The organism is Deinococcus indicus (assembly GCF_002198095.1).
GTDB classification, from domain to species: domain Bacteria; phylum Deinococcota; class Deinococci; order Deinococcales; family Deinococcaceae; genus Deinococcus; species Deinococcus caeni.
In genome coordinates, this window is sequence record NZ_NHMK01000020.1 from 1 (window position 1) to 55,922 (window position 55,922).

Annotated in this window: 51 protein-coding genes and 1 pseudogene (1 of these 52 running past the window's edge); 30 read left to right on the forward strand and 22 right to left on the reverse strand. The window is 70.6% G+C overall.

Going from position 1 to position 55,922, the window contains the following annotated elements; all coding sequences use genetic code 11:
• Together CBQ26_RS12825 and CBQ26_RS12830 are read left to right on the forward strand one after the other, a co-directional pair.
• Window positions 1–207, forward strand: a 207-nt coding sequence (locus tag CBQ26_RS12825; RefSeq protein WP_143342099.1) for a helix-turn-helix domain-containing protein, incomplete at its 5' end; no start/stop codon positions are given.
• Window positions 204–770, forward strand: coding sequence for an IS630 family transposase (locus CBQ26_RS12830; protein WP_143342100.1), 567 nt, complete (start codon window positions 204–206; stop codon window positions 768–770). The genes CBQ26_RS12825 and CBQ26_RS12830, both read left to right, overlap by 4 nt.
• 171 nt (window positions 771–941) lie before the next feature.
• Here CBQ26_RS12830 and CBQ26_RS12835 read toward each other — a convergent pair whose 3' ends face one another.
• Both CBQ26_RS12835 and CBQ26_RS12840 read right to left on the reverse strand, forming a co-directional pair.
• Window positions 942–1,907, reverse strand: coding sequence for a hypothetical protein (locus CBQ26_RS12835; protein ID WP_088249030.1), 966 nt, complete (start codon window positions 1,905–1,907; stop codon window positions 942–944).
• 69 nt (window positions 1,908–1,976) lie between these two features.
• On the reverse strand, window positions 1,977–4,241 hold the full coding sequence (locus CBQ26_RS12840; protein WP_172418092.1) for a RelA/SpoT family protein: 2,265 nt from the start codon (window positions 4,239–4,241) through the stop codon (window positions 1,977–1,979).
• 473 nt (window positions 4,242–4,714) lie between these two features.
• Here CBQ26_RS12840 and CBQ26_RS12845 point away from each other — a divergent pair, with 473 nt between their 5' ends.
• Entirely contained in the window at window positions 4,715–5,686 is a 972-nt protein-coding gene (locus CBQ26_RS12845) for a DUF1152 domain-containing protein (protein ID WP_229844043.1), read from the forward strand.
• Between the two features lie 6 nt (window positions 5,687–5,692).
• Here CBQ26_RS12845 and CBQ26_RS12850 read toward each other — a convergent pair whose 3' ends face one another.
• Window positions 5,693–6,712 (reverse strand): alpha/beta hydrolase, encoded by a 1,020-nt coding sequence (locus CBQ26_RS12850; RefSeq protein WP_244898041.1) that lies wholly within the window; start codon window positions 6,710–6,712, stop codon window positions 5,693–5,695.
• Between the two features lie 38 nt (window positions 6,713–6,750).
• On the opposite strand from CBQ26_RS12850, the gene CBQ26_RS12855 reads away from it, so the two are divergent.
• Window positions 6,751–7,287, forward strand: coding sequence for a hypothetical protein (locus tag CBQ26_RS12855; protein WP_088249032.1), 537 nt, complete (start codon window positions 6,751–6,753; stop codon window positions 7,285–7,287).
• Between the two features lie 27 nt (window positions 7,288–7,314).
• On the opposite strand, the gene CBQ26_RS12860 is transcribed toward CBQ26_RS12855, so the two are convergent.
• The 7 genes from CBQ26_RS12860 to CBQ26_RS12890 form a co-directional block, all read right to left on the reverse strand.
• A complete protein-coding gene (locus tag CBQ26_RS12860) occupies window positions 7,315–8,523 on the reverse strand; it encodes an acyl-CoA dehydrogenase family protein (RefSeq protein WP_088249033.1) in 1,209 nt (402 codons plus the stop codon).
• 103 nt (window positions 8,524–8,626) lie between these two features.
• Complete coding sequence (locus tag CBQ26_RS12865; protein ID WP_088249034.1) at window positions 8,627–10,297, reverse strand: acyl-CoA carboxylase subunit beta; 1,671 nt, start codon at window positions 10,295–10,297, stop codon at window positions 8,627–8,629.
• Between the two features lie 102 nt (window positions 10,298–10,399).
• A complete protein-coding gene (locus CBQ26_RS12870) occupies window positions 10,400–11,029 on the reverse strand; it encodes a CoA transferase subunit B (RefSeq protein WP_088249035.1) in 630 nt (209 codons plus the stop codon).
• Between the two features lie 167 nt (window positions 11,030–11,196).
• A complete protein-coding gene (locus tag CBQ26_RS21360; protein WP_143342101.1) occupies window positions 11,197–11,739 on the reverse strand; it encodes a hypothetical protein in 543 nt (180 codons plus the stop codon).
• 64 nt (window positions 11,740–11,803) lie between these two features.
• Window positions 11,804–12,760 (reverse strand): ADP-ribose pyrophosphatase, encoded by a 957-nt coding sequence (locus CBQ26_RS12880; protein WP_088249037.1) that lies wholly within the window; start codon window positions 12,758–12,760, stop codon window positions 11,804–11,806.
• A gap of 8 nt (window positions 12,761–12,768) precedes the next feature.
• Window positions 12,769–14,226, reverse strand: coding sequence for a nicotinate phosphoribosyltransferase (locus CBQ26_RS12885; RefSeq protein WP_268248296.1), 1,458 nt, complete (start codon window positions 14,224–14,226; stop codon window positions 12,769–12,771).
• The gene (locus CBQ26_RS12890) at window positions 14,223–15,626 is read right to left on the reverse strand and encodes an MFS transporter (RefSeq protein WP_308430596.1); all 1,404 of its coding nucleotides are present in this window, start codon (window positions 15,624–15,626) and stop codon (window positions 14,223–14,225) included. The genes CBQ26_RS12885 and CBQ26_RS12890 overlap by 4 nt, the downstream gene beginning before the upstream one ends.
• A 115-nt stretch (window positions 15,627–15,741) precedes the next feature.
• Here CBQ26_RS12890 and nadE point away from each other — a divergent pair, with 115 nt between their 5' ends.
• Window positions 15,742–16,581, forward strand: a complete 840-nt coding sequence (gene nadE, locus CBQ26_RS12895) for an ammonia-dependent NAD(+) synthetase (protein WP_088249039.1) — start codon at window positions 15,742–15,744, stop codon at window positions 16,579–16,581.
• Window positions 16,582–16,638: 57 nt separating this feature from the next.
• On the opposite strand, the gene CBQ26_RS12900 is transcribed toward nadE, so the two are convergent.
• From CBQ26_RS12900 to CBQ26_RS12910, 3 genes are read right to left on the reverse strand one after another with little or no spacing between them, the layout of a single operon-like run.
• The gene (locus CBQ26_RS12900; protein ID WP_088249040.1) at window positions 16,639–17,337 is read right to left on the reverse strand and encodes a CoA transferase subunit A; all 699 of its coding nucleotides are present in this window, start codon (window positions 17,335–17,337) and stop codon (window positions 16,639–16,641) included.
• Between the two features lie 28 nt (window positions 17,338–17,365).
• Complete coding sequence (locus CBQ26_RS12905; protein ID WP_216360365.1) at window positions 17,366–18,082, reverse strand: alpha/beta fold hydrolase; 717 nt, start codon at window positions 18,080–18,082, stop codon at window positions 17,366–17,368.
• Window positions 18,083–18,089: 7 nt separating this feature from the next.
• A complete protein-coding gene (locus tag CBQ26_RS12910) occupies window positions 18,090–19,172 on the reverse strand; it encodes an alpha/beta fold hydrolase (protein WP_088249042.1) in 1,083 nt (360 codons plus the stop codon).
• A 103-nt stretch (window positions 19,173–19,275) separates the two neighbouring features.
• Between CBQ26_RS12910 and CBQ26_RS12915 the strand changes: the two genes are divergently transcribed.
• From CBQ26_RS12915 to CBQ26_RS12945, 7 genes are all read left to right on the forward strand, one after another.
• On the forward strand, window positions 19,276–20,436 hold the full coding sequence (locus CBQ26_RS12915) for an ABC transporter substrate-binding protein (RefSeq protein ID WP_088249043.1): 1,161 nt from the start codon (window positions 19,276–19,278) through the stop codon (window positions 20,434–20,436).
• A gap of 128 nt (window positions 20,437–20,564) precedes the next feature.
• Window positions 20,565–21,425: a branched-chain amino acid ABC transporter permease gene (locus CBQ26_RS12920; RefSeq protein WP_058976133.1), complete on the forward strand. Its 861-nt coding sequence runs from the start codon at window positions 20,565–20,567 to the stop codon at window positions 21,423–21,425.
• The gene (locus tag CBQ26_RS12925) at window positions 21,422–22,411 is read left to right on the forward strand and encodes a branched-chain amino acid ABC transporter permease (protein WP_088249044.1); all 990 of its coding nucleotides are present in this window, start codon (window positions 21,422–21,424) and stop codon (window positions 22,409–22,411) included. The genes CBQ26_RS12920 and CBQ26_RS12925 overlap by 4 nt, the downstream gene beginning before the upstream one ends.
• Window positions 22,408–23,193, forward strand: coding sequence for an ABC transporter ATP-binding protein (locus CBQ26_RS12930; RefSeq protein ID WP_229844045.1), 786 nt, complete (start codon window positions 22,408–22,410; stop codon window positions 23,191–23,193). The genes CBQ26_RS12925 and CBQ26_RS12930 overlap by 4 nt, the downstream gene beginning before the upstream one ends.
• Window positions 23,190–23,948, forward strand: a complete 759-nt coding sequence (locus CBQ26_RS12935; protein WP_088249045.1) for an ABC transporter ATP-binding protein — start codon at window positions 23,190–23,192, stop codon at window positions 23,946–23,948. The genes CBQ26_RS12930 and CBQ26_RS12935 overlap by 4 nt, the downstream gene beginning before the upstream one ends.
• A 108-nt stretch (window positions 23,949–24,056) precedes the next feature.
• Window positions 24,057–27,065 (forward strand): AfsR/SARP family transcriptional regulator, encoded by a 3,009-nt coding sequence (locus tag CBQ26_RS12940; RefSeq protein ID WP_088249046.1) that lies wholly within the window; start codon window positions 24,057–24,059, stop codon window positions 27,063–27,065.
• Between the two features lie 55 nt (window positions 27,066–27,120).
• The gene (locus CBQ26_RS12945) at window positions 27,121–27,906 is read left to right on the forward strand and encodes a 3-hydroxybutyrate dehydrogenase (protein WP_088249047.1); all 786 of its coding nucleotides are present in this window, start codon (window positions 27,121–27,123) and stop codon (window positions 27,904–27,906) included.
• 75 nt (window positions 27,907–27,981) lie between these two features.
• Here the strand turns inward: CBQ26_RS12945 and CBQ26_RS12950 are convergent, their stop codons facing one another.
• The 3 genes from CBQ26_RS12950 to CBQ26_RS12960 all read right to left on the reverse strand — a co-directional run bounded on the left by CBQ26_RS12950 (window position 27,982) and on the right by CBQ26_RS12960 (window position 31,082).
• Window positions 27,982–28,482 (reverse strand): CAP domain-containing protein, encoded by a 501-nt coding sequence (locus CBQ26_RS12950; RefSeq protein WP_088249264.1) that lies wholly within the window; start codon window positions 28,480–28,482, stop codon window positions 27,982–27,984.
• Between the two features lie 140 nt (window positions 28,483–28,622).
• Window positions 28,623–30,674: a M3 family metallopeptidase gene (locus tag CBQ26_RS12955; protein WP_088249048.1), complete on the reverse strand. Its 2,052-nt coding sequence runs from the start codon at window positions 30,672–30,674 to the stop codon at window positions 28,623–28,625.
• A gap of 150 nt (window positions 30,675–30,824) precedes the next feature.
• Window positions 30,825–31,082, reverse strand: a complete 258-nt coding sequence (locus CBQ26_RS12960) for a cold-shock protein (RefSeq protein WP_088249265.1) — start codon at window positions 31,080–31,082, stop codon at window positions 30,825–30,827.
• A gap of 313 nt (window positions 31,083–31,395) precedes the next feature.
• Here CBQ26_RS12960 and CBQ26_RS12965 point away from each other — a divergent pair, with 313 nt between their 5' ends.
• The 5 genes from CBQ26_RS12965 to CBQ26_RS12985 all read left to right on the forward strand — a co-directional run bounded on the left by CBQ26_RS12965 (window position 31,396) and on the right by CBQ26_RS12985 (window position 37,170).
• Window positions 31,396–32,055 (forward strand): GntR family transcriptional regulator, encoded by a 660-nt coding sequence (locus CBQ26_RS12965; RefSeq protein ID WP_088249049.1) that lies wholly within the window; start codon window positions 31,396–31,398, stop codon window positions 32,053–32,055.
• Complete coding sequence (locus CBQ26_RS12970) at window positions 32,052–32,984, forward strand: proline dehydrogenase family protein (RefSeq protein ID WP_088249050.1); 933 nt, start codon at window positions 32,052–32,054, stop codon at window positions 32,982–32,984. Before CBQ26_RS12965 ends, CBQ26_RS12970 begins: the two co-directional genes overlap by 4 nt.
• A 9-nt stretch (window positions 32,985–32,993) precedes the next feature.
• Window positions 32,994–33,461, forward strand: coding sequence for a hypothetical protein (locus tag CBQ26_RS12975; protein ID WP_088249051.1), 468 nt, complete (start codon window positions 32,994–32,996; stop codon window positions 33,459–33,461).
• Between the two features lie 11 nt (window positions 33,462–33,472).
• Window positions 33,473–35,044, forward strand: coding sequence for an L-glutamate gamma-semialdehyde dehydrogenase (pruA, locus tag CBQ26_RS12980; RefSeq protein ID WP_088249052.1), 1,572 nt, complete (start codon window positions 33,473–33,475; stop codon window positions 35,042–35,044).
• Window positions 35,045–35,391: 347 nt separating this feature from the next.
• Complete coding sequence (locus CBQ26_RS12985) at window positions 35,392–37,170, forward strand: S8 family serine peptidase (RefSeq protein WP_088249053.1); 1,779 nt, start codon at window positions 35,392–35,394, stop codon at window positions 37,168–37,170.
• Between the two features lie 50 nt (window positions 37,171–37,220).
• On the opposite strand, the gene CBQ26_RS12990 is transcribed toward CBQ26_RS12985, so the two are convergent.
• Together CBQ26_RS12990 and CBQ26_RS12995 are read right to left on the reverse strand one after the other, a co-directional pair.
• A complete protein-coding gene (locus CBQ26_RS12990) occupies window positions 37,221–38,564 on the reverse strand; it encodes a phytoene desaturase family protein (RefSeq protein WP_088249054.1) in 1,344 nt (447 codons plus the stop codon).
• A 1-nt stretch (window position 38,565) separates the two neighbouring features.
• The gene (locus CBQ26_RS12995; RefSeq protein WP_088249055.1) at window positions 38,566–39,456 is read right to left on the reverse strand and encodes a UbiA family prenyltransferase; all 891 of its coding nucleotides are present in this window, start codon (window positions 39,454–39,456) and stop codon (window positions 38,566–38,568) included.
• 99 nt (window positions 39,457–39,555) lie between these two features.
• Here CBQ26_RS12995 and CBQ26_RS13000 point away from each other — a divergent pair, with 99 nt between their 5' ends.
• Both CBQ26_RS13000 and CBQ26_RS13005 read left to right on the forward strand, forming a co-directional pair.
• Window positions 39,556–40,548: a MerR family transcriptional regulator gene (locus tag CBQ26_RS13000; protein ID WP_088249056.1), complete on the forward strand. Its 993-nt coding sequence runs from the start codon at window positions 39,556–39,558 to the stop codon at window positions 40,546–40,548.
• Window positions 40,545–41,426, forward strand: a complete 882-nt coding sequence (locus CBQ26_RS13005) for a complex I NDUFA9 subunit family protein (RefSeq protein ID WP_088249057.1) — start codon at window positions 40,545–40,547, stop codon at window positions 41,424–41,426. Before CBQ26_RS13000 ends, CBQ26_RS13005 begins: the two co-directional genes overlap by 4 nt.
• Window positions 41,427–41,451: 25 nt before the next feature.
• Here CBQ26_RS13005 and CBQ26_RS13010 read toward each other — a convergent pair whose 3' ends face one another.
• The 3 genes from CBQ26_RS13010 to CBQ26_RS13020 all read right to left on the reverse strand — a co-directional run bounded on the left by CBQ26_RS13010 (window position 41,452) and on the right by CBQ26_RS13020 (window position 44,197).
• Complete coding sequence (locus CBQ26_RS13010) at window positions 41,452–41,991, reverse strand: phosphoribosyltransferase family protein (protein ID WP_088249058.1); 540 nt, start codon at window positions 41,989–41,991, stop codon at window positions 41,452–41,454.
• 174 nt (window positions 41,992–42,165) lie between these two features.
• Window positions 42,166–42,699 (reverse strand): phosphoribosyltransferase family protein, encoded by a 534-nt coding sequence (locus CBQ26_RS13015; protein ID WP_088249059.1) that lies wholly within the window; start codon window positions 42,697–42,699, stop codon window positions 42,166–42,168.
• 40 nt (window positions 42,700–42,739) lie between these two features.
• Complete coding sequence (locus tag CBQ26_RS13020; RefSeq protein ID WP_088249060.1) at window positions 42,740–44,197, reverse strand: YdgA family protein; 1,458 nt, start codon at window positions 44,195–44,197, stop codon at window positions 42,740–42,742.
• A 297-nt stretch (window positions 44,198–44,494) separates the two neighbouring features.
• Here CBQ26_RS13020 and CBQ26_RS13025 point away from each other — a divergent pair, with 297 nt between their 5' ends.
• The 8 genes and pseudogenes from CBQ26_RS13025 to CBQ26_RS13060 all read left to right on the forward strand — a co-directional run bounded on the left by CBQ26_RS13025 (window position 44,495) and on the right by CBQ26_RS13060 (window position 51,825).
• Window positions 44,495–44,947 (forward strand): DUF4395 domain-containing protein, encoded by a 453-nt coding sequence (locus CBQ26_RS13025; RefSeq protein WP_088249061.1) that lies wholly within the window; start codon window positions 44,495–44,497, stop codon window positions 44,945–44,947.
• Between the two features lie 48 nt (window positions 44,948–44,995).
• Window positions 44,996–46,567 carry a nitrite/sulfite reductase gene (locus CBQ26_RS13030; protein ID WP_088249062.1) on the forward strand — a complete coding sequence of 524 codons (1,572 nt, stop codon included), beginning with the start codon at window positions 44,996–44,998 and terminating at the stop codon, window positions 46,565–46,567.
• A pseudogene (gene cysC / locus CBQ26_RS13035) lies at window positions 46,516–47,103 on the forward strand (adenylyl-sulfate kinase); the annotation flags it as partial. The gene CBQ26_RS13030 and the pseudogene cysC, both read left to right, overlap by 52 nt.
• Complete coding sequence (locus tag CBQ26_RS13040; RefSeq protein WP_088249064.1) at window positions 47,100–47,783, forward strand: phosphoadenylyl-sulfate reductase; 684 nt, start codon at window positions 47,100–47,102, stop codon at window positions 47,781–47,783. The pseudogene cysC and the gene CBQ26_RS13040, both read left to right, overlap by 4 nt.
• Before the next feature lie 102 nt (window positions 47,784–47,885).
• Window positions 47,886–49,052, forward strand: a complete 1,167-nt coding sequence (gene sat, locus CBQ26_RS13045) for a sulfate adenylyltransferase (protein WP_088249065.1) — start codon at window positions 47,886–47,888, stop codon at window positions 49,050–49,052.
• A 96-nt stretch (window positions 49,053–49,148) separates the two neighbouring features.
• Window positions 49,149–50,099 carry an ABC transporter substrate-binding protein gene (locus CBQ26_RS13050; protein ID WP_088249066.1) on the forward strand — a complete coding sequence of 317 codons (951 nt, stop codon included), beginning with the start codon at window positions 49,149–49,151 and terminating at the stop codon, window positions 50,097–50,099.
• A gap of 131 nt (window positions 50,100–50,230) precedes the next feature.
• Window positions 50,231–51,070, forward strand: coding sequence for an ABC transporter permease (locus tag CBQ26_RS13055; RefSeq protein ID WP_088249067.1), 840 nt, complete (start codon window positions 50,231–50,233; stop codon window positions 51,068–51,070).
• On the forward strand, window positions 51,067–51,825 hold the full coding sequence (locus tag CBQ26_RS13060; protein ID WP_088249068.1) for an ABC transporter ATP-binding protein: 759 nt from the start codon (window positions 51,067–51,069) through the stop codon (window positions 51,823–51,825). The genes CBQ26_RS13055 and CBQ26_RS13060 overlap by 4 nt, the downstream gene beginning before the upstream one ends.
• 252 nt (window positions 51,826–52,077) lie before the next feature.
• On the opposite strand, the gene CBQ26_RS13065 is transcribed toward CBQ26_RS13060, so the two are convergent.
• A complete protein-coding gene (locus CBQ26_RS13065; RefSeq protein WP_088249069.1) occupies window positions 52,078–53,478 on the reverse strand; it encodes an MATE family efflux transporter in 1,401 nt (466 codons plus the stop codon).
• Between the two features lie 200 nt (window positions 53,479–53,678).
• On the opposite strand from CBQ26_RS13065, the gene lysS reads away from it, so the two are divergent.
• The 3 genes from lysS to rlmN all read left to right on the forward strand — a co-directional run.
• Window positions 53,679–54,866 (forward strand): homocitrate synthase, encoded by a 1,188-nt coding sequence (gene lysS / locus CBQ26_RS13070; RefSeq protein ID WP_088249070.1) that lies wholly within the window; start codon window positions 53,679–53,681, stop codon window positions 54,864–54,866.
• A gap of 71 nt (window positions 54,867–54,937) precedes the next feature.
• A complete protein-coding gene (locus CBQ26_RS13075; protein ID WP_143342102.1) occupies window positions 54,938–55,816 on the forward strand; it encodes a PhzF family phenazine biosynthesis protein in 879 nt (292 codons plus the stop codon).
• Between the two features lie 78 nt (window positions 55,817–55,894).
• Window positions 55,895–55,922, forward strand: the 5' portion of a protein-coding gene (rlmN, locus tag CBQ26_RS13080; RefSeq protein ID WP_088249071.1) for a dual-specificity RNA methyltransferase RlmN. Its footprint extends 1,016 nt past the window's final position; 28 of the gene's 1,044 nt are visible here — the first part of the coding sequence; it begins with the start codon at window positions 55,895–55,897; its stop codon lies off the right edge, out of view.

Here is a 55,922-nt window from a genome sequence, read left to right on the forward strand (position 1 = left end):
GCCCGACTGCACGCTGACTTCGAGCAGGGCATCGTCTGGTCCGGTAAAGACGTTCAAGACTGGCTTCAGCAGCAGTACGGACTGTCCGTCCATCTCGGGCGCACCTATGAATTCCTACGGGCGGCGGGCTTCACGCCTCAACGGCCTCGACCCCGGCACGTTGGCGGCGATGAGGCCGCAAAGGAAGCGTTCAAAACAAAGTCCTGACCGAGACGCTCCGCCAGGCGGAGCGTCTCGTACCGCGTGTCTCGCTATGGTGCATGGACGAACATCGAATCGGGCTCAAACCGATCCGGCGTTCCATGTGGGCGCCGACGGGGCAGCCGTTGACCTGTCCAGTTCAGCCTGGATACGAGTGGTTGTATGTGTACGCGTTTGTCAATCCGGAGAGTGGCGAGAGCTTGTTCTGGTTGATCCCGGTGGTGAACAAGCAGGCGTATGCGGCCGTCATGGCGGCGTTTGCGCAGAAGGTCGGCGCGGGCGCCGACCATCGGGTGTTGGTCGTTCAGGATGGGGCTGGTTTCCATGTTGCACCGGATGACGGGCATCCTGAGGGGATTCAGACGGTGACATTGCCGCCGTACTCGCCGGAATTGCAGCCGGCGGAACGGCTCTGGGAGTTGACGGATGTGCCGATTGCGAATAGAGCGTTCAAGAGCATCAAGGAGGTGGAGGCAGCGCTCTCGGATCGCTGCGTCTGGTTGGAAGGTCAACCTGATCTGGTCACTCGTCACACGCTCTTTCACTGGTGGCCTCTGTTGGCTAATTAATCGGAGTCCGTATGATACGGATTCCGTTTGTTTCGCCAACAATCCGGAACTTCGCCGGATTGCCGGCTCCACGTCCGGAGGAACGTTTCTCTCCTGCTCTGCGGGGCAGCTCTCCGAGTCGCATCCGCTCGAATTGAACGGGCTTTGCAGCCCCTTCTATCAGAGTCCGTATCAGGTCAGTTCGAGCCGGAAGGCCTCGCTCAGGCCGGTGGTCGCGGCGTCGCGGGCTACCTGCGGCGCGTGGTTCAGGGCCAGCACGGCGCGGTAGGTGCGCTGCGCCAGTTCACGGTCGCCCAGCGCGTCCCGGACCTGCCCGAGTCGCGCCAGGACCAGTCCCGGCAGGCTGCGCGGCAGGTCGTCGGTCAGGGCGTGCGCGGCCTGTTCCAGCAGGGCCCGCGCGCCGGGCAGGTCACCCACGGCAAGGTGGATGCCGGCGGCGGCGGCGTCCAGTTCCGCGCGGGGGGTGACCGGGTCGCCCGCCTCACGGTGCAGCGCGGCGAGCAGGCCGTTCAGGTCGTCGGTGTCGTTCAGTTGCCACGCCCGGTCGGCCAGGGCGCGCAGGCGACCCGTCTCGCCCGGCTGGAAGGCGCTCAGGTCCGGCAGTTGCGCGTCCAGGCGGGTTAGCAGGTCCGGGAGGTCGTCGAGCGGCGCGAGCAGCACGCCGCTTCTGCCCTGCACCTGCGCGGCGAGGTCGTTCAGGCGGCGTTCGCGCCAGCGGGTGCCCGGTCCCTCGTCCAGCGCGGCCTGCACGGCCAGCGTCTGCTCCTGCACCCGCGCCAGGAACGCCGGGTCGAGCGCGCCCGTCAGGGTCAGCGGGGCGGTCACGAGGTCCGCCAGGGCCGCCCCGGCGCGGCCAGCGGCGCGCAGCCGCTCGCGGCCCTGCGGGAACTGGTTCAGGAATCCGGTCAGTTGCGCGTATTCGGCGTCCGCCCAGGTCCAGTCCGCGAGCGGCAGGTCCGTGATGCCCAGGCGCGCTGCGGGCAGCGCGTCCCGCAGCGGGTGGTCCGGGTCGGCGCTGCTGGCCCACAGGACGCCCGGCGCGCCCAGGTGCCGCAACGCCTCGACCAGCGTTCCGGCATTGAACTGCGGGTGCAGGCGCAGCAGGTCGCCCAGGTCGGGCAGCAGCGTCAGCGGCACGGACCCTCCGGCGGGGCGGCCCTCGGTACGTTGAATGGCATCCGCGTCAGTCTAGCGCGGGCGCGCCGGTCAGCTGCCGGCGCCGTTGCGTTTGCGGCCGCCGACGCGCACCACGTCGTCCACGCCGTCCACGGTCAGGATGGCGCGGCGGATGGCTTCCAGGTCGCTGTTGCCCAGCACCGGCAGGCGCAGGTGGATCACGGCGACCTCCTCCATGCCGACCACCGCCTCGACCTTGGTGGGGCTGCGTTTCTCGCGCGCCAGGACGCTCAGGACGTCGGCCAGCAGGCCCGCGCGGTCCGGGCCGATCACATCCATGTCCACCAGGGTCGTGCCGGGCGTCCCGGCGTCCCAGCTGGCCGCCACGCAACGTTCCGGCTCGTCCTTGAGCAGGCGGATCATGTTCGGGCAGTCGATGCGGTGCACGCTGACGCCACGCCCGCGCGTCAGGTACCCCATGACCTGATCGCCCCGGATGGGATTGCAACACTGACTGAGTTTGGTGTTCGTGGTGAAGCCCTCCACGTACACGCCGCCCGGTTCCGGCGCCTTCGGGACGGGCGCGCGGCGCGCCGGGGTGCTGGCCTGCTCCTGCGCCAGCCGGGGCGACAGCACCCGCCCGACCGCGCTGGGCGTGAGTTTCCCGGCATGCAGCGCGTGGTACAGGTCGTCCGGGTTACGGGTGCCGAGCAGTTTGCTGGTCGCGTCCTCCAGCAGCTTGGTCCGCATGAGCTGCCGCACGGCCAGCTGCCGCTTGCGCAGGTAGCGTTCCAGCAGGTCATGCCCGTGTTGCAGGGCCTCGTCCCGCTCCTGCTGCCGGAAGTGATGCCGGATCTTCGCGCGGGCGCTGCGGGTCACGGTGAAGTTCAGCCAGTCCTTGCTGGGGTGGCCGTTCTTGCTGGTCACGATCTCGACCATGTCGCCGTTCCCCAGCCGGTACGACAGCGGCACGATGCTGCCGTTCACGCGCGCCCCCACGGTCGTCTCGCCGATCCGGGTGTGAATGTGGTACGCGAAATCGACCGGGGTGCTGCCCGACGGCAGGCTGATCGCCAGTCCCTTGGGCGTGAACACCCGCACCCGCTGCGACAGGATGTCGGTCTTCACGGCGTCCATGTAGTCCGAGGCGTCGTTGATCTCGTTCTGCAACTCGCGCAGCTGCGAGATCCAGTTCTCGCGGTCCTTCTGCGCCAGCTGGTTACCCTGCTTGTACATCCAGTGGGCGGCCACGCCGTACTCCGCGACCTCATGCATGCGCCGCGAACGGATCTGCACCTCGATCGGCTGCCCGCTCTGGCTGATCACGGTCGTGTGCAGCGACTGGTACCCGTTCGGTTTGGGCACCGCGATGTAATCCTTGAACCGCCCCGGCAGCGGCGTCCACATGGAATGCACGATGCTGACCGTGTGGTAGCAGATGCGTTTCTCACGGGTCGCCTCGGCCCGCTCGCGGCGCACGTCATCCGTGCCGGGCGGCACGATCAGGTCGCGCGGGGTCAGCATCACCCGGATGGCCAGCAGGTCGAAAATCTGCTCCAGGGCCTTACCCTCCCGCTGCATCTTGTTATGGATGCTCCACAGGTGCTTGCTGCGTCCCGCGATGTCGATGTCCGCCACCCACTCGGGCAACTCCAGGTCGTCCTCGAGCGCCTCGCGCAGTTCCCGGACGGCGCGGGTGATCAGGGCGTCCCGCTCGTCCTGCCGGGTCCGCAGGCGCGACTGCAGGTACTCGTACTCGTCGGGTTGCAGGTACCGGAAACTCAGGTCCTCCAGCTCCCACTTGATCTGCCCGATCCCCAGCCGGTGCGCGAGCGGCGCGAAGATATCCATGGTCTCCCGCGCGATCCGCTTCTGCTTGTCGGGCCGCATGCTGCCCAGCGTCCGCATGTTGTGCAGCCGATCGGCGAGTTTCACCACGATAATACGGATATCGCCCGTCATGGCGATCAGCATCTGCCGCAGGTTCTCCGCCTGCACGTCCCGCCCCGCGTCACTGACCTCGGCCGTCTGCGACCCCTGCTTGGAGAGCTTGCTGACCTTCGTCTCACCCTCCACGATGCGGCGCACGTCCGGCCCGAACTCCCGCTCGATCAGCTCGAACGTCACGTACTCCACGTCCTCGACCGTATCGTGCAGCAGCCCCGCCATGATGCTGTCGGTATCCATGCCCAGCCGCGCCAGGATCACCGCCACCGCCACCGGATGCGTGATGTACGGCTCGCCACTCTTGCGGGTCACGCCGTCATGCGCGTCCCGCGCGAACACGAACGCCCGCTCGATGCCTTCCACTTCCGCCGGGGGCCGCGTCGTCACCAGTGCGCGCAGTTCACTCATGCCATGATCGCCGTCAGCCACGCCCCGCAGAATAGCGCCTGAGCTGCCGCGCACACCGCCCTGCCCTGCCGCACCCCACCAACGCATGAAAAACGCCCACCCGGAAACGGGTGAGCGGTCAAGTGTCCGTGAACAGGGAGCGGGAAACAGGAGGCCCCTAGCGGCGGTCACGCACGCGCACGGGGATCGGCACCGGCTGCGGTTGCGGGCTGCCTTTCAGCACCTCGCGGAGCCAGTCAACAAATTCACGCAGGCCCTTCATGCCTCCCAGTGTAATGACCCGAGCCTGACAGAGATGGCACGAAGCTTACGAAGGGTTCACACCCCGGACTCACACCCGCCGCGCCGTGCAGCACGCACTCCAGACAAACGTCCCGCCCCCAGCGACCGGGCACGGGCAACCCGGATCTGACAGACTCTGACAAGGAACTGGCCGCAGTCCACACCGTTCAGCAGGGATGCAGAATCACCGCGTGCGAGAATGGATGCAGATGAACGCCCTCCAGCCGCCCTTCTTCCAGGAACTTCAGGACTCGCGCCGCGTGCTGATCGCGGGCATGGGCGGCGGGTTCGACGTGTTCTGCGGCCTTCCGCTGTACTTCGCCCTGAAAGCCGAGGGGAAGGAGGTGTTCCTGGCGAACTATTCCTTCACCAGCCTGGGCCTCGGCCCGAACGGCCCGCTGCCGCACGCAGTGGTGCCGGTCACGCCGGACCTGAACGCGCAGCCCGGCGAGTACTTCCCGGAATACTGGCTGAGCCGCTGGCTGGTCACGCAGGGTGAACCGGGCACCGTGTACGCCCTGCGGAAGGTGGGCGTGAAGCCCCTGAAAAGCGCATACGAGGCGCTTGTCCGCCACTTGGACATCGACACGATCATGCTCGTGGACGGCGGCACCGATTCACTCATGCGCGGGGACGAATCCGGGCTGGGCACCCCGCACGAGGACGCCACCAGTCTCGTCGCCGTGAACGAGCTGCACGGCCCGAAGAAGCTGCTGGCCTGTCTGGGCTTCGGTGTGGACCACTTCCACGGCGTATCACACGCCGACTACCTGGAAGCCACCGCCAAACTAGCCCGGGGTGGCGCGTACCTGGGCGCGTTCAGCCTCACCCCCGACATGCCCCCCGTACAGAAGTACAAGGACGCCTGCGAAGCCGTGTTCCAGATGATGCCCCGCTACACCAGCATCGTGAACAGCAGCATCGTCAGTGCCATTGACGGCCAGTACGGTGATCATCACACCACCAGCCGCACGCACGGCAGCGAACTGTGGATCAACCCGCTGATGGGCCTGTACTGTACGTACCACCTGCCCGCCGTCGCCCGCCGCCTTCAGTACTACCAGCCCATGCTGGACACCGTCACGCTGAGCGACGTGGGGCTGGTTATAGAACGCCACCGGGACAGTGTGTCTATCCGGCCGCGGGTGGACATTCCAGTCTGACGCCCGTCACCCCAGCCCCAGCCCGCGCCGCAGGGCGTTCAGGGCGGAGGCCGTGAAGGTGCGCGCCACTGCAGAGTCCGGCACGAAGCGTTCGAAAGCGTGGTACGCGCCGGGCACCTCGACGTACTCGCAGGGCACGCCAACCACCTGAAGCCGCCGGGCGTAATCGCGGTCTTCCGGGCAGAACAGGTCGAGGGTGCCCACGCCGATCCACGCGGGCGGCAGGCCCGTCAGGTCGGCGCGGCGGGCAGGCGCAGCGTACTCGGGGGCACCGTCCATGCGCGGTGGGCGGCCCAGGTACGACGTCCAGCCGAGCACGTTCGACGCGGGCCGCCAGATGAACTCACCCCGCCCGGCGTGATCGGCGCTCAGGGCCGTGCGGTCGTCCAGCATGGGGTAGTACAGCAGCTGGAAGGCGGGCCTGACCTCGCCCCGGTCATGCGCGAGTTGCGCCAGCGCGGCGGCCAGTCCGCCCCCGGCACTGTCGCCGACGAGGGCGATGCGGGCCGGGTCGATGCCCAGGGCCTCTGCTTCCCGCGCCATCCAGATCAGCGCGGCGTAGCAGTCCTCCAGCGGGCCGGGGAACGACGTGCCCGGCGCGAGGCGGTACTCGACGCCCACGACCAGCACGCCCAGTTCCCGCGCGTACGCGGCACTCTGCGGGTGGTACGACGCGGCCGAGCCGGTCACGTACCCGCCCCCGTGAATGTTCAGGATCGCCGCCGCGTTCGCCGGGAGGTTCGGGGGCCTGTACACGAACACCGTCACCTCCGGCGCACCGGGGGAGCCGGGAATGCGCCGCTCCTCGACCTGCACCCCGTCCGGCAGCGCGGGAGCCTTCGCGCGGGCCTGCATCGCCCCCATGACCGCCACGACGCCCCGCGTGAACGGCGGCGAGCGGAAGCGCACGAAAGGAGAGCGCAACTCCGGATGCAGCCGGGCATACGAGGCGGCGCGTCTGGTCCAGAGGACCCACGCGCCCAGCGCCAGTGCCGCACCCACCCCCAACAGTCTTCCGGATTTCATGACTGATTGTCGCACCCGCCAGCCGGTACGCTGACGGCATGGCCCTGACCCTCACGCAACTCCGCCAGACGCTCGGCGACATGGACGCCCCGGAACTCCGCGACCTGATCGTCACCCTGTACCGCGCCAGCGCCGACAACAAACGCCAGCTGGCCGCGCTGCTGGAGGGCGACCACAGCGGCCTGCTGGACCGGCTGAAGACTGAGCTGGAGAAGGCCTTCCGCACGTCTGGTCGCCTTCCGACCATGAAGGTCGGCGGGGCGAAGAAGGCCCTGACCGCGTACCTGAAGGTCGCCGCGCCCGCCGACGCGCTCGACGCGGAACTGCGGTACGTAGAAGCGGGCGTGCTGTGCCTGCACGCGTACGGCGACTGGCCCGAAAACAACTACGGCAGCATGGAAGGCGTCTTCGAGTCGGCCCTGAAGCGCGCCGCGACCCTCGACCACAAGGACATTCCCTTCAAGCGACTGGAACGACTGGTGTCGAACGCTGGCGGGTTCGGGTACGGCTTCTCGGATCAGATCGCGTACCAGTACGACGAGTTCCTGGAGAAACTGGAGGAGCCGGAGGACTGACCCCCGGCCCCTCCCCTGCCCCCCGGTTCAGTCCGCGAAGCGTTTGAGGACGTCGCGGCTGATGACGAGGCGCTGCACTTCGTCGGTGCCCTCGCCGATGCGGGTGAGGCGGTTGTCGCGCCACATGCGTTCCACGGGGTACTCCTTGATGTAGCCGTACCCGCCGAGCATCTGGATGGCCTCGTCGCAGGCCTCGACGCCCACCGTGGTCGCGTACAGCTTGGCGCGGGCGACCGGGACGGTGAAGTTCATGCCCGCGTCCTTGAGGTCGGCGGCCTTGCGGATCAGCAGGCGCGCGGCTTCGAGTTTGGTGTCCATGTCGGCGAGGCGGAAGGCGAGGTTCTGGTTGTGCCCGATGGGTTTGCCGAACTGCTCGCGCTGGTTGACGTAGCGGGCGGCGTACTCGAACGCGGCGCGGCCCAGGCCGAGGCCCATGGCAGCGATGCCGACGCGGCCCCCGTCGAGCACTTTCATGACGTCCTTGAAGGCGTCCCCACGCTCGCCCAGCAGGGCGTCTGCGGGGAGGTGGATGTCCTCGAAGATCAGCTGTGCGGTGTCGCTGGAACGCAGGCCGAGTTTGTCTTCCTTGCGGCCAATTGAGAAGCCCTGCACCTCGTCGCGGTTGAACACGAACGCGCTGATGCCGTCATTCTTGCCCTTGCCGGGCCGGGCGGCGTCCGTGCGGGCCAGGACGACGTACGTGCCGCCGACGCTGCCCTGCGTGATGAAGTTCTTGCTGCCGTTCAGAATCCAGCTGCCGTCGGGCTGCTCTTTGGCGTTGCTCTGCATGCCGCCGCTGTCGCTGCCGCTGCCGGGCTCGGTGAGGCCCCACGCGCCCAGCTTCTCGGCGCCCGCCAGGGCCGGGAGGAATTTCTGCTTCTGCGCCTCGGTCCCGCCGATCAGGATGTGACCCTGGCACAGGCTGTTGTGACTGGCGACGGTCAGGCACAGACTGCCGTCCACCGCGGCGATCTCCTCGATGATCTGCGCGAACGTCGCCGTGTCCAGCGCCGTGCCGCCGTACTCCTCGGGCGTCTGCGCGCCCATGATGCCCATCTCGCCCAGTTCCCGCACGATCTGCATCGGGAACTCGCTCGTCTGGTCACGCTCGGCCGCGCCCGGCTCGACCTTGTTCTTCAGGAACGACTTCAGCGCGCTGATGATCGTACGCTGCTCATCGTTCATGGGCTGCGTGTTCGGGTTCATGGCATCGGGACGGTTCAGGGTACTGGTCATGGTGGGCTCCTTCGGAGGGGGTGATAGTTGAAAGTTGATGGGTGATAGTTGATGGAGGAAGGCGGGCGATCTTTCGACCATCAACCTTCAACCATCAACGGACCTACACCTGGAACACGCCGACGCGGAATTCGTCCTGGTGGGGGTTCTGCGCGCAGGCTTCGAGGGCGCGAATGAGGCGGTCGCGGGTGCTCTGGGGGGGGATGATCTCGTCGACCCACAGGCGGGCGGCGGCGTAGCGGGGGTCGAGTTCGGTGTCGTACTTGCTCTTGACCTCGTCGTAGAGGCGCTGGAGTTCCTCGTCGTCGGGCTGGTGGCCGCCCCGCTTGAGGGCGGCGAGCTGGATGTCCAGCAGGGTCTTGGCGGCGGCGTTGCCGCTCATGACGGCGTACTTGGCGCTGGGCCACGCGAACAGGAAGCGGGGGGCGTAGGCCTTGCCGTTCATGGCGTAGTTCCCAGCGCCGAAGGACCCGCCGGTGATGATGGTGATCTTGGGGACGACGGTGTTGGACACGGCGTTCACGAGTTTCGCGCCGCGCCGGATGATGCCTTCCTGTTCGCTGTCGCGGCCGACCATGAAGCCGGTCACGTCGCTCAGGAACACGAGGGGCACGCCCGCCTGGTTGGCGTCCATGATGAAGCGGGCGGCCTTGTCGGCGCTGTCGCCGTAGATGACGCCGCCGACCTCGATGCGGGTGCGCAGGCCGGGTTCGCCGCCGCTCTTGAGTTTCTTCTTGATGACCGTGCGCTGGTTGGCGACGAACGCGACCGGGTAGCCACCGGCGCGGGCGAAGCCACACACGAGGGTCTCGCCGTACTCGGGTTTGAACTCGTGGAACTCGCCGCCATCGACCAGGGCGGTGATGAGGTCGCGCACGTCGTAGGTCCGGCTGCCGTCGAAACCGACGAGGTCGGTGAGGTCGCGTTCCGGGGCGGGCAGCGTCTCCTTGCGGCGGCGGGCGAAGGGGGCGCTTTCGCCCTGCGCGTACAGGTCGGCCAGCGCGCGGATGCGCCTCAATGCGGCGGCGTCGTCGGGTTCCTTGTAGTCCACGGTCCCGGCGATGGAGGCGTGCATGCCCGCCCCGCCGAGGTCTTCCGAGTCCACGACCTGCCCGATGGCGGCCTTCACCAGCGCGGGTCCGGCGAGGTACAGCCCACTGCCCTCGGTCATGATCAGGGTGTCGCACATGACGGGCAGGTACGCGCCGCCCGCGACGCAGTTGCCCATGATCGCGGCGATCTGCGGGATGCCGCGCGCACTCATGCGGGCATTCAGGTAGAACACGCGGCCAAAGTCGTCCTGGTCGGGGAAGATCTCGTCCTGCATGGGCAGGTACACGCCCGCACTGTCCACGAGGTACACGACTGGCAGGTGGTTCTCCAGCGCGATGGTCTGCGCGCGGATGACCTTCTTGGCGGTGATCGGGAAGAACGCGCCGGCCTTCACGGTGGCGTCGTTGGCGATGATCATCCAGGGGCGGCCCTGAATCGTGCCGATGCCGGTGACGGTGCCCCCGGACGGGCAGCCGCCGACGTCCTGGTACATCTCCCAGCCGGCGAAGGTCATCAGCTCGTCGAACACGGTGCCATCGTCGAGCAGCTGGCGGATGCGTTCGCGGGCCGTCAGGCGGTTCTTGTCGTGCTGGCGCTGCTGGGCCCTGGCGCCGCCACCGGCGTGGACGGTCAGGCGGTCGGTGGCGAGGCGTTCCAGGGCGTCCTGCCACGCGCTACGGGTCGGGGGCGCCGGGGGGGCGCTGGTGTCTGGCTGGGTCATTGTTACCCACAGTCTAACAAACGGTCGTTAGGGTGTGGTGGGATTCACGACACACCCCCCGCATCCACCGGGACACGGGGGGCGCCAGGGGGCGGGGCCGGTTCAGGCGTGAACAGCCGCGCCGGTCTTCGCCTGCAACTCGTCCAGCGTCACGCCCGGCGCGAGTTCCACCAGCTTCAGGCCCTCCGGGGTGACATCCAGCACGCCCAGGTCGGTGATGATGCGGTTCACGACCGCCTGCCCGGTCAGCGGCAGGTCGCACTCGCGCAGGATCTTGTGCGCGTCGCCCTTCGCCACGTGCTCCATCAGGACCACCACGCGCTGCACGCCCGCCACGAGGTCCATCGCGCCGCCCATGCCCTTGACCATCTTGCCGGGAATCATCCAGTTCGCCAGGTCACCCCGCTCGCTGACCTGCATGGCACCCAGGATGGCGAGATTCACGTGCCCGCCCCGGATCATGGCGAAACTGTCCGCGCTGGAGAAGAAACTCGCGCCGGGCAGGGCCGTGACGGTCTGCTTCCCGGCGTTGATCAGGTCGGGGTCCACCTGCTCCTCGGTGGGAAACGGGCCGATGCCCAGCAGGCCGTTCTCGCTTTGCAGCATGACGCTGACGCCGTCGGGGATGTGGTTGGCGACCAGGGTGGGCAGGCCGATCCCCAGGTTCACGTAGTAGCCGTCCTGCAGTTCTCGGGCCGCGCGGGCGGCCATCTCGTCTCGGGTCCAGGGCATGGGTGACCTCCTTGAAGTCGGTGGGGGGTGGGATTGTGAAAGTCAGGGGCAGCTTGCGGCGCACCGGCCGGGCCTGTCAAGCGACCCGACCGGACGGATCGGACACCCGTATCATGCCCGGCGCCCGTCACAGGCGCGTTTCACCGTCAGGGCGAACGCGATGACGTTTACCGCAGCACCACGGATTTGAAGAACAGACCACAGCCGTCGACTCGACTGACCTGAATGAGGTTGGGTTGACGAAAAGTCGTTCCCTGCCCGAAAAACTCGATTTCCCCGCACCCTGGACGTGCCCGGATCGGAATCCGGGTGGTCCGTCGGGTCAGGGTGGTCTTGTGAATCCGGTAGACCCGCGCCTCGTCCAGTGGCTCTGCGTCGTTGTCGGGGGCAAACAGGTATTCATCCTGCGTGGCCCCAATGAGGTTGGCGCTGGTGCGCCAGATCAGCCCGACCTTTGGTTTGAAGTACAGGATGGTGGCGTCCTCGATGGCGTTTCCCACATGGTGTTCGACGATCACCAGACCGGTCGCTCTCTCCTGTGAGACCAGTTCGCAGGTATATGGTTCGCCTCCTGTAGGCACGCTGGTCTTTTCGAAAATCACATGACTGGCGGTGATGGTGACACCGAACGCACAGCGGCCCTGCTCTGGTGCCGCCGCGACGCTCCACCCGCCGAATAACAGGCCCATCCAGCAGAGGCGGCGGCGCATGTGAACAGCCTACTGCACCGCTGGAAGATCTGCTCCCGCTCTGCCCAGGGCCGCCTGCGGGGCATCAGCCGGCGGTGTCGGATGCCCCTCTTCCCTCCTCCGTCAGGCGGGTCAGGATGACGTGGTGATCCTCGAAGAAGGCGTGTGGGCGGGCCAGTGCGGCGGCCAGCGGGACGGGCCGCGTGCCGGGCGGCGGGGCGGTGACGCGGACGACGTGCGCGGTGGTGGGCCAGACCGGCGAGCGGGCCGGGTGCGCGAACACGGCGGCCTGGGCGGGGAGGTCGCCGGGCGGGAGGGGGGTGGCGGGCAGCGCCCACAGGCCGCGTCCGATGGGACCGGCGCGGCGCGTGAGCCAGACCGCGTGCGGGTCGGTGTGCAGGTCCAGCCGTTCGTGCTGGGGCGTGGGCGTGCCGTTCAGGGTGGCGCGGGTGGCCTGCACGGCGTGGTACTCGGCGCTCAGGCGGGCGGCGGTGCGGGTGCGCAGGAAGCCGCGCAGGAAGGCCTGCACGGCGGGCGGGACCTGCGGGGGGACCTCTCCCCTGCCGAGCAGCGCGGCGCGCAGGTCCGTGGCGTTCAGCAGGCCTGTTCCGCCGGCGGTCTGGGCGGGGACGGGGTCGGTCTGCCACTGCGGGAACCAGCGCAGGTAGCTGCTGCTGGCGTCCTTCTCGAAGCCGGTCAGGACGACCGGGCGCGGCCCGAGGCGGTCCAGGGCGGCGGTCACGGCGGCCTGCACCTGCGCGGCCCAGCGCGCGGCGTCGAATTCGTCGGGCAGGGGGCGCACGCTCAGGCGGCGGGGATCGTGCCCGGACTCGCGCAGGGCGGCGCGGATCAGGTGGGCGCGTTCCGGGGCGGTCCAGGGGTTGTGGGCCGAGCGGGCGAGGTTGGCGCTGCCGGTCAGGACCAGCAGGTGCGCGTGCCGGTCCAGTGCGGTCTGGATGGTGTGCAGGTGCGCGTCGTGCGGCGGCTGGAAGCGCCCGATGTACACGGCGAGCGCGCCGGGTGGGCGGGCAGCGGGCGGCACGGCTGTCCTTAGAGTCCGTGCCGGTCGCGCAGCGCGCCGATCAGGGCGTCCCGGCGGCCCTGCAGCGCGGCGCTGAGGCTGACGTGGTACGCGTGGGGGTTCAGCAGGCGGCGCGTGCCGTCCGGCAGGGCCGCCAGTTCCGCGTGCGCGCGGGCCTGCAACTCGGGCAGGCTCTCGGCGGGGCGGGTGCGTTGCCCGGCGTCCATGACGGTCACGCGCGGGTCGGCCCAGCCCAGGCCGTCCGGAATGCGGCGTGAGCGCAGGGGGTTGGCGGGGTCGCTGACGCGCCCGCCGGGCTGCGGGGCCGCCTCGTCCTGCCCGGTCACGACGTCCAGCGCGTACCGGCCCGCGCCGTCGCGGGCGCGCCAGACACGTTTGGTGCCGGGCACGCTGGTCTTGGCCAGGTCGCCCGTGAGTTTCATGCGGTCCTGCCCGCCCAGCGCCACGAGTTTGTACACGCCGCCCAGCGCGCCGCCCCCGTCGCCGCCGCCCGTGGCGAGCTGCGTGCCGATGCCGTACACGTCCACCCGGCCGCCGCCCTGGATGACGCTCTGGATCACGAATTCCGACAGGTCGTTGCTCGCGACGATCCGTACGTCCGGGAAGCCTGCCCCGTCCAGCGCGGAGCGCACCTGCGCGGACAGGTACGCGAGGTCCCCGCTGTCCAGCCGCACGCCGCGCAGTTCGTGCCCGGCGGCCCGCAGTTCCCGCGCGACGGTCAGAGCGTTCGGGAGGCCGCTGCGGAGCGTGTCGAAGGTGTCGAGCAGCAGCGTGGTGGCGTCCGGGTACAGCGCGGCGTACGCGCGGAAGGCGCTCAGTTCGTCCGGGAAACTCTCGACCCAGGCGTGCGCGTGCGTGCCGGTCACGCGCAGGCCGTAGCGGGCGGCGGCCTCCACGTTGCTGGTGCCGGTGGCCCCGCCGATCACGGCGGCGCGGGCCGCGCCGAGCGCGCCGTCGGGTCCCTGGGCGCGGCGCGCTCCGAACTCCACGATCTCGCCGCCGTGCGCTCCGGCCTGCGCGGCGCTCAGGCAGCGGGCGGCCTTGGTGGCGATCAGGGTCTGGAAGTTCAGGACGTTCAGCAGCGCCGTCTCCACGAGTTGCGCCTCCCACAGCGGGCCGCGCACGGTCAGCAGCGGTTCGTGCGGGAAAACCACGCTGCCCTCCGGGAAGGCCGTGACGCACGCCGTGAAGCGCCAGCCACGCAGCGCGGCCAGGAAGTCCGGACGGAACAGCCCCAGGCTGTCCAGGTACGCGAGGTCCGCCTCGCCGAACCGCAGGCCGCTCAGGTACTCCAGGGCGGGTTCCAGTCCGGCCCACACGGCGTACCCACCCCGGTACGGCGCGCGGCGGAACGACAGGTCGAAGGTGGCGTCCTGGGTGTGCAGGCCCGACACGAAGTACCCCTGCATCATGGTCAGCTGGTACAGGTCCGTGAACAGCGCCGGGCCGCTGCCGGGGCGCGTCACGCGGTCTCCCGGTCCCGCAGCGGCCGGCCGCGCGTCTCGATCCCGACCGCCCACACGCACGCGGCAGACAGCACGAACAGCGCCGCGAACACCGTCAGGGCCTGCACCAGTTGCCCGCCCAGCAGCAGCGCGCCCGCGAACGGCGAGATCAGGCTGCCCAGCCGCGCGAACGCGCTGACCAGTCCCATCCCGGAGGCGCGCAGCAGCGTGGGGAACAGTTCCGGGGTGTAGGCGTACAGGGCGCCCCAGGTGCCCAGCAGCGAGAAGGACAGCAGCGCCGAGGTCAGCAGCACCCCGGTCGGCGTGCCCGCCAGCAGGAACAGGTACGCGCCCAGCGCGCTGATGAGCATGAAGCCCACCAGCGTGGCGCGGCGGCCCACCCACTCGACAAGGAGGCTGGACAGCAGGTAGCCCGGCACCTGGGCGGCCGCGAGCAGCAGCGTGGTGGCGTACGTCTCGCTCAGCTCGAAGCCGTTGGCGCGCAGGTACGTGGGCAGCCACGAGAAGATGCCGTAGTACCCGAGGCTCATGCCGAACCACGCGGCGCCCATCAGCAGCAGCCGGTCGCGCAGGGCCGGTCCCAGCAGCGCCGCGAAGCGCGAGGCCCGCCGGGGAACGGGCAGCGGCGGCGCCAGCGGTTCGGGCGGCAGGGGGCGGCCGTTGCGGCGGGCGAGCTGCGCCAGCGCGGCGCGGGCCTCGTCCATGCGGCCGCGCGCCGAGAGCCAGCGGGGCGAGTCCGGCACGCCCAACCGCACGAACAGCCCCGCCAGTCCCGGCAGGGCCGTCAGGGCCAGCAGCCAGCGCCACGCGTCACCGGCGGGCAGCCACGCGGCCGTGGCGGCGGCCAGCAGGGTCAGGATCAGCGTCCCGATCACCCAGAAACCTTCCACGATCACCAGGAACCGGCCGCGCTGGGCGGCGGGCATGAATTCGGCCATCAGGGCGTAGTCGACCGGCATGGTCCCGCCGATGGCGAAGCCGGTCAGGACCCGCGCGGCCAGCAGCACGCCCACGTTCGGCGCGAACGCCCCGAGCAGTCCGAACAGCACGCCCAGCGTGACGGTGGTCAGGAACACGGGGCGGCGGCCCACGCGGTCGGCGACGCGGCCCCACAGCGGCGCGCCGATCAGCATGCCGGCGAAGGTGGCGACCGTCAGCAACGTCACGACCGGCGAGTCGTCCGGCAGGCCGAAGTGGGCCTTCACGTCGCCCAGCGCGAATCCCATGACCAGGACGGCCATGGCGTCGGCGGCGAAGGTCAGGCCGCAGATCAGCAGCAGACGGTACTGGAAGGGACCCAGGCCCAGGTGTTCGATCACCTGATCGACCGTCCGGGTGTCCGGGGGCGGGGCAGCCACAGCGTCTTCCGGAAGACGCAGGCGGGTGGGACGGTCGTTCACGCCTGTCAGTGTAGGGCGAATGCGCCGCCCCCGTGACGTGGCTTGCAGGGCGGGCGCCCACCCCGGACGGAGGCCCGCGCGCCGCCCTGGAATCCGCCGTGGAATACTGCCGCGCATGAGCATGCAGCAGGCCATCATCAGGGAGCTGGAGGTCCGCCCGGTCATCGACCCGGCGCAGGAGGTCGAGCGGCGCGTGGCGTTCCTGTGCGCGTACCTGCGGGCGTCCGGCACGAAGGGATTGATCCTGGGCATCAGCGGCGGGCAGGACAGCACCCTGGCGGGGCGGCTGTGCCAGCTGGCCGCCGAGCGCCTGCGCGCCGAGGGCACAGAGGCGGCGTTCGTGGCGGTGCGCCTGCCGTACGGCGTGCAGGCCGACGAGGCGGACGCGCAGCGCGCCCTGGCGTTCATCCGCCCCGACCGGAGCGTGACGGTGAACGTGAAGGGTGCCGTGGACGCCGCCTCGGGCGCCGCCGCCGCCGCGCTGGCAGAAATGGGTGCAGGCGGGGAACTGCGCGATTTCGTGCGGGGGAACATTAAGGCCCGCGAGCGGATGGTCGCGCAGTACGCGCTGGCCGGGCAGCTGAACCTGCTGGTGGTGGGCACCGATCACGCCGCCGAGGCGATCACGGGCTTCTTCACGAAGTACGGGGATGGCGGCGTGGACCTGACCCCCCTGACCGGCCTGAGCAAACGCCAGGGTGCGCAGCTGCTGGAGTACCTGGGCGCCCCGCCCGAGACATGGCAGAAGGTCCCCACCGCCGATCTGGAAGACGACCGCCCCGGCCTGCCCGACGAGGTCGCGCTGGGCCTGACGTACGCGCAGATCGACGACTACCTGGAAGGCCAGCCGGTCGCGCCGGAGGTGGCCGGGAAGCTGGAGCGCCTGTACCGCGTCACCCGACACAAGCGCGCCGTGCCGGTCACGCCATTCGACGGGTGGTGGCAGGAGGCCTAGACGGACCGGAGGTCACGCGGGAACGTCCACCCCGCGTAACCTCCCAGGTGGCTGGATCTACCCGGCGCGGACGGTGCGCTGCTCGATGCGCTTCTCGGGCGTGGCGTTCAGCACGACGCGCTGCACGAAGATGCCGGGGGTGTCCACTTCGTCCGGGTCCAGTGCGCCGATCTCGACGATCTCCTCGACCTCCGCGACCGTGACCCGGCCGCAGGTGGCGGCCATCGGGTTGAAGTTGCGGGCGGTCTTGCGGTACACGAGGTTCCCGGCGCGGTCGGCCTTCCAGGCCTTCACGAGGGCCACGTCGGCGACGATGCCGCGTTCGAGGATGAACGTCTGGCCGTCGAAGTCCTTGTGCTCCTTGCCCTCGGCGACCAGGGTGCCCACGCCGGTCTTGGTGTAGAAGCCGGGGATGCCCGCGCCCCCGGCGCGCATCCGTTCGGCCAGGGTGCCCTGCGGCGTGAATTCCAGTTCGAGTTCCCCGGAGAGGTACTGGCGTTCGAATTCCTTGTTCTCGCCGACGTAGGAGCTGATCATCCGGCGGATCTGGCGGGTCTGGAGGAGCAGGCCCAGGCCCCAGCCGTCCACGCCGGCGTTGTTGCTGACGGCGGTCAGGTTCTTCACGCCGCTGTCACGCAGCGCCAGGATGAGCTGTTCGGGAATGCCGCACAGGCCGAAGCCGCCCACGGCGACGGTCTGGCCGTCGGCGACAATGTCGGAGAGCGCCGCGTGGGCGTCGGGGTACACCTTGTTCATATGGGCTCCAGTGTAGAACGAACGGTCGTTAGGGAGTGGGCAGGGTCGTCAGGAACCCTTCCAGCAGCGCGCGGAAGGCGGCGGGGTCCTCCTGCGGGAAGCCGTGCCCCCGTCCGGGCAGGACGGTGGCGGCCGAACCCAGCGCCGCCGCCTGCGCCCGCACGAGGTCCGGGGTGATGAGGGCATCCAGCTCGCCGCCCAGGACCAGGGTCGGCAGTCCGGCCAGCCGCGCGGCGTCCACCTGCCAGTCGGCGAGCGCGCGGGCGTTCCCGCTGTAGTGCGTGGCGGCCATGTTCGCCCCGTCGGTCAGCAGGTCCGCGAAGTTCGCGGGCCGCCCGGAGGGAAACAGCGCGCCCAGGCTGGCCTCCAGCAGAGCGGGCGTGGTGCGCAGCAGCTCCAGCACCGGGTAGTGCTCCTGGGGCGTGACCAGTCCGGTCAGGGGTGCGCTGGCCGCCAGCACCAGCCCAGACAGGGCCTGCGGCCCTCGCGCCGCGACCTCCAGCGCCACCGCGCCGCCCAGCGAGTGGCCCAGCAGCACCGGCCGCGTGACGCCCTGCGCGCGCAGCCAGTCCTGCACCCAGTCCGCATACGCCCCGATGGAGACGGGGCCCGGATGCGGCGTGCCCGCGAAGCCCGGTAGGTCCGGCGCGAAGACCCGCCACCCGGCCGGCGGCGCGGCCAGCAGGTCCACCCACCAGCGGGACGAGGCGAAATTGCCATGCAGGGCCACCAGGGTACGGGTCACGCCTCCATCAGACATGACGCACCTCCGCCGCGTCCAGGGCGGGTGGCATCGGCGCCGTGCCCAGCAGCTCCCGCAGGGCGTCCTCGAAGGCGGCGGTGTCGGCCAGTCCGCCCAGGTGTCCGCGCGGCGAGTCGAATTCCAGGTGGGTGTGGGCCACGCCCGCCGCCTGCGTCTGCGCGGCGAAATCGCGCATCTCGGCGGCGGGGAAGAACTGGTCGCCGCGCACGTTCACGCTCAGGAGCCGCGTGCCCTGTTCGCGCCAGTGGCGGCATAGGTCGTCCAGGGGAGCCACCTCCAGCAGGTCGTGCGTCTGCACGGCCCGGCCGATATCCAGCACGTGCCGCAGGTCGGCGGTCGCGGTGCGGGTGCGCAGGTAGGCGTCCACGTCCGCGTCGCGGAACAACAGGTCCACGCCGTCCGCGCCCAGGCCGAAGAAGGTGATCAGACGCAGCGTCTCGTGCAGCGCCGCGTCCGGGTCGCCCTGCGCCGCCGCGTGCAGGAGCGGACCGAACACGCCGCGCAGCACCGGCCCCGCGACCGGGCTGCTGACGACCGCCGCCACGCGCGGCGCCAGCGCGGGGGTGCGCGCCGCCCACTGGAGCGCCTGCATCCCGCCGAAGCTGGGACCGACCACCGCGTGCCAGCGGGGAGCGTGCAGGGCGCGCAGCAGGCCGCACTGCGCTCCGTGCAGGTCCGCCATCGTCCACGCCGGGAACCGCTCGCCCCAGGGGTGCCCGTCCGGGTGTGGGGTGGCGGGGCCGGTCGTGACGACCTCCGGGTCGCGCACCTGCACGTTTCCGGGCGTGTTCAGGCACGCCACGTAGAACCGGTCGGTGTCCAGCGCGCGGCCCGGCCCGATCAGGGCGTCCCACCAGCCGGGCGTGCCGTCCGGGTTCAGTCCGGCGGCGCGCATGGTACCGGTGTAGTGGTGGCAGACCAGCACGGCGTTGTCCCGTTCCCTGTTCAGGGTGCCCCAGGCCCGGCCGCCCAGTCGCAGCGGCACCGGCTGGCCCGCCACGGTCAGGTCACCTCTCAGTTCAAAGTCGCCCGGAGAATCCCCTGGCGTCCACGTCCACGGACTGTCTCGCATCGCGTTCCAGGCTAGGTGCGGGGCGTCACGGGCCGGTTACACGCCCGGTCAGCGGCGGGTGTAACGCACGTGTGACGGCCCGGCCCTACACTGCGCAGCGAACATGAAAACACTCCTGATGACGGGCGTTCTGCTCGCGCTGTCTGGCGCGGGCGCAGTGAAGGTCGGCGTGCTGCTTCCCCTGAGCGGGGCGGGCAGCGTGTCCGGCCAGGCCGCAAAAAACGGGTACCAGCTGGCCCTGGACGAGATCAACCGGGCGGGCGGCGTGCTCGGCAAGCCTCTGGAACTGGAATTCGCGGATGACGGCAGCGCCCCCGCCAAGGCCGTGCCGGAATTCGTGAAGCTCGTGACGGTCGAGAAGGTGGACTTCATGGCGGGCGGCGTGAGCAGCGCCACCAGCATCGCCGTGAGCGGGCCCGCCAAGCAGTACGGCACCTTCATGGCCTGGATCGGCGCGGCCGCCGTGCCCGTCGAGGACGCCTTCGCGGACCACCCGTACTTCTTCCACTACCACCCCTGGTCGTACTACAACTTCGAGGCGATCCTCGGGTACTTCAAGTACCTCAAGACGTACAAGAAAGCCAAGACCATCGCCATCGCGTACGAGGACGGCCCCTTCGGCAGCGCGGGCATCGACGCGACCGTGGACGCCTTCAGGAAGGCCGGGTTCAACGTCGTCATGACCGAGAAGTTCAAGACCGGCAGCGGCAACTTCGGCCCGCTGGTCAGCAAGGCCAAGGCCGCCAAACCCGACATCCTGTACTGGGTCGGCTACGACACCGACGCCCTGCCCCTGGCCACCGAGATCAAACAGCAGAACCTGCAACTGGGCCTGCTGTACGGCACGCCCCCCAGCTGGCCCGTGGGCTTCGAGAAGAACAGCCTCTCGGACAACGTGGCGGGCCTGAGCCTGTGGCTGTCCACCAGCCCCAACAAGGACAGCCGCACCTTCGTCGCCGCGTACAAGAAAAAATACGGCACGGTCACCGACGAGTACTTCGCGCCGCTGGCGTACGTGAACCTCAAGACGCTGGCCGCCGCGATCAACCGCGCGGGCACGACCGACAAGGCCAAAGTTGCCGCCGAGATGGCCAAAACGAACGTGTCCACGCCGTTCGGGCAGCTGACCTTCAGCCCCAGCCTGAAAACGAAGTACCAGGGCTTCAAGGCCGGGAACTGGCTGCACTTCCAGTACCTCGGGGACGCGCGCGTGCCGGTCTTCCCGATCAAGTTCGCGCAGAAACCCATGGTGTACGGCAAGTAAGACGGACTCCGGTTGAATGGCTTATCAAGCCGTTCAACCCGAGCGGATGCGAGTAGGAGTGGAGCGGGTTCTGAGCGGGGGTCGTCCTGTGTCGCCTTGGACGACCCCCGGTCTGTTGGAGGAACGAGATGGACTTATTTGTGCAGACGCTGGTCAACGGCCTGCTCCAGAGTGGCCTGTACGCGCTCGTCGCGTCGGGGCTGGCGCTGGCGGTGGGCGTGGTCGGCATCGTGAACTTCGCGCACGGGGAATACCTGATGATCGGGGCGTTCCTGGCGTGGGCGGGCAGTGCCTTCCTGGGCGTGGACCCGCTGCTGAGCCTGCCGGTGATCGCGGTCGCCGTGTTCGCCATCGGGGCGCTGACGTACCGCGTGAGCATCCGGCACGTGCTGCTCGCGCCGGAACTGAACCAGATGCTGCTGACCTTCGGGCTGGGCATCCTGCTGCAGAACCTCGCGCTGATGCTGCTGGGCGGCAACACCCGCACGGTCACCACGCCGTACCAGGCGAGCAGCCTGCAACTGGGTGACCTGAGCGTGGGCGGCCCGAAGGCGCTGGCGTTCGGACTGGCGGCGCTGCTGCTGGGGGCGCTGTACGTGGTGCTGTACCGCACGACGCTGGGCCGCCAGATGCGCGCCGTGGCGCAGAACCGCCGGGGCGCGCAGCTGATCGGCATCGACGTGGACCGCGTGTACCTGATCGCGTTCGGCGTGAGTTGCGCCCTGGCGGCGGTGGCGGGCGTGCTGGTGAGCGTGCTGCTGTTCGCGTCCCCGACCGTGGGACTGGTATTCGCGCTGAAGGCCTTCGCGATCATCGTGATGGCGGGCCTGGGGAACCTGACGGGCGTGCTGTGGGCGTCGGTGCTGCTGGGCGTCAGCGAGGCGCTGGTGCAGACGTACGTGCCGGGCGGCGGCGGCTGGAGTGACGCGGTGTTCTTCCTGATGATCTTCGGGACGCTGGTGCTGCGGTCCTTCCGGGGCGCGCGATGAGTGCCCGTCAGGCTGAGGCGGGCGCACCCGTGCGCGCGGCGCCGCGCCGCGAGATCACGCCGGGCGCCGCGCTGCCCCTGCTGGGGTTCCTGCTGCTGGCGGCGCTGTTCCCGTTCCTGCCGCTGGGGAGTCGCGCGGAGTTCCTGTTGCAGATCGCGTTCTTCACGCTGGTGGCGGGCATCATGGCGCTGTCGTGGGACATCCTGGCGCGCAGCGGGCAGGTGAGCCTCGCGCACGCGGCGTTCTACGGGCTGGGCGCGTACGGGTACGCGCTGCTGCTGAAAGCGGGCCTGCCGTGGCTGCTGGCCATGCCGGTTGCAGCGCTGCTGGCAGGCGGCGTGAGCCTGATCCTGGGCGCGGTCACGATGCGCCTGAGCGGCATGTACTTCGCGATCGCCACGCTGGCCTTCACCGAGGTGGTCCGCACGATCATCCAGAACCTCCCCGAGAGCGTCGCGGGCGGCGCGACCGGCCTGCTCGTGCCCGCGCTGCTGGGTGGGAACAGCCGCGCGCAGTACGCGCTGGCGTGGGGCCTGCTGGCCTTCACGGTGCTCGTCAGTCTGGCGGTGCGCCTGACGCGGCTGCACTTCGCGTTCGCCGCGATCCGGCAGGGCGAGGAGACGGCGCGGGTGCTGGGCGTGAGCATCGTGCGCTTCAAGCTGCTGGCGTTCTTCATCAGTTCGTCGCTGGCGGCGCTGGCAGGCGTGCTGTACGCCGGGAAGACGTTCTTCATCAACCCGCTGGAGACCTTCAGCCTGGCGAACTCCATCGCGCCGCTGACCACCTCGATCTTCGGGGGGCTGTACACGACGCTGGGGCCGGTGCTGGGCGCGACTGTGCTCCGCGTGGCTGAGGAACTGCTGCACAACAGCGTGAAGGACGGGTACCTCGTGGTGTACGGGCTGGTGCTGATGCTGAGCATCCTGTGGCTGCCGCGCGGCCTGATGGGCCTACGCCGCAACAGGAAGCATGGAGGTGACCTGTGACCGCCGCGACGACCATCGGGGGCACCCTCTCCCCTGCCTCGCAGGGCGCAGAGGTCCTGCGCGCCGAGGGCCTCTCGAAGCGCTTCGGGGGTCTGAAGGCCGTGCAGGACGTGTCGTTCACGCACCATCAGGGTGAGATCCTGGCGGTGATCGGGCCGAACGGGGCGGGCAAGACGACGCTGCTGAACCTGCTGTCCGGCGTGTACCGCCCGTCGGCGGGACGGCTGCACCTGATGGGCCGCGACGTGACCGACCAACCCATGGAGGCCCGCTGTCACGCCGGACTGGGCCGCGCGTTCCAGATCGTGCGGCCCTTCCCGGAGATGACCGTGCACGAGAACGTCACGGTGGGCGCGCTGTTCGGCAAGCCCGGTCAGCGCCTGCCGGAGGCGCGCGAGCGGGCCTGGGCGCTGCTGGAACGCACCGGGCTGGCCGCGCACGCCGACAAGGCCGCGCATGAACTGACGCTGCTGCAGGACAAGCGGCTGGAGGTGGCGCGCGCCCTGGCGACGAACCCCAGCGTGCTGCTGCTGGACGAGGTGATGGCGGGCCTGCGTCCCGGCGAGGCACAGGAGGCCGTCGCTCTGGTGCGCGGCGTGCGCGAGAGCGGCGTGAGCGTCCTGTTCATCGAGCACATCATGCCGGTCGTGCGGGATCTGGCCGACCGGGTGGTCGTGATGGATCAGGGACAGGTGCTCGCGCAGGGCACCTACCGCGAGGTGACGGCCGACCCGCGTGTGGTCAGCGCGTACCTGGGGACCGAGGAAGGATTACAGGCATGACTGACACACTGAGCAGGACGGACGCCGCACCAGAAACCGCAGGGCAGGAACTACGGATCGAGGGGCTGGCCGCCGGGTACGGGAAGGTGCAGGTGTTGTGGGACGTGAACCTGCACGCCGCGCCGGGCGAGTTCGTGGCGGTGATCGGCGCGAACGGGGCGGGCAAGACGACCACGCTGCGTGCCGTGAGTGGCGTCGTGAAGCCCAGCGCGGGCCGCATCACGCTGGGCGGGGTGGACATCACGCGGGCCGAACCGAGTCGCGTGGTGGCGCTGGGCCTGGGGCACGTCCCGGAGGGCCGCGAGCTGTTCCCGCACATGACGGTCCGCGAGAACCTGGACCTGGGCGCGGCCATGAGCGCCGCCGCCCGCGCGCGCGCCGCCGAGACGCTGGGCGAGGTGTACACGCTGTTCCCCCGCCTTCAGGAACGCGCGGGGCAGCTGGCGGGCACGCTGTCGGGCGGCGAGCAGCAGATGGTCGCGGTGGGCCGCGCGCTGATGGCCCGCCCCAGCGTGCTCGTCGTGGACGAACCCAGCCTGGGCCTGTCGCCGCTGATGACCCAGACGGTGTTCGAGGCGCTGAAGGCCGTGAACGCGCAGGGCGTGACGGTCGTGCTGGTCGAGCAGAACGTGAACCTCAGCCTGAAGCTGGCGCACCGGGCGTACGTGCTGGAGAACGGGCAGGTGGTCAAGGAGGGCACGGGCGCGGCGCTGCTGGCCGACCCGGCGGTGCGTGAGGCGTATCTGGCGCTGTGAGCTGGTCCACTGGCGGGGAGGGTCGGGGCGAGGCAGGCTGCGACCCTCCCCTGCCACTTGTGGGGTTTCTGTCGCGCCAGGACGGCACTTCGCGCTAGATTGCCGGGCGTGACCCTTCACTGGCGGGACCTGACGTCCGCGCGGCGCACGCGGCTGCCGGCGGTGCGCGGCGCGGTGGCGCGCGAGCGGCTCCTCTCGGCGCTGGACGCCCGCGTGCTGCTCGTGACCGCACCTGCCGGGTACGGCAAGACGACGGCGCTGGCGGGCGCGGCGACGGGTCGGCCCGGCCCGGTCGCGTGGCTGACGCTGGACGGCGACGACGCCGATCCGCTGGTGCTGGCGGCCAGCCTGTCGCTGGCGGTGCAGGCGCTGCCCGGCGGCGCGCGGCCCGGGGACGCGCTGGGTGGGGGGGCGTCCCCGCGCCGGGTGGCGGGACTGGTGGCGGACGTGCTCGACGGCTGCGGGGCGCTACTCGTGCTGGACGAGGCGCAGGTGCTGTCCGGCTCGGCGGGGGCGGAGGTGCTGGGCGGGCTGCTCGCGCCGGGTGAGGGGCGGCTGGCGCTGCTGTCGCGTACGGCGCTGGACCTGCCGGAACTGGCGCGGCTGGAGGTGTCGGGGGACGCGGCGCGACTCTCGGCGGCGGAACTGGCGTTCACCCCGGCCGAGATCGCGGCGCTGTTCGCGGCGCAGGGCCTGGCCCTGACGGGCGCGGAGGTCCGCACGGCGCACGCGGTGACCGAGGGCTGGCCGATCGCGGCGCGTTTCCTGGCGCAGGCGGCGGCGCAGGGCCGCGTGACGCTGGCGGACCTCGCGGACCTGGAGGGCGGGGACGCGCCGCTGGGGACGCTGTTCACGTACCTCGCGCAGGAGGTGCTGGGGCCGCTCGACCCGGCGCTGCGGGGGCTGCTGACGCGCAGCAGCGTGTTCGAGGAACTGATTCCGGCGCTGCTGGAGGACGCGCTGGACGAGCCGCGTGCGCGGACGCTGCTGGAGACGCTGGCGGGCAGCGGCACGTTCCTGATCCGGGCGGGCGAGGACACATACCGGGCGCATCCGCTGCTGCGCGCGCACCTGCGCGGCCTGCTGCCCCCGGCGGAGGCGCGGGAGATCGCGGCGCGCGGCGCGGCGTTCTTCGAGCGGACCGGGCGACTGCGCCGGGCGCTGGCGGCGCACCTGCTGGCAGGGAACACGGCGCGGGCGGCCGCACTCCTGGCAGGCCGGGGCGGCGTGTGGCTGGCGCAGGGGCGCGTGACGCTGGTGGACCGCAGCCTCGCCCGGCTGCCGCGCGCGGACTGGACGCCCGCCCTGCACGCCCTGGCCGGGGACGCGCTGCGGCTAGCGAGCCGCTACGACGAGGCCCGCGCCGAGTACGCCCTGGCAGAACCGCTGGAGCGTGCGCTGGGCGAGGTCCGGCTGGCGCTGGATACCGTGCAGCCCGAGCAGGCCTGGGGGCCGCTGGACGCCGCAGCCGCCCTGATCGGCGGGGAGCGGCAGGCCGAACTGCGCCGCCTGCGGGCCGAGAACCTGCTGAACGCCGGGCAGCTGGCCGAGGCGGTGGCGCTGGAACCCGAGCTGCGCGGCGGGGCACGTTCCGCGCTGCGCTCCGGGGATCTGGACGCGGCACTGGCGCGCGCGCACTCACTCGCGGACGGCGAGACGGGCGGCGCGCGGGCCGCGCAGAACCACCGCGAGGGCCTGCTGCTGGCGAGTTTCATTCACGCGGCGCGCGGCGAGGTGCACGACGCCGGGGCGTGCGCCCGCCGGGGCCTGAGCGAGGGCGAGCGGCTGGAGAGCCCGTTCGTGCAGTCGCTGGCGCTGGCGCGGCTGGGGCACGCGCAGCAGGCGGCGGGGGACTTCGCGGCGGCCCGCGAGAGTTACGACGCGGCGCTGCGGCAGGCGCAGCCGGTCACGGGTCGCCTGCGGGTCGAGCCGCTGATGGGCCTCGCGGCGCTGGCGGGCCGGGCCGGGGACGTGGCCCGCGCGCAGGCCCTGACCGCCGAGGCGGGCGGGCAGACCGGCGGGGACCGCTACATGGCGGGGCTGCTGACCCTGACCTCCGCGCTGGGACTGGCGCAGGGGCCGCAGGGCACGCAGGCCGTTCCTGGGTTGCAGGAGGCCGCCGCGCTGTTCGGCGCGTGCGGGGACGCCTTCGGGCAGGCGGCGGCGGCGCTGGCGCTGTTCGCGCTGGGCGCCGGACCGGCCGAGGGAGCCGCGCAGGCCGTCGCCGCGTACCCGTTCCTGCTGGGCCGCCCGTCCCTGTTCGCCCCGGCGGCGACCCGCGCGGGCCGCGCGGCGCTGCTGGCCCGCCTGGGCGAGGCGCAGCCGGATGCGCGCGGCGCGCTGGCAGTGGCGGCCCGCGAGCTGGGGTACGCGGCGGTGCCGGACCCGGCCGACACGCCGGGCTTCGAGGTGCGTGTGCAGGTGCTGGGCCGCGTGGCCGTCACCCGCGAGGACGGCCGGGTCCGCGAGTGGGGCCGCGCGAAGGCCCGTGACCTGCTGGCCCTGCTGGCCGTCCACCCGGCGGGCCTGCCGCGTGAGGCGGCGCAGGAGGCGCTGTTCCCCGACGCCGACCCCGGCGTGGGCGAACGGAATTTCCGCGTGACCCTGCACGCCCTGGGGCAGGTGCTGGAGGAGGGCGCGCGCAGCGGCGTGTTCCTGGAAAGGGGGGACTGGCTGCGCCTGCGCCCCGGCGCGGACCTGCACGTGGACCTGACCGCCGCCTGGGCGCGGCTGGGACAGGCGGCCGGCACGCCGGACCGCCTGGACGCCCTGCTGGAACTGCCGCCCACGCTGGCGGACGTGGATCTGGACGACGTGGCCCGCGAGGCCGAACGCTACGCGGCGGCGCTGCCCGAAGCCCTTGCGGCTGAAGCCGACGTGGCCCTGGCACTGGCCAGACCGGACCGGGCCGCGCTGGCCGCCGGACGCGCCCTGAGCCTCGACCCGGCGCACGAACCGGCCGCGCGGGCCCTGATGCGCGCCCAGCACGCGCTGGGGCGCGGCGCGGCGGCCGGGCGGGTGTACGCGGCCCTCACGGGGGCGCTGGCGGACCTGGGCCTGAAACCCCTGCCGGAGACGCAGGCGCTGTGGCAGGCGCTGTCCGGCGCGCGGGCCTGATCGGTCTTCCTGTGGGCGTAACCGCCGAGTGACGCCTGCGGCCTACACTCCGCGCATGACGCAGGACACGCACAAGCAGGGCATGGAGGGCAGGGCTGCGCTCGTCACGGGCGGCACGAGCGGCATCGGGCTGGCGATCGCGCAGCGGCTCGCGCAGGATGGGCTGCGGGTGGCGGTGCTGGATCTGGACCGCCCGCCGGCGCGCGAGGTGGCGCAGGCGAACGGCCTGACGTTTATCGGGGCGGACCTGTCGCGCCGCGAGGACTGCCGCCGCGCGGTGGACGAGACGGTGGCGGCGCTGGGTGGCCTGGACGTGCTGGTGAACAACGCGGGCTTTCAGCACATCGACCCCATTGCCGCCTTCCCGGAGGACACCTGGGACGCGATGCTGCACGTGATGCTCACGGCGCCGTTCCTGCTGAGCAAGTACGCGTGGCCGCACCTGACCCGCTCCGGGCAGGGCCGGATCGTGAACGTGGCGAGCATCCACGGACATGTGGCCAGCCCGTTCAAGAGTGCGTACGTCAGCGCGAAGCACGGTCTGATCGGCCTGACCCGCACGGCCGCGCTGGAGGCCGGCGAACAGGGACTGACCGTGAACGCCATCTGCCCCGGCTACGTGCGCACGCCGCTGGTCGAGGGGCAGATGGCCGATCAGGCCCGCACGCGCGGCCTGACCGTGCAGGAGGTCGAGCAGCGGGTGATGCTGGAGCCCGCCGCCATCAAGCGCCTGCTGGACCCGCAGGACGTGGCGGCGCTGATCAGTTACGTGGTCAGTCCCGCCGCGTGGGGCATGACCGGCGCGGTGCTGGACCTGGACCTAGGCTGGACCGCCCGGTGACGACCAGCGCGGAGTCCCTCACAGCAGAAGCATGGAGGCCGGTTCCATCAACCATCCTCCATCCCCTATCAACCCTCAGCGGGGCTGGCTGCTCAGGACCATCACGTACGAGGTGCCGCGTGAGCCCTGCACGACGGCGGCGCCGACGTGGGTGTAGCGGTTCTCGTTCATCCAGTAGCAGTGTACGGCCGAGTTCAGCCACCAGCGGACGGCCTGTTCGGGGTTCACGCCGCCGCCCATGTAGATGATCTCGGTGACGCTGACGGCATTCACGCCGGTGCTGGCCGCGCGGACCTTGGGGGTGGAGCCGTCGGCGCCGGTGTGGGTGATGCGGCCGCTGCTGCTCATGTACCCGGCCTGGATGCGCGCGGCGGCGGCCAGTTCCGGCGAGTAGCTGAGCGCGCCGGCGACGGGGCGGCGGCCGCTGCCGGGGCAGTTGACGCCCTGGGCACGCACCTGGTTCAGCCGGGTGATCAGCTGTCCCTCGGCGGGAGTGGGGGTGGCCTGGGTGGTGCCGGGCAGACCGAGGGCCACCAGGGCCGTCAGCGCGCCAAGCGTCCGCTTGGGGTTCCACATGAGCATCGTGAACGCAGCTTAACCTGAATGCCCGGTGAATGCCACGGGTGCCGCGCCCCGGCTGTCCAGCCCAGTGCGCGGCACCCTTCGTACCTGCCCGGATTGAACGGGCCTTGCAGCCCATTCAATCGAAGTCCGTCTTACAGCAGGCCGCTGCGGCGCAGCAGGGCGTCGGCGTCGGGGTCGCGGCCCATGAACTCGCGGTACAGCTCGGCGGGGTCGGCGCTGTTGCCGCGGCTCAGGACGCTGTCCACGAAGGCGCGGCCCGTGTCGCGGTTGAAGATGCCCTCCTGCGCGAAGCGGCTGAAGGCGTCCGCGTCGAGGACTTCGGCCCACTTGTAGCTGTAGTAGCCGGCGCCGTACCCGACGGGGCTGCTGAACAGGTGGTTGAAACTGGCGATCTGGGCGTACGCGTCGGGCAGCGGGAACGGAATGAAGGTCGCCATGATGTCCCGCGCGTACGGCAGGGGGTCGGCGTCGCCGGTCGGGTCGAATTCCACGTGCAGGCTCAGGTCGGTCAGGCCGAAGGAGTACTGGCGCATGGCGGCGTTCGCGGCGCGGTAGTTGCGCGCGGCGATCATGCGGTCGAACAGCTCCTCGGGGATGGTCTGGCCGGTCTGGTAGTGGCGGGCGAACAGGTCGAGCGCCTCGCGTTCCATGACCCAGTTCTCCATGATCTGGCTGGGCAGTTCCACGAAGTCCCAGGCGACGCGGGTGCCGCTGAGGCTCTTGACGCTCACGCGGCTCAGGGCGTGGTGCAGCAGGTGCCCGAACTCGTGGAAGACCGTCTCGACCTCACGGATGGACAGCAGGGCGGGGGTGTCGGCGTCGGGGGGGGTCATGTTGCCGCACATCAGGCCCAGGTGGGGTTCCACGCCGCTGTCGCGGGGGCCGCCGGTGATGAAGGCGTTCATCCAGGCGCCGGCGCGTTTGCTGTCGCGGGGGAACCAGTCGGTGTAGAAGCTCGCGACGTGCGTGCCGTTCTCGTCGTGAATGTCGTAGTACCGCACTTCCGGGTGCCAGCCGGGCGCCTGCGACTCGCTGACGCTCACGCCGAACACGCGGCGCACGATCTCGAACATGCCGCTCAGCACGCCGTCCATCGGGAAGTAGGGGCGCAGGGCTTCCTCGTCGAAGTCGTACTGCTCCTGCCGCTGCTTCTCGGCCCAGTACGCGCCGTCCCAGGGTTGCAGCTCCGGAGCGTCCGCACCGGCACGCTCGTGGTAGAAGGCGACCAGTTCGGCGTTCTCGCGTTCGAAGGCGGGGCGGGTGCGGGCGTCCAGGTCACGTTCGAAGCTCAGGGCGCGGTCGCCGCCGCCGGCCATGCGCTCCTGCAGCACGTAGTCGGCGAAATCCCTGAAGCCCAGGAGCTGGGCCTTCTCGCGGCGCAGTTGCAGGATCTCGCGGATCAGGGGGCGGTTGTCGCGGCCCTCCTGCACGCCCAGTCGCCCCTGCGCTTCCCACAGTTCGCGGCGCAGTTCGCGGTCGTCGGCGTAGGTCAGGATGGGCAGCAGGGTGGGCGCGTGCAGGGTCAGGCGGTGGCCGTCCTGGCCCTTGCCCTGCGCGTCGCGGCGGGTGGCGTCCTGCACGCGCTGCGGCACGCCGGCCAGCCGTTCGGTCGGCACGAACAGTTCGTACGCGGCGGTGGATTCCAGGACGTTGCGGGAGAAGGTGCTGGTCACCTCCGCCAGGCGGGTGTTCAGGGTGAGCAGGCGGTCGCGGGCCTCGCCCTGCAGGTCGGCGCCCTCGCGGCGGAACCCGTCGATGGCCGTCTGCAGGTGCCGGGCGCGGACGGGGTCCAGCGCGGCGGCCTGGGGGGTGGCGGCGAAGCCCTTGACCGCTTCCCAGAGGCCCTCGTGCAGGCCCAGGCGGGTGTAGAACTCGCTGGTGCGGGGCAGGATCTCCATCTTGGCGGCGGTCCATTCGGGACTGCTGATCACGGCGTCCAGGTGGTGGACGATGGTGTTCACGGTGTCCAGCTGCTCGGTCAGGGTGTCGAGGTCCGCCATGAAGTTCGCGAAGTCGCGTTGCGGCGCGGCGGCCAGCTGCTCGAGTTTCTCCTGCGTCTGGGCCAGCAGGGTGTCCACGGCGCTGGCGGCGTGCTCGGGGCGGATCTGGTCGAAGGGGATGCGGAATCCGACGTTCAGCAGGGGATTGCTCACGCCGGTCGTCTCGGTCTGGGTTGCAGTCATCGTTCCGGAGTATAGAAGGCCGGGCCGCGCAGACCGTAAGCAGATTGGCGTGCCGGTCTTCCGGCGCCGCCGGGTCCGGGACGGGGAGGGCCGGTGCATGAAAAAACCGGAGGGCCCTGGTGGGCACCTCCGGTCAGGGGTGGTTTGCGATTACCAGCGGTCGTCGCGGCGGCCACCGCCGTACTCGCTGACGGGCGCGGCCTTCGTCACGACGATGTTCTTGGCCTGCGGGCCCTTGCCGCGCTGGCCTTCTTCCACCTCGAACTCGACTTCGTCACCCTCGTTGAGCTTCTTGAAGCCGGTGCCCTGGATGGCGCTGAAGTGCGCGAACACGTCGGGGCTCCCTTCCGTCTGAATGAAACCGAAGCCCTTCTCCGCGTTAAACCATTTCACTTTACCTACAGCCATGTTCAACTCCTTAGTTTACAAAGGCACGAAGAGACGCACAGAAACCTTGTGCGCCTCTTACTCACTGCGTACCCAGGAAAACTATGGGGCCAGTGTAGGGTTCCGGCCCCGGATCAATTGCACCCCGCGTCACATTCTGTCGGCCTGTGGGAAGGAGCGGATGGCTGCCTCTATCAGGCCACCGCGAACACCTGCCAGCGGCGGAAAATTCAGTCCTGCCGGGCCTCTTCCGGCTGTGACCTGCGCGCCGTGCAACCCCCTGCGGCGCGTACCGCGGCTTGCACGGCGCACAATATTGTATACAATATCCACAATGACCTCCTTCGAGCGCCCCACCCTGGTCCGCGACGGCGTGTACGACCACCTGCGCCGCGCCGTGCTGGACGGCGACCTCGCCCCCGGCGAACGCCTGGGCGAGGTGGAACTCGGCGCGCAGCTCGGCGTGTCCCGCACCCCCATCCGCGAGGCCCTGATGCGCCTCACGCAGGACGGCCTCCTGATCGCCGAGGCGAACAAGGGCGTGCGCGTCCGCACCCTGAGCGCCGCCGAGGCCCGCGACACCTATGTCGTCCGCGAGGAACTCGACGGTCTGGCCGCCGCACTCGCTGCGCAGCACCACACCCCCGCCGACGCCGCCGCCCTGCGCGCCGCCCTGAATGAGCTGCACGCCGCGCCCGGCAGCGACTACCGCGCCCAGACCCGCCTGGACCTCGCGTTCCACCGCGCCATCACGCACGCCGCGCACAACGCCGCCCTGAACGACCTGAACCGCGACCTCGAACAGCGCGTCGCGCTGATCAAGCACCAGACCCGCACGTACAACGCCCACCCGCAGACCGACGCGCAGCACGCCGCGCTGCTGGACGCCATTCTCGCCCGTGACCACGACGCCGCGCGGGACGCCGCCCGCACGCACGTCCGCACCTTCGCCGCCCTCGTCCTGAACGACCTTCAACCCAGGAGCACCCCATGATCGACCAGATGTACCGCAAAGCCGTCCTGACCGTCGCCGGGCAGAAAGCCATCGAGAACGCCGTCCGCGCCCGCGGCTGGGGCATGGCCCAGCGCTTCGTCGCCGGGGAAACCCCCCAGACCGCCATCCAGGCCGTCCACGACCTGAAGAAAGACGGCATCATGGCGAACCTCGACCTGCTGGGCGAATTCATCGAGAGCCCCGCGCAGTGCACGCAGTTCGCCGACAACGTCATCACCATGCTGGACGCCGCGCACGCCGACGGCATCACCCCCTACGTCAGCATCAAGCTCTCCAGCGTCGGCCAGGGCAAGACCGAAGGCGGCGAGGACCTGGGCCTCACGAACGCCCGCCGCATCATCCGCCGCGCCAGGGAGTACGGCGGCTTCGTGTGCCTCGACATGGAAGACCACCCCCGCGTGGACCAGACCCTCGCGCAGTTCCGCACCCTCGTCGGCGAGTTCGGCGGGCAGCACGTCGGCACCGTCCTCCAGAGCTACCTCTACCGCACCGAGAAGGACCGCGCCAGCCTGGACGACCTGAAGCCCAACCTCCGCATCGTGAAGGGCGCGTACCTGGAACCCGAAACGGTCGCGTACCCGCAGAAAGCCGACGTGGACGCCGCGTACCGCCGCCTCGTGTACGCCCACATGAGCGCCGGGAACTACGTGAACGTCGCCACGCACGACGAGGGCATCATCCACGACGTGCAGCTGTACGCCCTGGCGCACGGCATCAGCAAGGACGCCTTCGAATTCCAGATGCTGTACGGCATCCGCCGCGACCTGCAACGCAACCTCGCCGCCGCCGGGTACCGCGTCCGCGCGTACATCCCCTACGGCCGCGACTGGTACCCCTACTTCAGCCGCCGCATCGCCGAAACGCCCCGCAACGCCATGTTCGTCATCCGCGGCATGCTCAAAGGCTGAACGAACGCGATGAACCCTCTCGGGTACATCAACCTCTTCTGGCTGCACGAGGTTCTGAACTGGGCGATTCACGCCTCAGACGACTGGTACCGCCAGACCTGCCCCGAGAAGGTGGACTTCGAGATGGACAGCTACGTGCTGGCCCCGTACACCGGCAATGCGCACAGCCTCCAGGCGTTTCTGGCCCATGGACTCAGACCCGTCTTCGACTCGCTGAACGACTTCCAGAAGGTTCTCGTCCTCGACTGCTTTGCGCTTCTGCTCGCCAGAGATGAGCCTTCGCTGTGGGAGAAAGTCAACTTCTTCGACACCGTCATGAGCAACCGGATCGTGCTGGCCGAAGAGCCAGAGCCATTGTTCAGAGCGTTCTTCGACGTCCTCAGCGCGGGGACTGAACCGGAACTCGCCACCTACCGGGACATTTCAGCTCCCGTATTCAACCCAGCCGACCACATCCAGCTCTATCAATTCTGTTAAGGAGACCCACCATGATCAAAGTTCAGGAATACCGCCCGCAGAGCTTCATCGACTTCACGAAGGAAGAGAACGTCAAGGCCTATCAGGACGCGCTGAAGAAGGTGCGTGCGGAACTGGTCGGGAAGCACTACCCCATGGTCATCGACGGTGAGCGGGTGGATACGGCCGAGAAGCTGACCAGCCTGAACCCCTGCGATACCAGTGAAGTGGTGGGCACGACGGCGAAGGCGACCGTCGAGGATGCCGAGCGTGCGTTGCAGGGCGCGTGGAAGGCGTTCGAGTCGTGGAAGAAGTGGGACATGGACGCCCGCGCCCGGATTCTGCTGAAGGCGTCCGCGATCCTGAAGCGTCGCCGCCTGGAAGCGTGCGCGCTGATGAGCATCGAGGTCGGGAAGAACTACGCCGAGGCTGACGTGGAGGTGGCGGAGGCGATCGATTTCCTGGAGTACTACGCGCGTAGCGCCATGAAGTACTCGGGTTTCGGGAGCAGCGAGACGACGTGGTTCGAGGGTGAGGAGAACGGCCTGATGAGCATCCCGCTGGGCGTGGGCGTGAGCATCAGCCCGTGGAACTTCCCGTGCGCGATCTTCATCGGGATGGCGGCCGCGCCGATCGTGGTGGGGAATTGCGTGATCGTGAAGCCCGCCGAGGACGCGGGATTGATCGCGGGGTTCATGGTGGACATCATGCTGGAGGCCGGGCTGCCTGCCGGGGTGCTGCAGTTCCTGCCGGGTGTGGGCAGGGAGATCGGGGAGTACCTGACGACGCACGCGAAGACGCGCTTCATCACGTTCACGGGGAGCCGCGCGGTGGGCCTGCACATCAACGAGGTGGCGGCGAAGGTGCAGCCCGGCCAGAAGTGGATCAAGCGCGTGATCATGGAGCTGGGCGGCAAGGACGGCCTGATCGTGGACGAGACCGCCGATCTGGACGTGGCGGTCACGGCGGCGGTGCAGGGCGCTTTCGGCTTCAACGGGCAGAAGTGCAGCGCCATGAGCCGCCTGATCGTGGTGGACAGCGTGTACGACGCCGTGGTCAGTGGCTTCGTGGAGCGCACGAAGGCCCTGAAGGTCGGGACGGGCGAGGAGAACGCGAACGTCACGGCGGTCGTGAACCAGATGAGCTTCGACAAGATCAAAGGCTACCTGGAGATCGCCCCCGACGAGGGCAAGGTGCTGCTGGGCGGCGCGGCCCCCGGCGAGGCGAACGGGAAGCAGGGGTACTACGTGCAGCCGACCATCGTGGGTGACGTGAAGCGCGAGTCGCGTCTGGCGCAGGAGGAAATCTTCGGGCCGGTCGTGTCGGTCATCCGCGCGCGGGACTGGCAGGACGCGCTGGATATCGCGAACAGCACCGAGTACGGCCTGACGGGCGGCGTGTGCAGCGCCAGCCGGGAGCGTCTGGAGCAGGCCCGCGCAGAGTTCGAGGTGGGGAACCTGTACTTCAACCGCAAGATCACGGGCGCCATCGTGGGAGTGCAGCCGTTCGGCGGGTACAACATGAGCGGCACGGACAGCAAGGCGGGCGGCCCGGACTACCTGGCGAACTTCATGCAGCTCAAGACCGTCACCGAACGCTGGTAAGCGGCGCGTGAGGGGGGCAGGCAGGGGGGAACCTCTGCCTTCCCCCTGTCCGTGTGGTGGGGGGCGGGATACCCGCTGCGCCTGCATGGAACGGTTTCGGCAGGCCATTCGACCAGAACGCCTTTAAATGACCCGGCGGCGAAATGCAAGCGCCCATGCGCCGGTTGGTTGAACTCTGTTCAGAGCTGTCTAGCCGACTGCCCTGGGGGGATTCCGGGCGCGCATTAGTATCCGCGCCAAGCTCAACTGCACGACTGTCTGCCGGCTGAATTCCACGTTCCTGTGCTCCGTTCGCGGGGTGCCGGAGTCGTCTTCCCGTCGCACGGCCAGATCCCACGGAGGCACGCATGAACCGGACCCACGCCCTGCTGGCAACGACCCTCGCCCTGACCCTGGCCGCCTGCGGACAACCCACGACCGTCGCCCCGGACGCCGCCGCCCCGACCGCCCCCGTCGCCGGGACGCCGGCCGGGACGGACAGCTACCTCGTGGGGTTCCGCCAGCCGCTGACCGCCCAGAACCTCGGGGGTCAGGAACTCGCCGCGCAGGCCGCCGTGCAGGCGCAGGCCATCACCGCAGCGGGCGGCGTGATCAGCAGCCAGTGGGCGGACATCAGCGCCGCCGCCGTGCGCCTGAACCCTGCGGCCCTCGCGGCGCTGCGCGCCAACCCCAGCGTCGAGTACGTCGAGCAGGAAGCCGTTCACCGCGCCCAGGGCCGCCCCAGCGGCACCAGTGACGCCCGCCCCGCCTCTACGCTGTCGGCGCAGGGGGCTACGCTGTCGGCGCAGCGGCTGGGCGCGCAGGCGCTGTACGCACCCAGCGGCGAGTTCACCTGGGGCGACAACGCCCTGCGCGTCCCGGCCCTGCGCGCCGCCGGGTACACCGGCGCGAGCACCACCAGGGTGGCCGTGTGCGTCCTGGATACCGGCATCGACGGGAACCACCCGGAATTCCAGCGGAAACTGACGGGCTTCAAAAACTTCGTGACGACCGAGACCAACCGCAACGACCCCTACGCCCTGAACGACGTGGACGGGCACGGCACGCACGTCGCCGGGACCGTGTTCGCGCAGTACGGCGCGGGGACCGGCGCGGCCGGACTCCTGGGCGGCATGGACTCGGCGGGCGTGGGTGGCGTGGCGACCGGCGCGAACCTGTTCGTCGGGCGCGTGCTGGGTGACACCGGGTCCGGCAGCAGCAGCGGCATCATCAACGGCGTGAACTGGTGCGTGGCGCAGCTGAAATCGCAGGGCGGCACGCAGGACCGGGTCGTGGTGTCCATGAGCCTGGGCGGCGGCAGTAAGAGCCAGACCGAGCAGCGCGCGTACACCGCCGCGTACAACAAGGGCGCGCTGATCATCGCGGCGACCGGGAATGACGGCGCGGCCGTGTCCTACCCCGCCGCGTACACCCAGGTGGCGGGCGTGGCCGCCGTGGACAGCAACCTCGCCAAGGCGGACTTCAGTAACTTCGGCACGCAGGTGGACCTGTCGGGGCCCGGCGTGGCTGTCCTGAGTCCCGTGCCGCTCGGTCAGGGCACAGCCGCGAGCGCCTCGGGCGGCGGCGTGACCTTCACGGACGTGCAGGCGGCCGACAAGACCGGGCGGGGCAGCTTCACCGGCGCCGTCGTCGCGGCGGGCGGCACGAACAACGAGTTCTGCGGCGCCGGCACCCGTAACGCCGCCCTGAACGGCAACATCGCCCTGATCGCGCGCGGCACCTGCTCCTTCGAGGAGAAGACCGCGAACGCTGTCGCCAGCGGCGCCCGCGGCGTCATGATCTACAACAACGCTGCCGGCGCCCTGGGCATCAGCCTGACGAACACCTACGCCGTGCCGGTCGTGGGCATCCAGCAGGCGGACGGGCAGGCGCTGCTGGGCAAACTGCCCGCCAGCGGCACCGTCGCCGTCACGAGCGCCGACTACGCATACCTCGACGGGACCAGCATGGCCACCCCGCACGTCAGCGCCGCCGCTGCCGTCGTCTGGGCCGCCAAACCCACCCTGACGAACACCGGGCTGCTCAACCTGCTGACCAGCACCGCCAGGGACCTGGGCACGGCTGGCCGGGACAATAACTTCGGGTACGGTCTGGTCGACCCGCTGAAGGCCATCACCGGGCAGTAAACGTCCCCTGCACGCAGCACCCCCTTCCACGCGGAGGGGGTGCTGTTCATTTACCAGCCGGCCTCTCTCAGCAGGCGGTCCACGATCAGCGCGCCGCCCAGGATGGCAGGCAGGCCGCCGCCGGGGTGGACGCCGGTGCCGACCTGCCAGAGGTCGCGGGTCAGGCGGTACGGTTGCGGGTGCAGCGGGCCGCCGCGCAGGGCGGGCAGGGCCGCGCCGTAGATCGCGCCGCCCGGATGGCCGCCCCGCGCGTAGTGGGCGGGGTTCAGGGTGACGGTCCCGGACGCGGGGGCGAGCAGGTCCGGCACGTTCAGGGTGCGTTCCGCGCGCCGCAGTTGCGCCTGCACCCAGGGGTGGTCGGCGGTCAGGGGGCGGCCGGTGGGGGGCGCGGTCAGCAGCACGGCGAGGCGGGGGCCGTCCGCGTGCACGAGGGTCAGGGTGGTGTGCGGGAGGGCTCCGGCGCGCAGGGCGGCGCGGAAGTGGCGGAAGCTGCCGGGCGGGATGACGCTGGTGGCGGGCAGCGGCGCGGGGGCGGGCAGCGCGGCGTACAGGGCGACGCCACTGACCGTGCGGGGACCGGGCCGGGGCGAGTGCCCGCGCAGCCGGGCGAGGCGAGCCGGGTCCACGGCGCTGACGATCAGGGCGTGGCGGCGGACCTCTCCCCCGTTCAGAGTCAGGGTGGGGCCGCTCAGGGCGCGGACGCCCACCCCCTCGCGGATGGTCACGCCGCGCGCCTCGCCGAAGCGGCGCAGGGTGTCGAGCAGCGCGCCCATGCCCTGGGCGGGCCGGAACACGTCCGCGCCCACCAGTGCGGGAATCAGGGCGTACAGGGCCGGGGCGTCGGCGGGGCTCAGGCCGGCGTTCAGGGCGTGCGTGGCGAGCGCGTGCTCCAGTGCGGGCGGCAGATGCCGGGCGCGCAGCCACGCGGCGGCGCTGGCGTGCGGCGCGGTGGCGCGCAGCAGCGCCGCCGACGCCCGCAGGAACGCCGGGTCGTTCAGGCGCGGCGGGGTGATCAGCAGGGTGGTCAGGTGCGCCCGCAGGGGGTGGGCGGCCCTCACGTACCGCTGCCAGTGGGGGAACAGCGCATGGCCGGGCGGCACAGGCAGCGGCACCGGCCCGTGCGGCGTGTGGTGCACGCCCAGAGCGCCGGGCAGGGGGCGCAGGTCCAGCGGGTTGGGTTCGTGCAGGCGGGCCAGCACGGCTCGCCACACGTCCGGGAAGGTGAAGAGGCTGGGGCCGGTGTCGAAGCTCAGGCCGCCCGCCTGTTCGCGGCGCAGCTTGCCGCCCGCGCGGTCCTGCTCGTACACGGTGACCGCGTGCCCGCGACCGGCCAGCAGCGCAGCCAGGGTCAGTCCGGCAACCCCGCCCCCCACCACGCCGACCGTGCGACTCACCCTACAGGCCGGTCCACTGCCCGCGCGCCAGCAGGTACACGAGCTGCACGCCGGCGACCGCGCCCACGATCCAGGGCGTGACGATGCTCAGCGGGTACAGCCGCGCGGCCTGTTCGGGCGTCGGGCGGCGCAGCAGGGCCAGGGCCATGCCGCCGCAGGTCAGCAGCAACGCCAGCGCCGTGAGTTTCGAGGCGGGCAGCAGCAGCGCGGCCGCCAGCGCGAACCACGCCAGGGCGTAGGCGGCGCTGCCGCGCACACCCAGGGTCGTGGCGACCGTGCGCGTCCCGGCGGCCCGGTCGGCGGGAATGTCCTGCGCGGCGTCGAAGGCGTGCTTCCCGACCGAGTAGCTCATGAGGGCCAGCAGCGGTCCCCACGGCGCGGGGCTGCCCAGCGTCAGGGCCGGGAGGATCAGCGGCAGGGCGTACGCGACGTTGCTCAGGCCGTCCAGGAAGGGGCGGCCCTTCAGGCGCAGGGGCGGCAGGCTGTACGCCGCGAACAGGACCGCCGACAGCAGCAGCGCGGCCGTCGCGGCCGGCGGGAGCAGCAGCGTCAGCAGCAGCAGCGCGGGAATGTTCAGCAGCAGCGTGGCGCGCAGCAGCGGTCCCCCCTCGTGCAGGGTCAGGCGCGCGCCCTGCCAGCCGCCCTTGCGGGACGAGCGGGCGTCCTCCTCGCGGTCGGACAGGTCGTTCAGGCCGTAGATCAGCAGGTTGAACGGCAGCGTCAGGTACGCCAGCAGCGCCAGCAGCCCGGCGTCCAGGGTGTACAGCCGCCCCGAGAGCCACACGCCCGTGACGAGCGTCCCGACCGTGTTCACCCACAGCGCCGGACGGGACACGGTCAGCAGGCGCCGCAGCGGCAGGCGGTGGGTTCGGGGAGAGACGGCGCCGGACATGAGCAATCCGCATTGTATGCACGGGGCGGGCCGGGCAGATGCCCCTTGGGCGTAATCCTTACCATCGGCCGGTGCGGCCGTGCGGCACAATACGGCGAGATGAAGCCGACTGCCGGACGGTCCCAGACCGGAATGTTCACCGCCTCGGAGGTCGAGGCGCGGACCGGTGTCCCTGCCACGACGCTGCGGCAGTGGGAACGCCGGTACGGGTTCCCGCACCCGGCCCGCAACGCCAGCGGGTACCGCCTGTACTCGCCGGGGGACGTGGCCGCCATTCAGTACATGCAGTCGCAGTTGCAGTCGGGCGTGCCGGCCAGCCGCGCCGCCGAACTGACCGTGCAGGCCATGGCCGGGAGCGGCCCGGCGCCCACCCCCCAGGACCGCGCCGCTCCCGAGCCGGACCGCGCGGCGCCCGAGCAGGGACGCAGCGGCGCGCAGTGGTCGGCGCTGCTCACGCAGGCGCTGATCGACTCGGACACGGACCGCGCGGCAGCCGTGCTGTCCGAGGCGCACGCGCAGATTCCGGTCGAGGTCGTCATGACCGACGTGATCAGCCCCACCATGATCGAGATCGGCGCCCGCTGGGAACGCGGGGAGATCACGGTCGCGCACGAGCATCAGGCGACCGCGTTCCTGCGGTCACGCATCTCGGGCCTGATGGACGTGGCGGGCGTGCAGGCCGGCTTCGGGCCGCTGGTCGTGGCCGCCTGCGCCCCGCAGGAGCAGCACGAACTGGGCCTGATGATGCTCACGCTGGCGCTGCGCCGCCGGGGCGTGCGCGTGGCGTACCTGGGCGCGAACGTCCCGCTGGGCGACCTGGCGGTGTACGCCCGGCAACGCGAGGCCCGCGCGGTCCTGCTGGCCCTGAACGGCACCTGGGCGCTGGAATCCACCCTGGAACACCTGCGGGACCTGGACGGCCTGAACGTGCCGCTGTTCGTGGGGGGCGCGCTGCTGAACAGCCAGCCGCACCTGGCGCGCACCCTGCGCGGCGAGTACGCCGGGCCGGACGCCCCCAGCGCCGCGCAGCAGATCGCGGCCCGGCTGCTGGGCGGCGCGCCCCCCCCTCATCCTCCCGGAGGTTCAGAATGAACGTACTCGTCACCGGAGCCAGCGGCTTCGTCGGAAAGGCCGTCGTGGCCGAACTGCTCAAGCACGGACACACCGTCACGGCCGGCAGCCGCTCGGGCGGCGACGTGGGCGGCGCGCGCGGCGTGAAGCTGGACATCACCGACCCCGGCAGCGTGCAGCGCGCCGTGGGGCAGGCCGACCCGCAGGTGGTCGTGCATCTGGTCGGCATCATCGCCGAGAAGGGCGACCAGACCTTCACGCGCGTGCATGTGGACGGCACCCGCAACGTCCTGGCGGCCACGCCACGCGGCGCGCGCTACGTCCACATGAGCGCCCTGGGCGCGCGCGAGGACAGCGCCAGCGGGTACTCCAGCAGCAAGGCGAAGGCCGAGGCGCTCGTGCGGGCCAGCGGCCTGAACTGGACGATCTTCCAGCCCAGCCTGATCTTCGGGCCGGGCGACGACTTCTTCGGGCGTGTGCTGCGGGAACTCGTGAGCGCCGCGCCGGTCGTGCCGCAGATCGGGAACGGCCGCTTTCCGTTCCGGCCGGTCAGCGTGCAGGACGTGGCGCAGGCCTTCGCGCTGGCGGCGGGTTCCGACCTGGGCGCCGGGCAGACCTTCGCGCTGACCGGCCCGCAGGAATTCACGTTCCGGGAACTGCTGGAACTGGAACTCGGCGCGCTGGGCAGGAAGAAACCCATCGTGCCGGTCCCGCTGCCGCTGATGGACCTCGCCGTGCCGCTGATGCAGGTGCTGCCCAGCCCGCCCATCACGCGCCACCAGTACGCCATGCTGAAAGAGGGCAACACCGCCCCGAACGAACCGGCCCGCACGCTGTTCGACCTGCCCATGCGCCGCCTGCCCGACGACCTGCCGGGCCTGCTGCGCGCCGGGCGCTGACGCGAAGCGCGCGGGCGGGTGCGGGTTACAGCGAGCGGGGCAGGTCCTGAAGGACCGTGACGGACATGGGCGGCTCGCCCTGCCGGAACGCCGCGAGGTACCCGGTGACGGTCCCCCCGGCCCTCTCGACCAGCCGGGCCAGCGCCTGCGCGGTTCCGCCACTGGCGATCACGTCCTGCACGATGGCCACCCGGCGTCCGCGCAGCCGCTCGGCGTGCGGGCCGTCCAGCCACAGCGTCTCGGTGACGCCCAGCGTCATGCTGGGCACCTCCTGAATCAGCGGGGACTGCATGTACGTGCGGCGTTTCTTGCGGGCGCAGACGTACGGCAGGCCGCTGCGGTCGCTCAGTTCGTGAGTGAGCGGCAGGGCGTTCGTGACGACCGTCAGCAGCACCTCGGTCTGCGCGGGAATCAGCGCGACGAGTTCCTGCGCCGCCACGTTCGTGAATTCGCTGTCACCGATGAATTCCACCAGTGGGACGCGGCCCAGGTTCCCGGCGCGCACGGTCGGCAGCGTGCGCTCCAGACCGCCGATCGTGACCGTCAGTTCGTTCGGGTTGTTCATGGCCCACACCCTATCCCGCCGGTCTACCCGGACTTTCAGGTCCGCCCGCCCGGAAGGCCAGGGTGTCCAGCCCGGCGGAACGCCGGCAGGCAGCAGGCTGCCGCCCCCCGCGTGAGGGAGCGGCAGCGCAGAAGGCTCAATCGGGCTTCGCAGCCCGTTCAACCGGAGTCCGGATCAGTTCTCGAACAGCGGCAGGTGGCCCAGCGCGGTTACTTCCGGGCGTTCCTGCCCCTCGGTGAACACCGCGACGACCGCCGCGACCTCGCCGCCGACCTCCTCGATGATCTGGCGGATGGAGTGCAGGGTGCCGCCGCTGGACACCACGTCGTCCACGATGGCGACCTTGCGGCCCCGGATCTTCTGCACGTCGAAGCCGTCCAGCACCAGCAACTGGGGTTTGCCGGTCGTGATGCTGACCACCTCGCGCGCCACGGGTTCGACCATGTACGGTTTCTGCGTCTTGCGGATCACGATGTACGGCTTGCCGCTCTCCCGGCTGATGACGTGCGCGAGGCTCAGCGCCTTGACTTCCGGCGTGACCAGCACGTCGATATCGGCGGGCAGCAGGCGGGCCAGTTCACAGCCGGCCGCCTCGGTCACTTCGGTGTCGCCCAGCATGTTGAACAGGGCGACGCTGACACCAGGGGCGACGGGAACGATGGGAAGGTCGCGGGTCACGGCGCCCACTTGAACTTTGAACGTGTTCACTCTGAGCAGTGTAGTACGGACCTCCCTACCGCACCGCGGGTCAGTCCAGGGGCTGGCCGTTCAGGGTGGCGCGGCCCTGATCGAGGCGCAGGTCGAGGCCCAGCTGATCGCCGCTGCGGGTCAGGTACCCGGCGCCGAGCAGGGTGTCGATGTCGGCCAGTTCGGCCAGCGGGCCGAGGTTGCCGAGCAGGCCGGTCAGGGCCGCCTGGGTGCCGCTGAGCTTCAGTTGCAGGTCCGCCAGGGGCAGCAGCGTGTCGGGCCGGTCGGGCAGGGCCTGCAGTTGCGGGTCGGTCAGGCGGGCCGCGCCGGGCAGGGAGAACTGGCCGGTCAGGGTGACGTTCCCGCCGGGCTGCGTGACGTTCAGGCGCTCCAGCCGCAGGACCGGGGTGTCTTTCAACAGGGTCAGCAGGTCGGCGCGGGCCTGCGCCTGCTGTGCGGGATCGAGGGTCGCGAAGGGGTCGGCGGGGTCCGGCGCTGTCGGCGTCTCTTTCAGTGCCGGGGCCTCGTTCAGCAGGGTTGCGAGGCGCGCGAGGGGTTCCCTGGCGAGGTGTCCGAGGCTCAGGTGCAGTTGCAGGTCGCGCAGGGTCTGGGCGGCGCCGTCCGGGCCCGGCAGGGTGAGGGTGCCGACGTCGTAGCGGACGGCGCTGTTCAGGTAGTCGCCCTCGCCGGTCGTGTCGGCGCTGATGTTCAGGGCGGTCAGGTTCATGGCCGCTCCGTCTCCCTGGAGGGCCGCGCGGTCCAGGGTCAGGCTGGCGCGGCCCAGGCCGATGGGGTCGGTGGGGCCGCTGCGGCGGTTCTCGCCGGTCAGGGTGACGCGGCCGACGGTGGCGGTGGTGGGGTTGCCGTCGCCGGGGTCGCGGACGGTCAGGCCGGGCCAGCTGAGGTTCAGGCGGGTGTCGTGACCCTCGGCGTCCACGGTGCCGCCCAGCGGCTCCCAGGTGACGGTGGTGCCCTGTTCGGTCAGGGTGCCGCCCGGCACGTCCACGCGGCTGTGGGTGTCTCCGGCCAGTCCGATGACGGTCTGCACCTGCGGCTGGCGGTCCGGGAAGGCGCGGGCGTACGCGGCCTGCGCCTGGGGGTCCTCGGGGCGGAAGGTGGTGGTCACGGTGGCCTGCCCGACGCCGCTGAAGGCCGGGAGCGGGCCGTGCCGGATGTCGTTCGTGACCAGCAGGGCCTGCGAGGCGCCGGTGCTGCCGGGCAGCGTGAGCCGCAGCACCTGGGTGCTGTGCGTGAAGCCGCGTGTGTACGACACCTGCTCGACCTGTGCGCCCGAGGCGGCGGCGCGGGCGCGCAGGGTGGTGGTCAGGTCGGCCGTCAGGGTCTGGGCGCGGGCGGAGAACACGGCGGTCGCGCCGGCATACGCGCCGACCAGCAGCAGCGCCCCCAGGGCAACGGCGGCCAGCGGGCGGGCCGGGCGGGAACGGGTGGGCCGGGAAGCGGGGGTGCCGGATGTGTTCGGACTGCGGGGAGTCGGGCTGGGGGGAATCGGATCGGTCATGGGGTCTCCTGCGGGGCCGGGTGGGGGTGGTGCCGGCAGGCTAGCGGGCGGGCCGGACGGGCGCTGCCGCAGGTGCCCTTGACAGCCGGTCAGTACGGTGGCGGGTCATGACGAGGGTGGTCTGCACGGGGAATCTGTGGATGCACGCAGCCGGGCGGGCCGCCGCACCGTCACCCGCCGCACCGTCAACCGCCGCGCCGTGGAGGGACTGGTGTGGGCGGCGTGAAGGGCCGCTCCGGGCACCTGTCTGGATAGTTGACTTGTTTTGTCCGCCATAAAGGTTTACCTTTTTTGTCAATGATTGCCTCCGCCCCCACCCGACAGCCCGCGCGCACGGACCTCAGCGCCCTGAAGTTCAACCAGCTGAGCGTGGTCTTCGTGACGCTGCTGGCCGTGATCCTGACCCTGCCGGCCCTGACGCTGATCCTGGGCGCCGCCATGCTGCTGGGGGCCGTGCGCCCCGACCTCTCCCCCATGCGCGCCGCGTACCGCCTGCTGGGCCCCGCCCTGGGCCTGAGGCCCGAGGTCGTGGACGAGGACCCCCGCGCGCACCACTTCGCGCAGGGCGTGGGCGGCACCTTCCTGCTGGCCTCGGCCGCCTTCACGCTGGCGGGCCTGCCGGTGGCGGGCGCGCTGCTGGGCGTGGTCGTGATCGCCCTGGCCGTCCTGAACCTGACCGAGAAGATCTGCGTGGGGTGCATCATGTACTTCCAGTTCCGCCGCCTGCGTTACCGCCTGCTCGGCCGCTGAGCCCGCCCACCGACCCACGAGCCCCCCGCACCCCCCAGAGGACCCACCATGAGCGACATTGAAGCCTTGAAGAAAGAAGTGCCCCCGTTCCAGATCTTCGACCTGATCCCCCAGTACGCCGCGCAGGGCTTCATCGACCCCGAGCGCATCGACCTGCTCAAGTGGGCCGGGGTGTATCCGCAGCGTCCGCAGGAGGACGGCTTCCTGATGATGCGCGTGCGCGTCCCCGCCGCCGAGTTCTCCAGCGCGACCATGCGCGAGGTGGCGAACATCGCCGAGGAGTACGGCCGGGGCTTCCTGGACGTCACGGACCGGCAGGCGTTCCAGTTCCACTGGCTGACCATCGACAAGATCCCGCAGATCTTCGACCGGCTCGCGCCGCTGGGCCTGCACCCCAAGGGAGCCTGCGGCGACACCGTGCGCGCCGTGATCGCCAGCCCCCTGGCGGGCCTGGACGCCCGCGAGATCATCGACGTGCGCCCCCTGGCCCACGCCATGGAAGGCACCCTGACCGGCAACCCCGACTTCCAGGACCTGCCGCGCAAGTTCAAGATGAGCATCACGGCGGTGCCGGAACTCGAAGGCATCCACATGATCAACGACATCGGCTTCCTGGCCCACAGGGTGAACGGTGAGGTCGGCTTCGACGTGTGGGTGGGCGGCGGCCTGGGCGCCGTGGCGCACCTGTCCAAGCGACTGGGCGTGTTCATCCGCCCCGAGGAGGTCGTGGAGGTCGGGCAGGCCATCACCGCCGCGTACCGCGACCACGGGTACCGCCAGAACCGCAAGAAGAGCCGCCTGAAGTTCCTGATCAAGGATCTGGGCGTGGAGAAGTTCCGCGAGATCGTCGAGAACGACTACCTGGGCCGCAAGCTCACGGACGGCCCGGCTGCCCCCACGGCGCGCTTCGGCGGGAACGACGTGCTGGGCGTGAACCCGCAGGCGGACGGCCTGAACTACGTGGTCGTGGCGACCACCGTGGGCCGCATCGACCCCGCCAAGGCCCGCGCGCTGGCCGATCTGGCCGACCGCTACGGCAAGGGCGTGCTGCGCACCACCGCGTTCCAGAACATGGTGATCCCCCACGTCGCCACCGAGGATGTCGAGGCCCTGAGTGCCGAACTGGCCGCCATCGAGCTGGCACCCAAGACCACCATCCGGGGCACCACCATCGCCTGCACGGGCAACCAGTTCTGCCGCCTCGCGCTGACCGAGACCAAAGCCCGCACCGCCGATCTGGTCGATCACCTCGAACCGCTGACCCTGGCGATGGACGTGCCGTTCACGATCAACCTGACCGGGTGCAGCAACGCCTGCACGCGCTATCAGGTGGCCGACCTGGGCTTCATGGGCGCGAACAAGACCGACAAGGACGGCACCGTCCACGAGGTCTTCAACGTTCACCTCGCCGGGAGCATCGGGCAGGCGCACCGCACCGGCACCAAGCTGAAGGGCGCGGTGCCCGCCGAGCAGCTGAACGCGTACGCCGAGGCGGTGCTGGCCGAATTCCAGGCGAACAAGCACGCGGGCGAGAGCTTCGTGGAGTACGCCGACCGTATCGGGCACGAGCACTTCGCGCCGGACGCCGTGCTGGGCGCGCGCGAGGCGGTCACCGCATGACCGCCGTGGCCGAGCAGCAGGCCGTCGGCACGGGCCGCGTGGTGTGGCTGACCGGCCTGAGCGGCGCGGGCAAGAGCACCCTGGCGAGCGCCCTGCACGCCGAACTGCTGGCGCGCGGCGTGGCCGTGGAACTGCTCGACGGTGACGCGGTGCGCGAGAACCTCAGCAAGGGCCTGGGCTTCTCGAAGGCCGACCGGGACACGAACGTGCGCCGCATCGGCTTCGTGGCGGGCCTGCTGGCCAAACACGGTGTGACGGTCCTCGTCAGCGCGATCAGCCCCTACGCCGACACGCGCCGCGAGGTGCTGGACAGCCTGCCGGACGCGCTGGAGGTCTTCGTGGACGCCCCGCTGGACGTCGTGACGGCGCGGGACGTGAAGGGCCTGTACCTGAAGGCCATCGCCGGGGAGATCCCGCACTTCACCGGGGTCAGCGACCCCTACGAGGCGCCCGAGAACCCGGACCTGCACCTGCGTACCGACCTCATCAGCGTCGAGGACGGCGTACGGCAGCTGCTGGAGGCTCTGAAGGTATGACCGCCACCTCGCCCCGACCCGACTTCACGCCCGCCAGCGACCCGCTGGACGTGATCCGCTGGACGCTGGAAACGCACCCGGACGCCCTGATGCCCAGCGCGTTCAACCTGAACGGCGTGGTGCTGCTCGATCTGGCCGTGAAGGCCGGGTACCGGGGCGAGGTGGTGTTCGTGGACACCGGGTACCACTTCCCCGAGACGCTGGCGACCCGCGACCGACTGGCCGCCCGCTACCCGGAACTGACGTTCGTGACCCTGAACGACGGCGCGACTCCCGAGGACGGGCAGACGGACCCGGCGCTGTATTCCAGCGACCCGGACGCCTGCTGCGCCGTGCGGAAGGTCGCGCCCCTGCAGGCGTACCTGCGCCAGCGGGCCCCGTCGGCGCTGTTGAACGCCCGCAGCCGTGATCAGGCGAGCACCCGCGCGGACATTCCGTTCGTCGAGGACGGCGCGCGCGTGAAGGTGAACCCGCTGGCCCACTGGACGCGCGAGATGCTGGAAACCTACGCGCGGGAGCAGGACCTGCCGGTGAACCCGCTGTACTGGGACGGGTTCCTGAGCGTGGGCTGCTGGACCTGCACGCGTGCCGTGCGTCCCGGCGAGGACGCCCGCGCGGGCCGCTGGGCCGGGAAGGGCAAGACCGAGTGCGGCCTGTGGGCCGGGGACGGGAAATTGTGATGCGCCGCTGTTGACGTTGCCCGTCACACCTGCCGCCGCCCGAGTTCCGAGCGGCTTTTCCTGCCCCGAATAGTTGAGTCTTTTCATCAAGAGGTCCGACCCATGACGATCCTGCTCCCCACCACCTCCACCCTCCCCACCCCCCTCGGCGGCACCCTGGTCAACGGCGTGCGCCGCGCCGGACACGACTTCGACCCGGCGGAACTCGCCGCGCTGCCGCGCCTGAGCATCAGCGAGCGCACCCTGGCCGACCTGGAGATGCTCGCCACCGGCGCGTACTCCCCCCTGACCGGTTTCGTGGGGGAAGCGGACTACCTCTCGGTCATCGAGCGGCTGCGCCTCGCGGACGGCACGCCCTGGAGCATCCCGATCACGCTGCCCGTGAGCGCCGAGCACGCCGGGCTGCGCGGGCGCGTGGTCCTGAGCTTCGAGGGTCAGGACGTGGGCTGGGTGGACGTGCAGGAGGCCTACGCGGCCCGCAAGGCCTGGGAGGCGCGCGAGGTGTACCGCACCGAGGACGAGACGCACCCCGGCGTGGCCGCGCTGTACGCGCAGGGTGACTTCAATCTGGCCGGGCCGGTCGCGCTGTTCGAGATTCCCCGTGGGCACTTCCCCCGCCACCACCGCACGCCCGCCGAGGTGCGCGAGGTGATCGAGGCGCGCGGCTGGCGTTCCACGGTGGCGTTCCAGACCCGCAACCCGATCCACCGCGCGCACGAGTACCTGCAGAAGGTGGCGCTTGAACTCGTGGACGGGTTGCTGCTGCACCCGCTGGTCGGCACCACCAAGGGCGACGACGTGCCCGCCGCCACCCGCGTGCAGGCGTACGAGGTGCTGCTGGAGGGCTACTACCCGCAGGCCCGCACGCTGCTCAGCGTGTACCCGGCCGCCATGCGCTACGCCGGGCCGCGCGAGGCGATCCTGCACGCCCTGTCCCGGCGCAACTACGGCGTGACGCACTTCATCGTGGGCCGCGACCATGCGGGCGTCGGCAGTTACTACGGCACGTACGACGCGCAGGAGATCTTCAGCGCGTACACGCCGGAGGAACTGGGCGTGCAGATCCTGAAGTTCGAGCACACCTTCTACTGCAACTCCTGCGGTCAGCTCGTCAGCCCCCGCACCTGCCCGCACGACAGCTCCCACCACCTCGTGCTGAGCGGCACCAAGGTCCGCGAGAAGCTGCGCGCCGGCGAGAACCTGCCCGCCGAGTTCACCCGGCCCGAGGTGGCCGAGGTGCTGCGCGCCGCGTACGCCGACCGCGCGTAGGCCGCGAGCTGAAGGAAACCTGAAGGGACGGCCGGGCCGGTCACACGTGCGCGCCCGCCGTCCCGCTTGAAATGCATCATCCACCCCGGAGGGCCCATGACCCGAACGCGTATTCAGACCCTGCTGATCCTCTCGCTGCTCGGCAGCGCCGCCGCCCAGGAAGCCCAGACCGTGCGCCTGGGCTTCTTCCCCAACCTCACGCACGCGCCCGCGCTGGTCGGCCTGGAGCGGGGCACCTTCCAGAAAGCGCTGGGCAAGGTGAAGCTGGACCCCAGGGAATTCGTGTCCGGCACCACCCTGACCGAGGCCTTCGCCGCCGGGCAGATCGACATCGCGTACGTGGGGCCGGGACCGGCCATCAACGCCGCCGGGCGCGGCATGCCCGTGCAGTTCCTGGCGGGGGCCAGCGAGGCGGGCGCGGTGCTCGTCGTCCGCAAGGACAGCAGCGTCCGGTCGTACCGGGATCTGGGCGGAAAGGTCGTCGCGGTGCCCAGCCTGGGGAATACGCAGGACATCAGTCTGCGGCACATCCTGAACGAGAACGGTCTGAAGTCCAGGACGGACGGCGGGACCGTCACGATCACGCCCGTCGCGCCGGCCGACGTGATGACCGCCTTCGCCGCCAAGCGCGTGGAGGTGACGCTGGTGCCCGAACCGTGGGGCGCGGCCCTCGAAGCGCAGGGGCACCGCGTGATCGGCAACGAGAAGACCGTCTGGCGCGACGGGAAGTACCCCACGACCGTCGTGATCGTGAACGCGAAGTTCGCGCAGGCGAACCCGCAGCTCGTCACGGCGTTCCTGAAGGCGCACACCGACGCGGTGGCGTTCATCAACAGGAACCCGGTGGCCGCGCAGACGGCCGTGAACGCGAAACTGCTGGAACTCACGGGCGCGAAACTCGATCCGCGCGTGCTGCAACGCGCCTTCGCGCGGACGCGGTTCACGACCAGCCTCGATCTGGCAGCCCTGACCGAGTACGCGAAACTGAACGTGGAGGCCGGGTACGCCCGCAGCGCGCCGGACCTCGCGCCGTTCATCCGCAAATGACCGGGACTGCCGTCCACTGACCCCCCGGAACGCGGCCGGGCCGCCGACCCCACGCCTGGAACCCGTTTCTCTCCCACTCGCATTCCCCCGGATTGAAGGGGCTTTCTTCAACCGAAGTCCATGAGGCTGATATGACCGTTTCTCCCCTGTCTCCCGAACGTCCCGCCGCCGCGCGCGGCGGTTCGTCCCGCCGCCAGACCCTGCTGACCCAGCTGGCGGGCCTGCTGATCCTTCTGGGCGTGTGGTGGCTGGTCACCGACGTTCTCAAACTGTACCCGCCGTACGTGTTCCCCGGCCCGAAGGCCGTGTGGACCGAGGTGAGTTACGGCCTGTGGGGGACCGGCCCGCAGGACGGCAAGCTGCTGTCCGCCATCGGCGGAAGCCTGCGCCGCGTGCTGAGCGGGTACGCGGTGGCGGTGCTGCTGGGCCTGCTCGTGGGCCTGCTGATGGGCGCGTGGCGGCCGCTGCGGACCACGCTGGGCGCGTACCTGACCGGCATCCAGAGCATCCCGAGCATCGCGTTCGTGCCGTTCGCGATCCTGTTCTTCGGCCTGAACGAACGCGCCGTGATGTTCGTGGTCATCCTCGAGGGCTTCATTCCGGTGGCGCTGGCCGTGTCGGGCGCGCTGCTGAACGTGCCCCCGGCGCTGCGCGTGGCGGGCCGCACCCTGGGCGCCGGGAAACTGGCCCTGACGCTGCGGGTGCTGCTGCCGGCGTCGGTGCCGAGTGTCCTGACCGGCCTGCGCACCGCCTGGAGTTTCTCGTGGCGGGCGCTGGTGGGCGCCGAGCTGCTCATCGCGGGCGTCACCAGCCTGGGTGAGATGCTGGAGGTCGGGCGGAACACCGCGAACGTGGCGCTGGTCCTGGCGACGATCATCATCATCGGCGTGATCGGCGGGCTGTTCGACGCCGTGCTACGCGCCGCCGAGACCCGCGTCCGGCGGGACTACGGCCTGGAGGTGCCGGCATGACCACGTCCGTTCAGGAGGGAGCCGTTCCGGTGTCCGCCACCACCCGCAGCGGTTCACCGCTGGCGCTGGACGGCGTGACCTTTCACTACCCGTCGCGCCGTCGCGCCGGGGCCGGCGTGGGTCCGCTCACGCTGGACGTGTCAGCCGGGGAGTTCCTGTGCGTGGTCGGGGCGTCCGGCAGCGGCAAGAGCACCCTGCTGAGCCTGCTGGCCGGGTTCCTGAAACCCCAGTCGGGCCAGATCCGGCTGGGCGGCGAGGTCGTGCGCGGCCCGCACCCCCGCCTGACGCTGGTGCAGCAGGAGGCGGCGCTGTTCCCGTGGCTGACCGTCGCCGGGAACGTGGGCTTCGGCCTGCGCGGCCTGAACCGCGAGCAGCGGCAGGCGCGGGTGGCCGACGCGCTGCGGCAGGTGGGGCTCGCGGAGTACGGCGCGCGCCGCCCGCACGAGCTGAGCGGCGGGCAACGGCAACGGGTCGCCCTGGCGCGCGCCCTGGCAGTCCAGCCGGGCCTGCTGCTGCTCGACGAGCCGTTCAGCGCCCTGGATCACGCGACCCGCACCGCGCTGGCCGACGAGCTGCTGGCCCTGTGGTGGCAGCACAAGGTGACGGTCGTGTTCGTCACGCACCAGCTCGAAGAGGCCCTGCACCTGGGGCAGCGGGTGGTGGCCCTGCGGGCCGGTCAGGTGGTCCTGGACGCCCCCGCCAAGAGCATCGGCGTGGAGGACCTGCGCCGCACGCTGGAGGACGGGGGACCGTAACCCCCCAGCGGGCAGGAAACGGGGAGTGGGAACCGCCGGTCGGCTGGCCCCCACTCCCCGTTTCCTGCGGTGCTGCTCAGCAATGGTGCGGACAATTTTCAAGCGACAGCATGGGATACGTCTTCTGTCACGTCATTCCTGCTCACCTCCTCCCAGCCTCCCCCCTCAAGGGGGAGGGGTCAACACGGGGTGTTCATCGCTGGTCCGCTCGGATTGAACAGTGCCTTGCAGCCCATTCAATCGGAGTCCGTATCAGTGGGCGGCGGCCACTTCCCTGCCGCGTTGTTCGGCGGCAAGTCGGTCCCAGTCGATGCGGCGGCGCCTCCATTCGAAGATCAGGACCTTCACGACTTCCTCGGCGCCGCGCGCGAGGAACACGCCCCAGACGCCCAGCGGGGAGTACAGGCCCAGCCCGATGGCGAGCGGCAGGCCGACCACGAACGCGCCGATGACGTCGCCGATGATCACGCCCTTGCCGTCGGCCGCGCCGGGCAGCACGCCGCCGCCGATGATCATGTTCCGGACCTTGAAGATCTGGAAGAAGGCGCTGATCAGGATGCCGAACAGGGCGATGTGGTGCACGTCACTGCCGACGCGGGGGAACAGGCCGGGAACCAGAACGGCGCTCAGGGCGAACAGCAGGCCGAAGCCCAGGCCGGTGACGATCCCGGCGCGGCTGATGCGCCCCAGCCACAGCTGCGCCGCGGCGGCGTCCCCGGCGCCCAGGGAGCGGCCGATGAAGACGGTGGCGGCGCTCATCAGGCCGAACGAGCCTACGATGAAGATGCCTTCCAGGGTGTGCACGATCTGGCTGGCGGCCAGGGCGGCGGTGCCGACGCGGGCGAACACGGCGGCGTACATGAAGCCGCCCAGGCTCCAGGCGAACTCGGTGAACGCGATGGGGGCGCTGATGGTCAGCAGGGGCGCGGCGATGGACCGCCACGCGTCACGGGCGGGCAGGGCGAGCGCGGCGAGGTGGCGCGGGCCGTAGATCTGGTAGGCGAGCAGGGCGACTTTCAGGGTGTTGGCGAACACCAGCGCCCAGGCGGCGCCGACCACCCCGAGTTGCGGGAGGGGACCGACGCCGAACACGAGGCCGTACGCCAGCAGGCTCTCGACGATCACGGTGATGACGGTGGCGACCAGGGGGGTGCGGGCGTGCCCGAGGGACCGCAGCGCGCCGCTGAGGATCCAGGCGAGGCTGCCGGGAATCAGGGCGAGCATGCTGACCTGCATGTAGGGGGTGGCGGTGCGGGTGACGGCCTCCTCGCCGCCGGCGAGGCTCAGGAGGGGTCCGGCGAGCAGCACGACCGGGACGGTCAGGAGGGCCGCGGCGAGCACGCTGGTGACGACACTGACGGTCAGGGTCTGGTTCACGCCGGGCCGGTCGGCGGCGCCGTGGCGGCGGGCGACGAGGATGGAGGTGCCGCTGCCCAGGGCGCCCAGCGTGACGAAGAACAGGAAGCCCAGGCTGCCGCTGAGGCCGACGGCGGCGACGGCGACCGCGCCGAGCGTACCGACGATGATCTGGTTGATGAAGGTCAGGACGAGCTGGATGACCATTTCCAGGCTGACGGGCACGGCGATGGCCGCGATTTCGCGCCCTGGACTCTTGATCGATTCAGCTGGTGGGGTGGTGGGCACGGCAGACATGGTGTCCACGGTACACCTGCGCCGCGCGGGGCGAATCAGCCGTCTGGCGGGTGCGCGGGTCTGAACCGGGTGCAGGAATCGGGACGGGCCGGCACGCCGGGGGCAGCGGGCTCAGACTCTTATCAAATGACATATATTTAGCCTTTTTGATTGACATTCATCAAGGACGCGCGCAGAATACCGTACGAGAGGCAGCCCCCATGACCCAGGACCCCACCGCGACCGCCGAACACCCCGCCCCCCTGATCCCCGCGACCTCGTGGGCGATCATCGACTCCACCCTGCGGGAGGGCGAGCAGTTCGCACGCGGGAACTTCAAGACCGACGACAAGATCGAGATCGCCCGCGCCCTGGACGCCTTCGGCGCGGAATTCATCGAGGTCACCACCCCGATGGTCAGCGCCCAGACGCACGCCGACATCCGCCGCCTGACCGGCCTGGGCCTGAAGGCCAAGTTCCTGACGCACGTCCGCTGCCACATGGACGACGTGCAGCGCGCCGTGGACACCGGCGTGGACGGCCTGGACCTGCTGTTCGGCACCAGTTCGTTCCTGCGGGAATTCAGCCACGGCAAGAACATCGGGCAGATCATCGAGGCCGCGCAGGAAGTCATCAGCTGGATCAAGACCAACCACCCGGACCTCCAGATCCGCTTCAGTGCCGAGGACACCTTCCGCAGCGAGGAAGCCGACCTGATGGCCGTGTATAAAGCCGTGTCCGACCTGGGCGTGCACCGCGTGGGCCTAGCCGACACCGTGGGCGTCGCCACGCCCCGGCAGGTGTACACGCTGGTCCGCGAGGTCCGCAAGGTCATCCACGCGGAGTGCGGCATCGAATTCCACGGGCACAACGACACGGGCTGCGCCGTATCCAACGCCTACGAGGCCGTCGAGGCGGGCGCCACGCACATCGACACGACCATCCTGGGCATCGGGGAACGCAACGGCATCACGCCCCTTGGCGGCTTCCTGGCGCGCATGTTCACCTTCGACCCGCAGGGCCTGATCGACAAGTATAACCTCGACCTGCTGCCCGAACTCGACCGCATGATCGCCCGCATGGTGGACCTGCCGATTCCCTGGAACAACTACCTGACCGGCGAGTTCGCGTACAACCACAAGGCCGGGATGCACCTGAAGGCCATCTACCTGAACCCCGGCGCCTATGAGGCCATCCCGCCCGGCGTGTTCGGCGTGGGCCGCCGCATCCAGGCGGCCAGCAAGGTCACGGGCAAGCACGCCATCGCCTACAAGGCCCGCGAGATGGGCCTGCACTACGGCGAGGACGCCCTGCGGCGCGTCACGGACCACATCAAGGCGCTGGCCGAGCACAACGAACTGGACGACGAGCACCTCGAACACCTGCTGCGCGAATGGGTCAGCGCGTAGGGGCAGCGCGTGAGGGAAGGTGTCGAGACGGCGCGGCGGGTGGCGCACAGTCGGTGGGCCAGAATGACGGCATGAACGCCGAACCCGCTCCCGTCACCGACTCCGAGACTGCGCCCGTGCCGGACCTGCGCCGGGTGTTCGCCACGCCGGACGGGTCGGGAGGGAAACAGGTGGCTGTCTTTCCGGGCGGGGGCGACGAGCAGGCGCGGGCGGCCGCCTCGGGTGCGCCCCTGAGCGTGTTCGTGCAGGCCGCCGACCCGACGGGCCTGAGACTGCGGGTGTTCACGCCGACCCGTGAGAAGGGCAGCAGTGACAGCGCCGCCATCGCCGCGCTGAGCGCCGTGCAGGGCAGCGCGGGCCTGCTGGACGTGGTGGAGGTCACGCAGGGCGACCCAGTGGCCGGGGGCTCAGGCGCGGGCGGTGAGGTGCAGATGGCGCAGCTGTGCGGCGGCGAGTGGCTGCTGCGTCAGGGCGTGGTGACGGTGCAGGCGGTCACGGCGGACCTGTCGGCGCTGGAGTCGTCGGTGTTGGGGCTCTCCCCTGCCGGGCCGGCTTGGGTGGCCGGGACGGGCCGCCCGAATCTGGTGGCCGAGGTCGCGGACCTGGGCGCACTGGACGCCTTCGTGCCGGACGACGCGGCCGTGGGCGGCGTGAACCGCGCGACGGGCACGACCGGGCTGATCCTGTTCTGCATGGGCGGCCCGGCCCGCGCGGACGTGAGCTTCCGGGCGTTCGGGCCGCTGAAGGGCTTTACCGAGGACGCCGCGAGCAGCAACATGCTCGCCTGCCTGACCGGCGTGCTGGGCCACCTGGGTCGCCTGCTGGCAGACAGTACCCTGATCCGCGCGGCGCAGCGCCGCCCCGGTCAGCCCGCCCGCCTGAGCGCCCAGTACGCCCCGGCAGACGGGGGCACCGAGGTCTGGGTGGGGGGCCGGGTCACGCCGGTCTGACGGGGGCGCGGGAGGGTCGATACTGGTGGTGGGGTGCGCCTCACGGAAGGGACGGGGCCTGCCCCGTACACTGTCTTCATGGAGCTTTTACTGGACCTTCACCCCG

What these genes read in the sequence shown, in the direction of transcription:
- CBQ26_RS12840 (WP_172418092.1), bottom strand. Translation starts at nt 4,241, where the DNA reads ATGAGTGAACTGCGCGCACTGGTGACGACGCGGCCCCCGGCGGAAGTG.
- CBQ26_RS12850 (WP_244898041.1), bottom strand. Translation starts at nt 6,712, where the DNA reads ATGAAATCCGGAAGACTGTTGGGGGTGGGTGCGGCACTGGCGCTGGGC.
- CBQ26_RS12855 (WP_088249032.1), top strand. Translation starts at nt 6,751, where the DNA reads ATGGCCCTGACCCTCACGCAACTCCGCCAGACGCTCGGCGACATGGAC.
- CBQ26_RS12860 (WP_088249033.1), bottom strand. Translation starts at nt 8,523, where the DNA reads ATGACCAGTACCCTGAACCGTCCCGATGCCATGAACCCGAACACGCAG.
- CBQ26_RS12865 (WP_088249034.1), bottom strand. Translation starts at nt 10,297, where the DNA reads ATGACCCAGCCAGACACCAGCGCCCCCCCGGCGCCCCCGACCCGTAGC.
- CBQ26_RS12870 (WP_088249035.1), bottom strand. Translation starts at nt 11,029, where the DNA reads ATGCCCTGGACCCGAGACGAGATGGCCGCCCGCGCGGCCCGAGAACTG.
- CBQ26_RS21360 (WP_143342101.1), bottom strand. Translation starts at nt 11,739, where the DNA reads ATGCGCCGCCGCCTCTGCTGGATGGGCCTGTTATTCGGCGGGTGGAGC.
- nadE (WP_088249039.1), top strand. Translation starts at nt 15,742, where the DNA reads ATGAGCATGCAGCAGGCCATCATCAGGGAGCTGGAGGTCCGCCCGGTC.
- CBQ26_RS12900 (WP_088249040.1), bottom strand. Translation starts at nt 17,337, where the DNA reads ATGAACAAGGTGTACCCCGACGCCCACGCGGCGCTCTCCGACATTGTC.
- CBQ26_RS12910 (WP_088249042.1), bottom strand. Translation starts at nt 19,172, where the DNA reads ATGCGAGACAGTCCGTGGACGTGGACGCCAGGGGATTCTCCGGGCGAC.
- CBQ26_RS12915 (WP_088249043.1), top strand. Translation starts at nt 19,276, where the DNA reads ATGAAAACACTCCTGATGACGGGCGTTCTGCTCGCGCTGTCTGGCGCG.
- CBQ26_RS12920 (WP_058976133.1), top strand. Translation starts at nt 20,565, where the DNA reads ATGGACTTATTTGTGCAGACGCTGGTCAACGGCCTGCTCCAGAGTGGC.
- CBQ26_RS12925 (WP_088249044.1), top strand. Translation starts at nt 21,422, where the DNA reads ATGAGTGCCCGTCAGGCTGAGGCGGGCGCACCCGTGCGCGCGGCGCCG.
- CBQ26_RS12935 (WP_088249045.1), top strand. Translation starts at nt 23,190, where the DNA reads ATGACTGACACACTGAGCAGGACGGACGCCGCACCAGAAACCGCAGGG.
- CBQ26_RS12945 (WP_088249047.1), top strand. Translation starts at nt 27,121, where the DNA reads ATGACGCAGGACACGCACAAGCAGGGCATGGAGGGCAGGGCTGCGCTC.
- CBQ26_RS12950 (WP_088249264.1), bottom strand. Translation starts at nt 28,482, where the DNA reads ATGTGGAACCCCAAGCGGACGCTTGGCGCGCTGACGGCCCTGGTGGCC.
- CBQ26_RS12955 (WP_088249048.1), bottom strand. Translation starts at nt 30,674, where the DNA reads ATGACTGCAACCCAGACCGAGACGACCGGCGTGAGCAATCCCCTGCTG.
- CBQ26_RS12960 (WP_088249265.1), bottom strand. Translation starts at nt 31,082, where the DNA reads ATGGCTGTAGGTAAAGTGAAATGGTTTAACGCGGAGAAGGGCTTCGGT.
- CBQ26_RS12965 (WP_088249049.1), top strand. Translation starts at nt 31,396, where the DNA reads ATGACCTCCTTCGAGCGCCCCACCCTGGTCCGCGACGGCGTGTACGAC.
- CBQ26_RS12970 (WP_088249050.1), top strand. Translation starts at nt 32,052, where the DNA reads ATGATCGACCAGATGTACCGCAAAGCCGTCCTGACCGTCGCCGGGCAG.
- CBQ26_RS12975 (WP_088249051.1), top strand. Translation starts at nt 32,994, where the DNA reads ATGAACCCTCTCGGGTACATCAACCTCTTCTGGCTGCACGAGGTTCTG.
- pruA (WP_088249052.1), top strand. Translation starts at nt 33,473, where the DNA reads ATGATCAAAGTTCAGGAATACCGCCCGCAGAGCTTCATCGACTTCACG.
- CBQ26_RS12985 (WP_088249053.1), top strand. Translation starts at nt 35,392, where the DNA reads ATGAACCGGACCCACGCCCTGCTGGCAACGACCCTCGCCCTGACCCTG.
- CBQ26_RS12995 (WP_088249055.1), bottom strand. Translation starts at nt 39,456, where the DNA reads ATGTCCGGCGCCGTCTCTCCCCGAACCCACCGCCTGCCGCTGCGGCGC.
- CBQ26_RS13000 (WP_088249056.1), top strand. Translation starts at nt 39,556, where the DNA reads ATGAAGCCGACTGCCGGACGGTCCCAGACCGGAATGTTCACCGCCTCG.
- CBQ26_RS13005 (WP_088249057.1), top strand. Translation starts at nt 40,545, where the DNA reads ATGAACGTACTCGTCACCGGAGCCAGCGGCTTCGTCGGAAAGGCCGTC.
- CBQ26_RS13010 (WP_088249058.1), bottom strand. Translation starts at nt 41,991, where the DNA reads ATGAACAACCCGAACGAACTGACGGTCACGATCGGCGGTCTGGAGCGC.
- CBQ26_RS13020 (WP_088249060.1), bottom strand. Translation starts at nt 44,197, where the DNA reads ATGACCGATCCGATTCCCCCCAGCCCGACTCCCCGCAGTCCGAACACA.
- CBQ26_RS13025 (WP_088249061.1), top strand. Translation starts at nt 44,495, where the DNA reads ATGATTGCCTCCGCCCCCACCCGACAGCCCGCGCGCACGGACCTCAGC.
- CBQ26_RS13030 (WP_088249062.1), top strand. Translation starts at nt 44,996, where the DNA reads ATGAGCGACATTGAAGCCTTGAAGAAAGAAGTGCCCCCGTTCCAGATC.
- CBQ26_RS13040 (WP_088249064.1), top strand. Translation starts at nt 47,100, where the DNA reads ATGACCGCCACCTCGCCCCGACCCGACTTCACGCCCGCCAGCGACCCG.
- sat (WP_088249065.1), top strand. Translation starts at nt 47,886, where the DNA reads ATGACGATCCTGCTCCCCACCACCTCCACCCTCCCCACCCCCCTCGGC.
- CBQ26_RS13050 (WP_088249066.1), top strand. Translation starts at nt 49,149, where the DNA reads ATGACCCGAACGCGTATTCAGACCCTGCTGATCCTCTCGCTGCTCGGC.
- CBQ26_RS13055 (WP_088249067.1), top strand. Translation starts at nt 50,231, where the DNA reads ATGACCGTTTCTCCCCTGTCTCCCGAACGTCCCGCCGCCGCGCGCGGC.
- CBQ26_RS13060 (WP_088249068.1), top strand. Translation starts at nt 51,067, where the DNA reads ATGACCACGTCCGTTCAGGAGGGAGCCGTTCCGGTGTCCGCCACCACC.
- CBQ26_RS13065 (WP_088249069.1), bottom strand. Translation starts at nt 53,478, where the DNA reads ATGTCTGCCGTGCCCACCACCCCACCAGCTGAATCGATCAAGAGTCCA.
- lysS (WP_088249070.1), top strand. Translation starts at nt 53,679, where the DNA reads ATGACCCAGGACCCCACCGCGACCGCCGAACACCCCGCCCCCCTGATC.
- CBQ26_RS13075 (WP_143342102.1), top strand. Translation starts at nt 54,938, where the DNA reads ATGAACGCCGAACCCGCTCCCGTCACCGACTCCGAGACTGCGCCCGTG.